Origin of the sequence: Segatella copri, from assembly GCF_015074785.1 — a bacterium.
Lineage (GTDB): Bacteria > Bacteroidota > Bacteroidia > Bacteroidales > Bacteroidaceae > Prevotella.
Map to the genome: position 1 here is coordinate 2,393,358 of NZ_CP042464.1, position 57,671 is coordinate 2,451,028.

Here is a 57,671-nt window from a genome sequence, read left to right on the forward strand (position 1 = left end):
CGCCTCGTTCTCGCTCAGGAAATAGAGCGAACCGCCCGTTATTCCCAGCATAGCCAGCTTAAACTCATCCTTCCAGCTGTCAGCAAACATCTTCTTATGATTCACCATCAGCATCAGGATGTATGCAATACTGAAACGGAGCGTAAAGATCTGTGCTGGCGAAAGTCCGTTCAGCATCAGCACCTTGGTAGAAACAAAGGTAGTTCCCCAGATGGCTACGGTGATAAAAGCCACAAGATGATATAATAAATTACTATTATTCTGTTTCATTCTATCTGCTATTTTAAATTTTGCTGCAAAATTATAACTTTTATTCGAAATGAGCAAATTGTTAGTAAGAAAAAGACAGATATTCGGAGCAAAAGAAAGTAAAAGAAAAAGTCTTAGGAGTAAGCGCAGGTACGACTTATCCTAAGACTTTTTTATTTATCTAGTAAAAAAAAAATCAAGCCTTATTTTTTCTGGAATACTCTCACATAATCCACTTCCATCTGAACTGGGAGGGCGCTTTCGTCAACACCATTCATACCGCCCCAGTCACCGCCCCAAGCCAGGTTGAGGATAACATAGAATGGTTTATTGAAAGGCCACGAACCAACATCATTTTTACCGTCGTTGTTGAAATTGAGCAGTTCCTTACCATCTACGTAGGTCTTGATATAATCAGGAGTCCACTCCAGGCGATAAACGTGGAAACCGTCTTCAGCACCCGCAGTCTGGCGTTCCTTAGTAATCTGGGTTCCCATCACGTGATTAAACTTCTCAGTATGGAGCGACGAAGAAGTATAGTTAGGATTAACGCCTACCTCTTCCATAATATCAATCTCGCCACATTTAGGCCAAGGATTGGCTCCGAAATCATTGTTGCAAGGCATCATCCAGAAAGCAGGCCATGTGCCCTTACCCTTAGGCAATTTGATGCGAGCTTCGAAGATACCGTAAAGCCAGCCCTGACTTTCGTGGGCATATACGCGCCCCGAATAAATCTTGCCGTCGCTGCCCTTGAAACAGTTGATATAAAGCCGGTTATCTGCAATTTCTGTTACGCGTTTGCCATCAGCAGAGCCATTCACATAATTCTGAAGTTCATTATTCACCCAGCCCGACTTCTGCACCTCATGACGCCAATCGGTACTATTCAATTCAGAGCCTTCATTAAACTCATCATTCCAGACCAGTTTGTACCCCTCAGGAATCACCATTTCGCCCCCTTCAATAGGAGTGACCTGTTTTCCAGCCTGATGCACTGGCACCGATACCTTCTTATCCTCTAATGAAATCTCGACACTTCCGTCAAGAGCTACAGACGATTTATTCTCTTCCACATCTACAGTTACCATACCCATAGCTTTGTTATTATCGCTGGCACTCACTTTAAACCAAGGGTATACATTTGCCGTAGGACCTTCTCCTGGGAAGGATGCTCTCGCCTCCCAGCCTCCTTCAGAAGCCACAATCATGATTTTATAAGTACCGCCCTTAGCAGGAACATCTATTCTCGTAGGAGAGCAGGATATCGTCACCTCTCCATCGCCGTCAGAAGAGCTGCTGCTGCAAGAAAGCAGCATAAGCGAGAGAAGGAAGGAAAATATTTTCAAGAATTTCATGTCATTTAAAATTTAGAAAGGGAGCCACTCCTACTTACTTATTTATAGGAGCAGCTCCTGTATAATTCTATATAAACCTATAAAACCTAAAGCCTATTTCACAATCAAAACAATGTCGCTGATGGTTACCTCGGCATCCTTAGGAGCACCAGCAAGGTCGATGACGAGTTTCATCTTGCTCATATCCTGAGGACCGCCATCAGCTTCTTTCGTACTGTTTGGTTGGTTCTCATAACGGAAGACGTATTCGCCTTTAACATCAGTAGACTCCTGGAAGAAGAGGTTTCCATCATTAGCGTCATCACAAAGCTTCAATGTCATCATTGGCAATGGAGCAGAAGTGGTAACCTTGCAAGAGAAATCAATCTTGCTATCAGCTTTGGCAGATACAGGAATACCAAGCATTTTCCACTGTGCGTGCCATAGCTCAGCAGGAGTTTCACAAGGCACGATAATGATGTGCTTGCTTCCCTCATGCTTGATAACAGGAGTTACATCAATCTGTGCCCAAGAAGCATCACCATACCAAGTTTCCTCAGTAAATGACTTGTTGGCATCAATATCCTTCCAAAGGTTACCCGCTGTATTGTAGTCAAATGGCACCTTCAATTCTACAGGAACCACAGTACCATCATCGTTGGCATGATCTTTCAGTACCAGGCTCTCTATCATGATTTCGTCATCAGCAGCATTACCACCAAAGTCGAATACAATCTTCAAATTATTGATGTCCTTGCCTTCGAGGTCTGAACCATAAATACACTTAGGCTCACCTGCTTCCAATTTTGTATTTGCATCCTTGGAATCGAAAAGGATGTTATTGTCACCACCTTCTCCAGAATCACAAAGTTTCACTTTAACGGCATTATGTCCCTTGGCAGATGTAATGATGCAAGAGAAGTCATAATGCTTATCTGCGCTAGTAGAGATACCTAGGTTTTTGAAAGGAACCTGAGCTTGCCAACGTTCGGTAGTTGCCTTAGGGAGCTTCAATGTATAGCATCCCTTGCTGTAGCTACAAACCGGGTCAGCAATTTGGGTCCATCCTGGAGCATAATAGCCAGCAGAAGGTTTTTCAGGGAAGGTAATTCTCTTGAAGAGATTAAACTCGCTGTCCTCTACGAAACCTGCGAAGCCATTCATCTTGGTTTTCTCCACCGTGAAATGCTTCTTGACGCTCTCCTTGCTAATACCATTACGGTTCTTCACAAAGCACTCCACATCGTAAGTACCCTTCTTGCGATAATACTTAGAGAGGTTGAAAGCAGAAGAATAGGCACCATCTATCACCCATACCGGGCTTACTCCCTCTGCACCACCAAAAGAAAAGTTGGCTGTGTTGGTCTCTTGGTCTACATCAATCTTGAAGTTGTCGGCAAAGTCGGCTACATTAGGCAACTCACCGTTGGCACCAGAGAACTCCTCTGCAGAACATGCGCTGAGCATCAATCCACCCAGAAGAGCATAAGCCATATTTCGAAATATCTTTTTCATATTGCTGAAATCTTAAAGTTAATATTTTATTAGGGGGTAGAGGAAACTATTGTTCCTCTACCTTAATAAGTTTTAATAATTATTCTGAACCAAAGCAGGATCAGAGTCAAGCTCTGCCTGAGCGATAGGAACATACTTCTTGGATTCTGTCCAGGAGTTGGTGCGATAGCCGTAGCTGTCTGGCACCAATACGCTGGCAGCCTTGCCTGTACGAACCAAGTCGAAGTAACGCTTACCCTCACCTACAAACTCCAAGCGGCGCTCATTGATAACATCATCCAGAGTTACGGCTCCAAGCTCTGCGATTCCTGCACGGTTGCGAATCTTATTCACATAATCCTTAGCCTGATTAGCATCGCCACCTGTCTCCAACAAAAGCTCTGCAGCATTGAGGTAAGCCTCAGCCAAGCGATATACACGGAGATTGTTATTATAGTTAAGGTTATTATCGAAACCTGCGTCAGCATTGTTCTCTGTGAACGGACGATACTTGGCCAGCCAAAGACCAGTATCCTCATAACGTTTGGTATATTTCACGCCACGACAGTCCCATACAGTAGCATCACGGCGCTTGTCGTTGTCAGCAAACAGAGCATAGGTTTCGGTACGAACAGGTAGGAATCCCCAACCGTCACCGCCTTGGTTCCAACCATCGCCACCAGGCCAAGAGTTTGGAGAAATCAAGGTAGGCAATATTGTACCACCAATAGCCAATGGTGAATCCCAACCACGCTCGTTGTTACCATCCTCATAGTTTACTTCCCAGATGCTCTCCTTGCACCATTCGCCGCTTTCTTTCCAAATAGAGGCGTAATCGTCTACTATATCATAGTCACTCTTGTCGGCGATGAGCTCCTGCATATACTGGAGAGCCTTAGGATAGCGAGTCTTGTCATTCTGATACATCACCATCTCGGCATACATCATATAGCACATGGCCTGCGACATTCTTCCACAGTTGGCATCGTCCCAACGCATTGGCAGGACCTTGGAGTCAATTACAGCCTCAAGCTCTACTATCAATTTGTCATATACTTCATCAGCCTTGAGCTGTGGGGCTGTGTAAGGAGCAGACAAGTTCTCCAGATAGAAAGGAATATTGCCGAAGTAGTGCCACAAGTTATTGTAGAAATATACACGGAGGGCTCTACCCTGCATCTCATAAGATGCCCTGTTTTTCTCGTTCAAGTTTGCCTCTGCCCAGCCCAAATACTTCAAGAGGTCATTACAACGCTTGATGCCTGAGTAGTCCACTGTCCAAAGTGAGCTAAGGGTATTGCTGGCATTTGCCTCATAGTTGGCAAGCATGTGCCAGTGCTGTTGATCGGTTTTGTTAGAACCGCCTACCCAGAAGTTATCGCCCATTATCTCGGCATCGATATTGAGAGCATTATACTGTCCCAATCCCCAGTCTGGCCAGTGGATAGGATCGTAAGCCGCATTCAGAGCCTCATTGATATGGGCATCTGTGGTATAATATTCTTCGAGGTTTTCACCTGATGGGTTCTCCACCTCTAGGAAGCTGTCGCTGCAAGATGTGTTTGCCAGTGTCATACTGGTTGCCAACACTCCTAAAGCTATATATTTTATTGTCTTCATAATAGTCTTTATTTTAAAGGTTCTTATTTTAGAATGAAAGGTTTACGCCGATGGTGTAGGTGCGAGCCTGTGGATATACACCATAGTCTACACCGAGAGAAGTTCCACCTGATGAGATTTCAGGGTCAAAGCCCCAATACTTGGTCCAGGTAATCAGGTTCTCTGCCATCACGTAGAAACGCAAGTGACTGATAGACAACTTCTGTGTAAGCTGCTTTGGCAAGGTGTAACCCAAAGAGATATTCTTCAATCTCAAGTAAGAGCCATCGCAAAGATAGAGGTCTGAAACCTGCCAGTTGGTAGCATCGCCATTCTTCAGAATAGGATACTTATTGGAGGTACCCTCGCCAGTCCATCGATCGAGCATCCAAGTAGGGAAGTTGCCAGAGAACACATCTGTACGATAGGTTGCATCAAATACCTTATTACCCGTTACGCCCTGCAAGAAGAGGTTGAGGTCGAAGCCCTTCCACTCTGCATTGAAGTTGAAACCGAAGGTCCACTTTGGTGTACCATTACCAATATTGGTGCGGTCGTCTGGAGAAATCTCACCATCGCCATTAACATCTACGAAACGTACATCACCTGGCTTGGCATCTGGCATAATCATATTGCCATCCTTGTTGACGTAAGCCTGAACCTCTGCCATATTCTGGAACACACCAGCTGTCTTATAACCATAGAAGTATGGGAAAGGCTGACCGTTAGATCCACGAGTGCCACCACCAGAGATACCCAGGAAGCCATCGAGGTCGATGTAACCTGTATCATTACCGAGGTTGGTCAACTCATTGTGCAGATAGGTAACATTAGCCTTGGCATTGAAGCGAGCATCAGAGATGTGCCACTTATAGCCGAGCTCAAACTCAAGACCTGAGTTCTTCATGTCACCCACGTTACCGATTGGCTTGGTCTCACCTACGTAGCTTGGGATAGGCATAGAAATCAACATACCGTTGGTCTTCTTTACATAATAGTCAGCTGAGAATGTCAGCGCACTGCCGAAGAAACCGAAGTCGAAACCGATATCAGTCTGCTCACTCTCCTCCCACTTCAAGTCTTCATTGGCTGTGGCATTCGCCTTAGAACCATTAAACTTGACTGCATTCTTTCCGAAGAGCACGTTGTTGCCCATAGCGGTCAATACGGTATAACGGAAGTCACCGATGTTATCATTACCATTCTTACCCCAGCTGGCACGGAACTTCAAGTTGCTCAACCAATCGCGAGTACTTTCCATGAATTTCTCGTTCATAATATTCCATCCGATAGAGGCAGATGGGAAGGTACCATATTTATGAGATGGTCCGAAACGGCTTGAACCATCTCGGCGGATTGTAGCCTGAAGCATGTACTTCTCATCATAGTTATAGCTCAATCGACCGAAGAGAGAAGATATAGCATGCACTACATTATTGCCACCTGATACAGCATGCTCAATGGTTGGAGCACCTACAGAGATGATGTTACCTTCAGCATCCTTCACGATGGTCTGGCTATATTTACCAGTAGCATAGTCGATAGAAGGCTTGTTTACATTCACAAGATTCCAACGGCTGCCGTTCAGATAATCACTCTTATTCTTCATTGCACTCTGACCTAAGACAACAGCAAAACTATGCTTGCCAATAGTCTTATCGTATGTCAAAGTATTCTCCACCTGCCAGTTGATACCCTTGTCAGAACTCTTGTAAGCCTGGGTATGCTCAGCCTTGACGTTACCAGAGAGGTAATACTTGGATGCGGTGTAGCTATCTGAACCCCAGAAGCTGAGGTCTGCACTATAAGTGAAATGATACTTCAAGTTATCCCAGAGCTGGAGGTCGATAGAGAACTTAGGCACAAACTTATGTGACCAGTTCTTAGCTGCTGGGCGCGCCATCATGGCAAGAGGGTTGTTCATCTCCTGATAGGTACCTCCCATACCTGGGATGGTATAATAGTTGCCATTGGCATCACGAAGAAGCTCGTAAGTATCACGAGTACCTGTAATATTACCATCTGCATCGTATGTATTAGGATCCTCGTAGGTATTATAATACTTCTTCGCCACATTGCTATTGGTTACCGTAGGAGCCAATGTTGGAGCAAGATAGAGGGCACTACCCAATACCGAGCCATTACTATTAGCATCGATACCTGTACTCTTTACACGGGTGTAAGCCATGTTGACGGTTACATCGAGCTTGTTGAGGAAGTTGCGATCCTTGCTGGCATCCAATACATTATAAATGTTGTTGCTACGCATAGAGAGACGCTCATAGTTGCTCTGTCCGTAGTTACCACCTACGATACCTTCCTGCTTGTAGTAGCCCATGGAGAGGTAGTAGTTGATCTTATCGGATGCACCACTGATGCTTACCTCATGGTTCTGTACAGGGGCATTGTCGTTGAATACCAAGTCCTGCCAATCAGTACCAAATCCATTGATAGGATTGCCATTAGAGTCAGTCAGTTTGTATGGATCAGCATAGATAGGAGCCTGACCACCATTCACTGCACGCTCGTTCTGAAGGATGGCGTAGTCAGTGGCGCTTGTTACATCACGCTTCTTCCATGCGCTCTGCCAGCCGTAAGAGAAATTGTAGCTGATCTGTGCCTTGCCCATCTTACCCTTCTTGGTGGTTACGAGAATTACACCGTTGGCAGCACGGGCACCATAGATAGCACCCGAAGCAGCATCCTTCAACACCTCGATACTCTCGATATCACTAGGGTTGAGATAGTCGAGACCACCCTCGATAGGCATGCCGTCTACGATGTAGAGAGGATCTGAATTGCTGATAGTACCTGTACCACGAATACGAACCTTAGGAGATGCACCAGGCTGACCTGAAGAAGAGGTTACGTTGACACCGGCAGCCAGACCCTTCAATGCGTTATCAACACGCACTGGGCTCTTGCCTGCCAAATCTTCGGTGCTCACTTTAGCGATAGCAGCAGTTACCACGCTCTTCTTCTGAACACCGTAACCTACAACAACCACTTCGTCCAAAGCTTTGTCGTCTTGTTTCAGAGTAATCTTCATGTTGGCTGAAGGACGGATCTCTGCATCCTTGTAGCCAATGTAGGTGATAACCAAGGTCTGGTTAGCATCTGCATCGATGACAAAGTTACCATCAAGGTCGGTAATTGCACCGGCACCCTTGACGCCTTTAACCTGTACGGTGGCTCCGATAACGGGTTCACCCAGGTCATCCAACACGACACCCTTGAAGGTGTTTTTCTGTGCGAGCGCTGACGTCGACATCAATAATGCAGTCGCCAGCAATAGACTTTTTGTTTTCATATTCGATTATTAGTTTAGAAAAATATCTGTTTGTTAGTTCACTCTATTATAATAATGTATAAGACTGTGCGGCTGTGCATTTCCTAAAATGCGTTAAGCCGTGTTTCCGATTGCAAATATAATATGTTTTTTTGATAATTCCTAGCCCCTTCAACAGATAAGTGGGAAAAATACTTGCTTCAAGTAACTTATATCGTTAGTTTTCAGATACTTATCTATTTTTTAATAACTATACGAAAGTGGATGGGGTAAAATGGAGAAAATGAGGCTAGAACACCCCTGAAACGTTATATCAGTATATTTCAGTGTTCACACTCTGCCACTTTTCAATAACGTACATTATTCATTATACTTCTCATTATCAACAACTTACAAAAGTTTCATTTTTACATCCATCCACTTTTCGCTTATCACACATCATTTTTTCATTATTTATTTAGTAATTTTGCAGATGAATAAGCATATACGCCTAAACGCACAAAAAAACGTGAGAGGCGGTGTGCAAAACAAACAACTGCAAGAAATAAACAAACCATAATAAATATTACTTATGAAACAGTTCATTTTATCATGTGTCCTGTCGGTTGCAGCCATCGCTCCGTCTCAGGCACAGCAGACTACCAGACAATTGCCTGTCTATCTCGACCAGACCAAGCCGGTAGAGCAGCGCATCGATGATGCCATCTCTCGCATGACGCTGGCAGAGAAGATACGCATCATCCATGCTCAGAGCAAGTTTTCATCAGCCGGTGTACCACGCTTGGGATTTCCTGACTTCTGGACGGATGACGGACCTCACGGAGTGCGTCCTGACGTATTGTGGGATGAGTGGGAACAGGCTGGTCAGACCAACGACTCCTGTGTAGCCTTTCCTGCCCTCACCTGTCTTGCCGCATCATGGAATCCGCAGATGAGCCGCATCTATGGCGAAGCATTGGGCGAAGAAGCCCTGTATCGCGGCAAGGACATGATTCTGGGGCCTGGCGTCAATATATACCGCACGCCTCTCAACGGCCGCAATTTCGAGTATATGGGCGAAGATCCGTTCCTGGCAAGCATCATGGTAGTGCCGTATATACAGGGATTGCAGTCTAAGGGCGTATCAGCCTGCGTAAAGCACTATTGCCTGAACAACGATGAGGAATACCGCCATCAGGTGAACGTAATCGTCAGCGACCGTGCTCTCCACGAAATCTATCTCCCTGCCTTCAAGGCGGCTGTTGAGAAGGGTAAGACATGGGGTATCATGGGAGCCTACAACCTATATAAGAATGAGCACAACTGCCATAACCAGTGGACCCTGAACAAGATTCTGAAGGGCGACTGGAAGTATGATGGTGTCGTAGTGAGCGACTGGGGCGGTGCCCACGACCTGGAGCAGTCTGTAAAGAACGGGCTGGATATGGAGTTCGGCACCTGGACAGACGGCCTTACGATGGGCGCTACCAATGCCTACGACAACTATTATCTTTCCATGCCTTACATGAAGGCCATACAGGAAGGCAAGTTCACCCAGAAGGAGCTGGACGATAAGGTGCGCCGCGTATTGCGCCTCTTCTATCGCACCACGATGAATCCGAACCGCCCTCATGGTTTCCTCTGTTCCGAGAGCCATTATACAGCAGCCAGACAGATTGCTGAGGAAGGTATCGTATTGCTCCAGAACAGGAACAATGTGCTCCCTATCAACATCCAGAAGGCTAAGCGCGTACTGGTAGTAGGCGAGAATGCCATCAAGATGATGACCGTAGGCGGAGGCTCTTCTTCGCTCAAGGTACAGCGCGAGATTTCGCCTCTCGATGGTCTGAAGACGCGCTTGGGCAAGGACGGCATCGAGGTAGATTATGCCCGCGGATATGTGGGCGATGTAACGGGCAACTACAATGGCGTTACAACCGGTCAGAACCTGGAAGACAAGCGCAGCGAGGCTGAACTGATAGCCGAAGCCGTAGAGAAAGCCAAGACTGCCGACTATGTCATCATGTTTGGTGGTCTGAACAAGAGCGATTTCCAGGACTGTGAGGGTCACGACCGCAAGCATTATGAACTGCCATACCATCAGGATAAGCTGATCGAGGCTTTGGCTAAGGCAAACAGAAACTTCGTTTATGTCAACATCTCGGGCAATGCGGTAGCTATGCCTTGGAAGGCTAAGGTTGCCGGCATCGTACAGGGCTGGTTCATCGGTTCGGAGAGCGGCGAAGCCCTTGCAAGCATCCTTACAGGCGATGCAAACCCTAGCGGCAAGTTGCCGTTTACATGGGTCAACTCGCTGAAGGAAACAGGTGCTCATGCACTCAATACCTATCCGGGAACCTGGCGTCAGGAAGGGGGAGCCGGCACGAAGGGCAACATCATTGATGAGGAATATAAGGAAGGCATCTATGTAGGTTACCGCTGGACCGATAAGGAGCGCATCAAGCCTACCTTCGCATTCGGTCACGGCTTGAGCTACACCCAGTTTGCCCTCTCTAATCTGCGCAGCGACAAGGTGCAGATGAAGCAGGACGGCACAATCACCTTTACCGTAAACGTAAAGAATACCGGAAAGCGTGCCGGAGCCGAGACGGTTCAGCTCTACATCCACGATGTCAAGTCATCAGTAGACCGCCCTCAGAAGGAGCTGAAGGGATTCCAGAAGGTTTATCTCCAGCCAGGTGAGAGCAAGGATATCAGCATCACCATCAGCAAAGAGGCCCTCAGTTTCTACGATGAGGCATCTTCATCCTGGAAGGCTGAAGCCGGAAAGTTTGAGGCTCTTGTTGGTAATGCAGCCGATAACCTGAAGCTCAAGAAAGCCTTCGAGCTCTTTTAAAAAGAATGATTCGATTCTGAGAAATTGAACGGAGGGAAGAAATAAATATAATGCATAAAAGTTTGTTACGGTGAAACGCCGTAACAAACTTTTATTGTTTTCCCCTGCTTTTCATCCTATCGACAAGCTCGTAGAAACGGGGATTTTCCAAAATATCAATATCCTGATTATCAGAAGATTAACCTACTTGACACCCTAAAACAGGGCGCATGGGTATCTGCAGCATTTACTCCTGAATTTTCGCAAGTTTGCGCCATCACGCCCAGAAAGGCTTATTTCATGCCAATCTGCTTCACGCGCTGCTCGAACTCTTCCCTGTCACAGATGGCACTATTCTTGATTTTGGCGCGATAATTATAGATAGTGTTCACAGAATAGTGAAGGAACTCGGCAATCTTAGAACTGTCCTCGATGCCCAAGCGGATAAGGGCAAAGATACGGAGGGTGGTAGAAAGATGGCTGTCATCTTCGAGCACGATACGCTCTTCAGGCTTCAAGAGGGCATTGAACTCCTCAACAAAGTCAGGGAAGAGCTTCAGGAAGGCGGAATCGAAATACTCATACAGCTCGCCCATGTAGGCCTCGCCAGCCTGCATCTGCTCCAGCAACTTGTTGAGTTCTCTAGCCTTCACCAGTTTCACTACTCGCTTGCGCATGGTCTCTATCTTGTCGACATAGATGGCACAAAGGCGCAGAAAGCGACCAATATATACTTCCTTCATCTTGTTACTCTCGTTGAGAGAATGGTTCATCTCGTTAAGACGCTCATTTGCCAACTGCAAGGCATGGTTGGTTTCCTTCAGCTTATGATGGGCCGCAGCAATGCGCTTGCGCTGCTTGTTGACATAGTAGAGCAAGACCATAACCACGAAGAGAAGCAAGGCTGAACACGCTACCATGAGCCGCAGATGCTGGTTGCTCGCTGAAAGTTCTTTCTGATAGCCCTCCTCAATCTGCGTGAGCACAGGCATGATCTGGCGGCTGCGGCTAGGCGTATTGAAAATGGTAGCCGACTGCCAGGCAAACTTGATATACTCATGAGAGCGCTTCTGCTCGCCCGGGTCGGCGTTGAGAAGATTGGCAACTTCCCAGAGAGACCCCTGGTCCATCACAGCCAACTGGACATCGCAGATAGCAGAACGCAAGAGGCAGCGGAGGAACTGTTCTTTATCACCAAACTGATTGTAGGTCAAGCCGCGATAAAACTGTACAATGGCATACTGATGGGTGCCCGGTTTCGTCATCGCCAGCCGCTTATCGCTCAATCGCAAAGCCTCCTTCATATTGCCCGCATCGCGTGCCCTCACCTCCTGCATCTGCAGATAAAGGTCATCATCATGGCTGAATGTGCTGTCTATTGCAGCCTGATAGGCATTATGCTTGCCGGTATAATATTTCTTCAAAGAGGGAACGTTGGAATAATATGCCATCTCGCCATACAGATGCTGGCAAGCCCAGAGGTAGTTGCGTTTGCCCTCAGCATCAAGATCAGCGATATTGACAGACTTCAGTAGGTCGTATGATTCGGCATAATCGCCCGTGGTCGATTCCTGGAAAGCAAGAAGCGCCTTGGCATTTTCCACCTTCTTTTTATCGTCCATTCTGATAGCAAGTTCCATACACTGATTGATGTATTTCAGCGCCATGTCGTTCTTGTAGGAGCGGTATTCCTCAAAGAGCGCAAAACAGGCATCATACTTACTGCTTAGCCGCCTGGCGGTCTTCAGTTTCTGCTCCCAATCGCAAATTCGGGCTTCACGTACCTTCACATAATCAGCCGAATGGGCAATAGCGTTGTCCAGACTCTGAAAAAGCTGCTCTATATTATCTGTTGTTTTTGCTGCAAGAGAAAGAGGCATCAAGACCAAGAGCAGGAAGAAGAATGCCTTTCCCCATAATTCATTTATGCGATACATCAACTTGATTCCGTTTAAGATTGATTCATTTTCATGAGGTTTCATGTGCAAAAGTAATAAAAAAATCGGAAACGACAAAATCTGATATAGAAGAAATGTAGATTTCTTCGCATTTTCGTCTATACTGCATCCACTTTTTATATATCCTCCATTTTTCTTATCCATCTCATTATCAGATACATCTCTTCCAAAAAAAGAAAATTTCATCCACATTTTAACATTTCTATCGCGCATCGTATCATCTTTTTTATTATCTTTGCATGGTCTTAAATAGAAGATAAACTTTATAAAATAACAATTAACATAACAAACAATGAGAACAGCACTTTTATCACTCACGTTTCTTTTGGCTGGTTCTATGGCAGCACCTGCTTTCGCCCATACCGCAGCCCCTAAGAAAAAAGTAACTGCCACAACCAAGAAAGGCAAGATTCTACCCATGAAGGAGTATATCGACCAACTGATGGCGAAGATGACGCTACAGGAAAAGATTGGTCAGTTGAACCTGATGGTAGCTGGCGACATCACCACCGGCGGCGCACTTGATACTCAGGTAGGCAGCGATATCGCCCAGGGCAACATGGGCGGAGTTTTCAATATCAAAGGGCTCGACAAGATCAAGGCTCTGCAGGAAATCGCCATCAAGAACAGCCGTCTGGGCATCCCACTGCTCGTAGGTATGGACGTAATTCATGGTTACGAAACGATGTTCCCTATCCCTCTCGCCCTCTCCTGCTCATGGGATACCGAGGCGTTGAAGAAAGTAGGCGAAGTATCGGCCAAGGAAGCCAGTGCCGACGGTATCAACTGGACATTCTCTCCTATGGTAGACATCGCACTCGATGCCCGCTGGGGACGAATAAGCGAAGGAAATGGCGAGGATCCTTATCTGAGCGGCGTGATGGGAGCAGCGATGACTCAGGGCTACCAGGGCGTGGATATGCGCACAGAAGAGATTCTGAGAGCCAACCGCATCATGGCCTGTCTGAAGCATTTTGCCCTGTACGGAGGCGTTGAGAGCGGAAAGGAATATAACACGGTAGATATGAGCCGCATGCGCATGATGAACCAGTATCTGCCACCTTACGAGGCAGTGGTGAAGGCTGGCGTAGGCAGCGTGATGTCTTCATTCAATCTCATCGACTACATACCTGCTACAGCCAACAAATGGATGATGACCGATGTCTTGAGAAAGCAATGGGGATTCAACGGTTTCGTGGTTACCGATTACGCTTCTATCGCCGAGATTCTGCAGCACGGAACGGCAAAAGACATCAAGGAGGCATCAGAACAGGCGCTGAAGGCGGGTACCGATATGGACATGTGCTCCAACGCCTTCGTAAAGCATCTGGCTAAGAGCATAGCAGAAGGAAAGGTGAGCGAGGAGGATGTGAATATCGCCTGCCGCCGCATCCTGGAAGCGAAATATAAACTGGGGCTGTTCAGCGACCCTTACCGCTACTGCAACACCAAGCGCAGCAAGAGCGAGATTTATACCGCAGAGAACCGTCAGGCAGCCCGCGATGTAGCAGCAGAGACCTTCGTGCTTCTGAAGAACGAAGGCAATATCCTGCCACTGAAGAAGGAAGGAAAGATAGCCCTGATAGGTCCGCTTGCCGACACCCGAAACAACATAGCCGGTACATGGAGCGTGGCTCAGGTACCATCTAAATATACCACCATCAAGGAGGCAATGGAGCATGCCCTTGCCGGAAAAGCCACCTTATTATATGCCCAGGGAAGCAATATCTGGCGCAATAAGGAGCTGCAGCAAAACGGCGAATCCGGCAACCCAATCAACTGGGGCAACGAGGCTGAGATGAAGGCTGAAGCGCTGAAGATAGCTAAAGAGGCGGATGTGATAGTATGTGCCATGGGCGAAAGTGCCGAGATGAGCGGCGAATGCGGTAGCCGTACCAACCTGGAGATGCCGGACGTACAGCGCGAACTGCTTGCCGAACTCCTGAAGACGGGCAAGCCAGTAGTACTCCTCAACTTTGCAGGCCGCCCTACGGTCCTTACTTGGGAGAAAGCCCATGTACCAGCCATCATGAATGTATGGTTTGGAGGTTCAGAGATGGGCGATGCACTCTGCGATGTTATCTTTGGCGACAAATCGCCATCGGGTAAGCTCACCACTTCGATGCCTAAGACTACCGGTCAGGAGCCTCTCTACTACAACCATCAGAACACCGGCCGCCCTGTAGCAGACGATAATGAGAAGTTTGCCAAGTTTGCCAGCAACTGTCTGGATGTAAGCAATGGTCCGCTCTATCCTTTCGGTTACGGTTTGAGCTATACCTACTTTTCGTACAGCAACTTCCGCCTGAGCAGCCAGGAGGCCGGCATCAGCAATGAGGAGGCTACCGAATGGCAGGATGGCAAGAAGATTACAGCTAGCGTCACCGTTAAGAACAATGGCTCCCGCGATGCCGACGAGATTGTGCAGCTCTACATACGTGACATGGTAGCCAGCATCTCCCGCCCTGTAAAGGAACTGAAAGGTTTCCAGCGCATCCATCTGGCAGCAGGTGAGAGCAAGGAGGTAAGCTTTGATATTACCCCAGATATGCTCAAGTTCTACAACGCAGATTTGAAGCACGTGATAGAACCTGGCGACTTCCAGATTATGATAGGAGCCAACAGCAAGGATGTAAAGACAATGAAACTGAGCGTGAAATAAACAATAAAAATCGCCCTGCAAGAAGCAAAAGCATAGCTTAAAAGATGCTTTCCTTCTTACAGGGCGATTATCATCTACTGAGCCTACTCCAAACAGACGGCTCGGTTATTACTTCTTCATCTCGAAACCTACACGCATACCATCATAATTATTGGCGATAGTACCGATAGCGCTGAGGGTAGAACTGCCCTTGAGGGCACCCATGGTCTTGATGAGGTTGAGCAACTTTGTCTGGTCGAAAAGCAGGCTGATGCCGTTGGTAGTCTTCGTAGCATAACCCGACATACTCAAGAGCAAGCCCTTCATCTGAATGGCATGAGTCTTCTCATCAAAAGTATAATTGCCTTGCCATGACTTGCCATCTATCTTGGCAGCGAAAGTTCCATCAGTTTTGAAGGTGAAATAGGTGTTTGAGCCGCTGAAACCAAACTTGCTGTAATACTCACCCAACTTCTCCTCTACCTTGTTGGCAGCAATCTCACCGCCAGCCTTTGCCAGGAGATTCTCAGAAGTAAAGGCGCATCCCGGCTTGCTGTACTTCCAGGTATGGGCACAGAGATCCTGCTTGCTGAAGGTACCTGAACCGATTACATTATTCAGAATGCCATTGATAATACTGCTACCTGCAGAACTGCTGCTGTTAGAGTTTCCGCCCAGTACAGCACCCAAGATACCTGCAACGGCTGAACCTGCATTGCTGGTTGCACTGGTAGATGTAGCGGCATTGCTGGTTGTTGCTGAAGTTGTTGTTGCAGTCGCAGCTGTTGTGTTAGATGCAGCAGAAGTTGTTTTCTTTGTAGAAGTCTTCTTGGTCGTAGTCTTCTTTGAAGTCTTCTTTGTTGTCTTCTTAGCCGTTTTCTTAACCGGCATCATCTCAGACATTGAGGCATTGAGCGCTGCCTCGTTCATAGCGCTTGCGTTGCTGCCAGCTGTGCATGCGAGCACGAGGGCAGCCAAAAGAAATACCTTTTTCATTGCTTTCTATATATTTATTTTTATCACTCTTATTTATATATACCCAATACTTCCTATTGTTCTTTCGGGTGCAAAGTTCGCAAAAAAATCGGAAATACGATAAGAAAAATCCCTATTTCGCGTATGAATCTCCCTAAAAACTCAGCATTTCTGCTCTTTTTACGTTATTATAGACGATTGCGATGACAATTCGTTTAAAAGATAATGAAAAAAATCGTTCAGAAAATACCAATTATCATTCTAAGGGGGAGGGGAAAAACTGTTCAAACGATTGCACATTTTTTTGACATAAATCAAAAAATAACGAATAAAACACGCATTTTCATGCATTTTGTACCTAGAAATAGGTAGAAACTTCTATCTTTGCAAGCAGTTAACAAATATCAATAGGTTATGAATGATTTAATTAAGGTAAATTCAGAAAATCAGAATCAGGCTATCGATAGATGCCAACAGATTCTTCAGGATCGCCGTGAGGCTCTTGCTTCTAAGGCAAAGAGAAGAGGTTAATACTCTTCAGAAACATGAAGTAAAGGAGGAAAAGATGGTGCTCTTATACATATATAATAAGGACGCATCCTTTCTTTTAAAAGAGAGATTTTTCGGAACGACTCTTAAATGATGAGTTTCAAAAATTTTGGGAAAAGAAAAAACGTAAAAATCCCGTTGTCAGCCATCTGGCTTGTACAACGGGATTTTTTCGTTTTATTATATCAAGTCCGAAATTTACTTCTCGTTCTTCACTGCCTTCATGATAATCTCGAAGTGATTACCACTCTTCAAGATGACATTCTTCAGGAAGTCTGAAATCTCAGATGCCTTCAGATTCTTCACCATCTCCTTGTAATCGCTATGAGTATCAACACCCATACGCTCGTATGTGCTCAACGCACCAAGCCAATAGCCGTTAGACTTCTCGCTTACAGCAGCCTGCTTCAGGAGAATCTCCTTCACCTTCTGAAGGTCTTCTGCATTTGGCTGGGCGATAGTCTCATCCATACCCTTGAAGAAGTAAGGAATAGCGATATCCGACTTCTCTGGGTTCAGCTGAGCCACAGCTGTAATAGAGATGGCAGCCTTGTTATCATAATCGCGAAGCAAACCATAGTTTGCTCCTGCATGATAAGCAGCGCTGAGTTCCTCACGGATAGTACGCAAATACTTCATCTCCAGCAAACGGGCTGAAACATCAGCAAGAACTGAATTCTTCAAGGTGAATGGAGCCTTGGTATACCAGATTTCTGTAGCCTGGTTCTGTGGATTCTCCATTGCCTTGGTAAAGATATTGCTTACCTTACCCTTAGCATAAGGAATCTGCTTGTTCTTCAGCTTGAAGCCATTGTTTGGCAGACTGGCAATATACTGCTCGATGAGTGGGAGGAGAGTCTTCTCATCATAGTTACCTACGAAATAGAAGGTGAAGTCCTTGGCATTGCCGTAGAACTGCTTACCAATCTCCAGGATACGGTCGTAGTTGATATCCTTTATATCGCTTGCCTCTGGCACACGGGCAAGTTTGCTACCCAAATAGAGGGTGCTCTGAACAGAATCCTGATATACGAGGCCTGGGTTGTTGCTCTTGTTGGCAAGAACAGTAGCCATCATACTCTTCATATTGTCGAAGCTCTTCTGGTCCTTGCTTACTGCGGTCATCTTGAGATAGATGAGCTGCATCAGGGTTTCGATGTCCTTAGGAGTAGAATTACCCTTCAAACCATGATTAAAAGGACTCAAGCTGAACGAAACGCCAGCCTGCTTACCAGCCAAAGCCTTATCAAGCTCATTGCTTGAGAAATCGCCAAGACCACTAGCATCGAGCACATCTGCTGCAAATGCAGCATTCAGGAAGTCTTCCTTGCCGAAAGTAGAATAGCCCACATTGGCTGAAGCTGCGAAAGCAATCTCATTGTCCTTGAAATCGGTCTTCTTCAATACCACCTTAGCGCCATTAGAAAGAGTCAACTCCTTGAAGCCCAACTTCTTGTTCTCAACAGTCTTCTTAATCTTACCAGCCTTAGGAGCCTGAGCGATGAGAGGTTCCTGCTTAACATTATCCACATAAGCCTCGAGCTTTTCAGCACGTACCTGCTTTACGATGGCAGCAAGTTCCTGCTCGGTAGGATAAACAGCACCAGCCTGCTCGCGCATCATTACCAATGATACAAGGTTGGTATCGCTCTGGCAAACCAACTGCTTGGCATAGCTGTTGATAACCTCAAGAGGCAAGTTTGGAACTACCATCTTCCAGATCTGGCTCTCCTCTTCTACTGATGGGATAGGCTCGTTAGAAGTGAAGTTATCCACATACTGGGTGGTAAACTGCTCGTTCTTCATCTTATCCTTGTTGGCAAGAGCCTTGTCAACCTGGCTCATGAATTCATCCTTGGCACGCTGATACTCAGTAGCTGTGAAACCGAACTCACGCATACGCTGTGCCTCGCGGAGAACAGCAGCATAAGCCTCCTTAATCTTTCCTGGCTTAGCTACACCGGTAAGGGTGAAAGCATCCTTAGTGCTTGAAATCAGGTATGAACCATCACCGGCACTTGCCTGGAGATATGGACAGTCTGGCTCCAATGCCTTCTCAGCATAACGGGCAGCAATCATAGAAGAAATCACGTTATCCATGTATCCCTTCAGGAGATAGCTCATATTGCCCTTCAGAGAATCGGGCACAGCATTGTGCTTCATATAAACCTGGAAGAGATCAACCTGCTGCTCCTTATCCTTGTCGATAACGTAGATGGCAGAATCATTATCAGATACTTCTACCTTCTCAACCTTAGCGGCATTCTTAGGTACCTTGATACCAGAGAAGAGTTCCTTGATCTTAGCTTCGATATGATTTACATCTACATCACCCACGATGATAATAGCCTGATTGTCTGGGCGATACCATTTGCGATAGTAAGCACGGAGAGTTTCTGGCTTACAACCATCGATAACGCTCATCAAACCGATAGGGAAACGGTAGCCATACTTTTCGCCCTGATAGAGCTTAGGAAGTGAACGCTCTATCATGCGCTGCTGACCTACGATACGCATACGGTACTCATTGTGTACCACATCGCGCTCGTCATTGATGGCTTCCTTGGTAAGAGAGATACCGTTGCTCCAATCCTTGAGGATGAGCATGCATGAATCTACGGCTGTTGTACGGGTAGTAGGAACATCTGTGAAGTAATAAACAGTCTTCTCTACTGATGTATAGGCGTTAAGATTACGGCCATACTGTACACCGATGCTCTGCAGATAGTCCTGCAAAGAGTTGCCCTTGAAATGGTCGGTACCATTGAAGGCAAGGTGCTCCAAGAGGTGAGCCAAACCGCGCTGGTCATCATTCTCATTGATAGAACCCACTTTCTGTGCGATGTAGAAACTGGCTACATGCTCAGGATAACTGTTGTGACGAATGTAGTAAGTCAATCCATTATCAAGACGACCTATCTTCACATTCTTGTCTACCGGAATAGCTGGCATCTGCTGTGCCATCGCTGTACCTGCAGAAAGGAACAGCACTACTGCTGCAAAAATCTTTCTTAGTTTCATCTGATTTTAATTATTTATGTATTTATTGTTTTCTATATCATTCTTTCTATATACCTTATTATATATATATCATGCTATTTAATAAGTTCACATAATATATAGCGACATATCCAGTAACATGATTACCTTCTGCGATGCAAAATTAAGAAAAATAAAAAAGATTTGCAAACATTTTAGAGAATATCTTCCCGATGTATGCAAATCTTAACCTAAAACTAACATTGGAGGCAGAAAACCAATCCTAACCTACATGAAAGCTCTTCATCCATGAACCTCTGAAGAGGCGGATAAGGAAGAGGATTCCCCTGAATGTGAGTTCGGTAGCCATCGCTATCCATACACCCTCCAAGCCATAGCTCTTGGAAAGCGCATAAGCCAGAGTGAGGCGCACCAGCCACATGGTACCGAGATTGATCATCGCCGGTTTCCGGGTATCGCCCGCTCCTACACAAACACAGTAGGTCACGATGCTGGCTGCAAAGAATGGTTCAGCAAAAGCCTCGATGCGCAAACAGACGGTTCCCAGCTCACGGATACTTTCTACCGGAGAAAGAACGCCAATCATCTCAGGAGCAAAGACATACATCACCACTCCCATCACAGCCATCACAGCCATTCCCAGTCCTACTGTCATATAAGCAAAATTCTTGCATAAACCTACTCGCCCTGCTCCATGCGTCTGTCCCACCAGAGTGGTAGCCGCATCACCAATACCATAACCCGGCATATAGCAAAGACTCTCTGCCGTAATAGCAAAAGAATGGGAGGCAATGGCTATATTGCCAAGAGGTGCCACAATCATGGTACTCACTATCTGCGCACCGCTCATCAATATGTTCTGTATGGCTATCGGAATGCTGATTTTACAGGCATTATGAACATACGACCTGACCCAACGGAAACGGACATGGTCCTGACGGAGATTCAGTATCTTATTCTTGAAACCTGCAAGATAAAGATTAGGCAGAGAGATGCAGACATAAGCCATCGCCGTTCCTAAGGCAGCCCCCACAACACCCAACTTCAGGATATAGATAAACAGGTAATTGAATATCACATCGCAGATGCAAATCAATACTGCCATCACACTAGGTGTATGCATATTGCCCGCAGATTTTAGCATCATTTCGGATATATGATAAAGGAAAACGAATGGAAGTACCAGACCATATATCAGAAAATAGCGAGAGGAATTGGTGGCTATATCAGCACCTCCACCCAGCCAATAAGGCAGATAAGAATGAATGCCGACACAGAGAAGAGAAACAAAAACGCTGAACGCCACACCGCAAATCAGCGCATGGCGAAACACCTGACGGGCATTTGCAAAATCGTTGGCTCCGATAAAATGAGCTACCTGTACTGAAAAACCAGTAGCCGCTGCACTGAGTAAACTACCAATAAGCCAGGTAGTTGACTCAATCAATCCGATACTGGCAGAAGCCTCTGCTCCCAGATGGCCCACCATAGAAGCATCGATGAAGAACATCATCACCGTAGATATCTGAGCCAGCATAGAAGGTATACTCAACCCTACAATAAGATTGAGTTTCTCGCGTCGATCCATCTCCCTACCCAGCCGAATCGACTCCATCAAATAATCTGTCTTCTTGCTATAAAGCATAAATTAATTTCTCGTATATCGCTCATACAAAAAAATATGTGCATATATCATTTCAAACATATGCACATACTTTTTTCTTTAATCTTAATCTTTTTGTTCAGCAATCCACTTCTTGCTAGAAGCTCTCTTATAACTCTTGAGCACCATCTCAAAACGGAGCATTGAATAGGCAGGAACACTACCATTCCCCGAGGAGCCATAAGCCAAGTCGGCTGGCATGAACACCTGCCAATGGTCGCCAGGGTGCATCGCCATCAACGCTGTGGTAAAACCATCTATCCACCCGCCAGAGCTTTGACTTGAGACCTTATCGGTCTTTGCCTTTATAGGCAATGCCGTCGTCACGTCATACGTTCCGGTGAACGATTGGTCAAAGACATAACCTGTGGCATAAGAGTCGGTAGGTATCAACCTGCCACGATAGCTCACCTGGATGGAGTCGGTATAGAGGGGCGACCCGTTGCCATTGCCCTTGTTGAGCACATGCACTACGATATAGTCGGTGTCCTTGTACTTGAGCACCACCTGGCTGCCATTGACGCCCACATTAGGCTTCTGGTTGACAAGGCTATAGTTGGGTATCACCTTCCACTCGGTACTGCCAGCAGCAATCTGTGCCTTGGCATACGCCAGCGTGTCGGCAAACGCCTTGTCGTTACGCTCCTGCCAGTTGGCATACTCGTCGGTGGTGGCATCATCTTCGCTGCATGATGACAGCGTGATTACTGCCATCATGAGGAAGAACAAATATTTCAAACTCTTAAGATTCATCTAAATGTATTTGATTAATTAGAAGTTCTTGATTTCCTTGCCAAGCTTCTTCAATACGCTAGTGATGCTTACGCGCTCCTCGATGATGCTGCGAAGATCTGAGATAGCTACGCGCTCCTGCTCCATGGTATCACGATAACGCAGAGTTACCTTATGATCGTTTGGAGTCTCGTGGTCTACGGTGATACAGAATGGAGTACCGATAGCATCCTGACGGCGATAACGCTTACCGATAGAATCCTTAGGATCGCCATAGTGAGTATTGAAGTGGAACTTCAGTTCGTCAACGATTTCGTGAGCCAACTCTGGCAAACCATACTTCTTATCCAATGGGAACACAGCACACTTAACAGGTGCCAAAGCCTCTGGCAAACGCAAGACAACACGTGTCTCGCCATTCTCCAGCTTCTCCTCGCAGTAAGAGTGGCACATTACGCTGAGGAACATACGGTCTACACCGATAGATGTCTCTACATCGTAAGGTACATAGCTCTCGTTCTTCTCTGGATCGAAGTACTTGATAGAACGGCCACTGTACTTCTCGTGCTGAGAAAGGTCGAAATTGGTACGGCTGTGGATACCCTCTACCTCCTTGAAGCCGAATGGCATCTTGAACTCGATGTCGGTAGCTGCGTTGGCATAGTGAGCCAGCTTCTCGTGGTCGTGGTAACGGTAGTTCTCATTACCCATACCGAGAGCCTCGTGCCAAGCCAGACGAACCTTCTTCCAATATTCAAACCACTTCATCTCAGTACCAGGCTGGCAGAAGAACTGCATCTCCATCTGCTCGAACTCACGCATACGGAATACGAACTGACGGGCTACAACCTCGTTACGGAAAGCCTTACCAATCTGGCAGATACCGAATGGCAACTTCATACGGCCGGTCTTCTGAACACTCAGGTAATCTACGAAGATACCCTGAGCAGTCTCAGGACGGAGATATACCTTGCTTGTAGCATCGCTTGCCGCACCCATCTGGGTAGAGAACATCAGGTTGAACTGACGAACGTCTGTCCAGTTCTTGGTACCGCTGATAGGGCAAACAATACCCTCATCCTCGATAATCTGCTTCAGCATCTCCAGGTTAGGCCCCTGCATAGCCTCAGTATAGCGGGCATGGAGGTCATCAAACTTCTTCTGGTTCTCCAGAACGCGAGGGTTGGTAGCACGGAACTGAGCCTCATCAAAGCTATCGCCGAAACGCTTCTTAGCCTTGGCAATCTCCTTGGCAATCTTCTCCTCATACTTAGCCATGTGATCCTCGATGAGCACATCGGCACGATAACGCTTCTTTGAATCGCGGTTATCAATCAATGGGTCATTGAAAGCATCAACGTGTCCAGATGCCTTCCATACTGTAGGGTGCATGAAGATAGCTGCATCGAGACCAACAATGTTCTCGTGCAACAATACCATACTCTGCCACCAGTACTGCTTGATATTGTTTTTGAGCTCAACACCATTCTGACCATAGTCATAAACGGCAGCCAAGCCATCATAAATTTCACTACTTGGGAACACGAAGCCATATTCCTTGCAATGGCTTACAATTTTCTTAAAAACATCTTCCTGTGCCATGATTAAATCTTATTTTTTTCAAATTTTCGGCAAAGATACTCTTTTTTCTCGAAAAATTGTTGTATTTTTGCCATAAATTAATAAAATAAGTATTAAAAGCTATATATGAGCGACGAAATTAAAGATAAAAATGGTCTTGAAGAGGAAAAATCGCCAAATTTGGAAAATTCTTCTACAGAATCTGAACAGGATGCTGCAGAAGATGCCAACGAGGAGATTTCGACCGAAGAACATTCCGATTATAAGCCGGTGAACCGATTCGATGCTTCTGCTGTACATCACCTCAGCGGAATGTATCAAAACTGGTTCCTCGACTATGCATCGTATGTAATCCTCGAACGTGCCGTTCCTCATATTGAGGATGGTTTGAAACCGGTACAGCGACGTATCCTCCACTCTATGAAGCGCATGGATGACGGAAGATACAACAAGGTTGCCAATATCGTGGGACATACCATGCAGTTTCACCCTCATGGCGATACGTCCATCGGAGATGCTTTGGTACAGATGGGACAGAAAGACCTGCTCATCGATACGCAGGGTAACTGGGGAAACATTCTTACGGGCGACCGTGCTGCTGCTCCCCGATATATCGAGGCACGCCTCTCTAAGTTTGCTCTCGACGTGGTTTTCAATCCTAAAACTACCGACTGGCAACTCTCTTATGATGGCAGAAACAAGGAGCCAATCACGCTCCCTGCCAAATTTCCGCTGCTCCTGGCACAAGGTGCCGAGGGTATTGCCGTGGGATTGAGCAGTAAGGTTTTGCCACATAATTTCAATGAGATTTGCGATGCTGCCGTCCACTATCTCAAGGGCGAGCCATTCCAACTCTATCCCGACTTCCCTACAGGCGGTGCCATCGATGTAAGCAAATACAATGATGGACAGCGAGGGGGTGCATTGAAGGTTAGAGCCAAGATAGACAAGCTCGACAACAAGACACTTGTTATCAGCGAGATACCGTTCAGCAAGACTACAGGCAGCCTCATCGATTCTATCACCAAAGCGGTAGAAAAGGGTAAGATTAAGGCACGCAAGGTAGACGACGTTACTTCGGCAAATGTTGAGATTCTTGTGCATCTGGCACCAGGTACCTCATCAGATAAAACGATGGACGCACTCTACGCATTCAGTGATTGCGAAATCAACATCTCGCCCAACTGTTGTGTCATCGAAGACAACAAGCCTGTTTTCCTCACCATCAGCGATGTGTTGCGCCACAGCGTAGACCGCACAATGGGATTGCTGCGCAAGGAACTGATGATCAGAAAGGGTGAATTGGAGGAGCAGCTCTTCTTCTCTTCACTCGAACGGATTTTCATCGAAGAACGTATCTACAAGGAGCGAAAGTTTGAGCAGAGTAAGAGTCAGGATGAGGTTGTTGCCTTCATCGATTCAAAACTCGAGCCATTCAAGGACAAACTCTTTACTGCCGAAGTAGACGGTAAGGGTATGGTAGAATATGCCTTCCATCGGGAAATTACCCGCGAGGACATTCTCAAACTCCTGGAAATCAAGATGCAGCGAATCCTTAAATATAATAAGGATAAGGCAGACGAACTGCTGATGAAGATTAAGGCTGAACTTGCTGAGATTGAGAACGACCTGGCTCACATGACTGATGTAACCATCAACTGGTTTGAATATCTCAAGGGCAAATATGGAAAGAACCATCCTCGCAAAACAGAAATAAGAAACTTTGATACCATTGAGGTTACCAAGGTGGTAGAAGCTAACCAGAAACTCTACATCAACCGTCAGGAAGGTTTCGTTGGTACAGGGTTGAAGAAGGATGAATTCGTATGCAACTGCTCCGACCTCGATGACATCATCATCTTCTATAAGGATGGCAAGTTTAAAGTCACCAAGGTAGCAGACAAGATATTCGTCGGTAAGAATATCCTCCATGTACAGGTATTCAAGAAGAACGATAAGCGCACCATCTACAACTGTGTTTACCGCGACGGCAAGCAAGGCGATTACTTCATCAAGCGATTCAATGTAACCGCCATGACCCGCGACAAGTTGTATGACATCACCCAGGGCACACCTGGCAGCCGCGTCATCTATTTCACCGCCAACCCGAATGGAGAGGCAGAAATCATCAAGTGTACGATGGAGCCAGACCTGACGAAGAAGCGCCAGAGCATCTTCCTGGAGAAGGATTTCTCAGACATTCTGATCAAGGGACGTGCTGCCAAAGGTAATCTCCTGACCAAGCGCACCATTCGACGCATCGGTCTGAAGAGTCACGGCCACAGCACGTTAGGAGGCAGAAAGGTTTGGTTCGACCCAGACGTAAACCGCATCAACTACGATGAGAACGGCCGCTTCCTGGGCGAATTCAATGATGATGATTCAATCTTGGTTGTACTCGACAACGGTGAATTCTACATCACCAATTTCGATGTCAACAACCACTACGAGGACAACATCATCCGCTTAGAGAAATGGGATGAGCATAAGATATGGACGGCTATCCTCTACGATGCCGACAATCAGGGATATCCATACATCAAGCGATTCACGATGGATGCCACCAAGCGCCATCAGAATTTCATGGGCGAGAACCCTAACTGCAAGCTCATCTTGCTTACCGATACGGTTTATCCACGCATCAAGGTTACTTATGGCGGTGTGGATGCCATCCGTCCTGCCGAAGAAATCGATGCCGAGCAGTTCATTGCGCAGAAGAGTTTCAAGGCAAAGGGTAAGCGCCTCACGACATGGAAGATTGAAAGCATCGAGGAACTGGAACCAACCCGATTCCCAGAACCTCCTTCTGAGGATAATGATGAGGAACAGGATGGTTCTGACTCAGAGAATGAAGGTGAAAACCTTGATCCAGATGCTGGAAAAAGCGAGCAACAGGTGATTGACGAGCTGACTGGTCAGACCAACCTCTTCTCAGAAAAAGATTTCGAAGAAGACCAGAAGGATAAAGACTGGTTATCGAAGCAATAAAAAGCAAAGAAAAGCAGCAAGAAAAGCGCAAGAAAAGCTGCAAAAAAGCGCCCATCATAAAAAAAGGAGCTTAAGCCCAAAAAGCTTAAGCCCTTTTTTTTATTATCTAGCCATTTGCATTTCGCGCTTTAGCGTTTCAGCATTTCGCGTTCAGCAAAAAAGAAGCCAGTCCCCCTCCTGCCCCCGTTCCAGGCGATTCCATCGCCTGTCCCCCCAGCAGTCAGTAGCCTTCATTTTTACCTTTTATACCCCGCCAGCTTTTTCAGGCAGTATTCCTTAAAGTCATTCCAGTGGTAATAAGGTGCCACATCGCTCTTGATAGGCAAAGTAGCCTCGTCTTCATTCAAAAGCACCTTCACCAGCACATCATTCGCCTTGTTTCTATAAAAAACAAACTGCAAATTCGTAGCCATCGGGGTAATCTTATAATCCCACCATTGAGAAGCAATCTTCTCCGGATCCTTAATCTCTTCGCCATATCCATTCAAATCCAGCAAACAGGTAAGCGGAGTAACCATCGTATCGTGTCCATATCTCAATGTAGCGCCCGGATGCGGAAGAGCGATGCAGCTATCCGCCTTCTGGATGATATTCCTCAAGAGATTGCGCTGGGAGAATGGCTGCACATTGCCCGTATAAGGCGAGTTGCCGTAAGCCATCTGCCACCAGATGTTGGCATTCAGCCAGTTCTGATACAGTTCCTCCTCCGTAAAGAGGTCATAGAGCGAAACCTTGCCTCTCAGTTCCGTACCTTGGATTGAGCTTGCCATCTCATAGAGTTTTCTGTTCAGGTCACTCTGGTTGATATTCTGCTTCACCCAGGCAGGGTCGTTGAACAGTTCCTGCATCACACGGCTATAGCTAACGTGCTTCTGTGCAAATTCCTGCTGTGCCACCTTGATACCCGCGCTGTTCTTCAAGCTGTCCAGATATCGGTCGCCCTGGTTCATATAATACATATCATGCTCGCTGGCATCATGGAAGATATGAAGTTTCGGATTGATACGCAGCATCTGCTGCAAACCGTTCTCCATAGAGAGGATACATCGGATTACCAAAGTACTTCGGGCCTCAATATTCGTATTACCGGCAAAAATCTCAGGGAATCGCTCCATCATTCTTCTGGTAATACCCTGATGCTGGAGAGCTCCGAGCGGAGTCAGTTCGCCATCGCGCCCCTTCGCCTCCTCACGAATCATCTTCACCTTAGCCAGCGTTTCCTCGCCCTTAGCTGTCAGTTTGCCTTCCTGCTTCGCTTTGAGCAGAGAGAAATAAGGCACATCATAAGCCTTCTTGCCTATCATATAGCGGGAACCATGCCGCCCATAATGGCTCAGATAGAAAGGCTTATAACCCTTTGGAGCCGCAGTCAACTGCTTCTGAGGACCACGATAAGCTACATAGTTACTACCCGAAAGCGTTATATCCCGCTTGAAATCCTCTTGCGGAGTCTGTGCTGTCAGAGGCATCGCCAATGTAAGAGATGCCAACAATAATAGATTCTTTGTGTTCATTGTTATCATATAATTTTGTTTGGGAAACATACAGTCTCATTTAATTCCAATTCATCAGTTTTCTCAAGAACGGAAGCAATTCTGCCGCCATCTTCCGATGCTGCAACATACTAGGATGCCAGCTGGCGCCATAACCTAAATCTCCTTTCTGGAAACTGAAATCGAAACGGTAAATGTTCTTATCGGTTTTATTGGCATCAGCACAGATTCTATCAAGCACAGTTCGCTGCTTGCTACTCTCCTTCTCGCCGAGCATCGGACCTGTCAACATCACAATCTTTGCATGAGGATACTTGCTACGTACCGTTTTAAGAAACATGCGATAATTCTTCTCGTAGAGTTGAATATCATAATTCTTGGTAGAAAGATCGTTCGTACCCAGATTGATACAGACTAACTGAGGCTGATACTTGGCAAAATCCCATTTTTCATCATGCTGGTCAAATAAAGTATATTCATATTGCCAAGACATGTTATCGGCATCACCCGTCTTAGGCCCATTATAATTACGATATACACCGATACCACTACGGGAGATAGAAGTATGCTGAGCCTTCAGACTGTCACTTACGATATTGGCATAAGTAAGCCAATGGTTCTCCGTTTCATCTTCAAAAGGATCAGACCTGTTGATACTTTCTACGCCATAACCGCAGGTGATTGAATTTCCGATAAATTCAATCTTCCGTTCCGGGAGAGCTGGAGCCTCAACAAGATGACATCCCTTATCAAGAACAAATCCTCTGAATTCCGGTTTACGGAATAAGCCTTCTATCACATACATCACCTTAGCATGATGCACCCCCTTTGGCAAAGCCGCAGCCAGGGTTACAACCGAATCGCGTTCGGCATTAAAGCCCACTTTGAAAGGTTCGCAACCGTCAATCTGTGCCATGAAATATCCAGTCTTCGGGCGGCACAGCATTTTCAGAGAAGAACCTTGGAAACTAGCCTCAATCGTAGTTCCCGGATAATTGAAACTGGCTACATCAGGATTCTTAGCAAAGCTCACACGCCCAACATACTGAATCATCGGATGAGAAGCCTTTACGATCTCTCCCTCAATAGGAAGAGTAGTTGATTTCTTCACATTTCCAGCCATCATCGTGGAAGAAACCATCAATGTAGCCAGCATCATAACCCATACTTTTTTCATATTCCTGTTATTATTGTTTTTATCTGTCCTTACTGTCCTGCCTTCGTTTTTTTGCAAAATAAAAATAGAACAGTATCTGTTTGCAAAATTACCATTATTTCTCGTAAAAAGCAAGTAAAACCATCATTTTTTTCATTTTTATTCTTTTTATTCAAATTATTATTGTATCTTTGCACCCAAGAATGCGCTTGTGGCGAAATTGGTAGACGCGCTAGACTTAGGATCTAGTGGTTTAGGCCGTGTAGGTTCGAGTCCTATCAGGCGCACAAAAAAAAATGCTAAGTAGTTAATATATAACTATTTAGCATTTTCTTTTTATCTAACTACCTGTCTTTTTACACCTTTTTGTCAGATTCTTCTCCTAAGCAGAGAGATACCTACATCATCCCTTCCAGTTTTTCCTGTGCCTCGCGCATATCTTTTTCAAAATTCACATGGTCTAGAAGGAATTCCGTTCTGCCTTGAGAAAGAAGAAGATAGAGCTGCGGATTCATACCCTCTACATACTGGGCGATGGCATACTCTATATCATCACGCTGCGTAGGATTGGTGGAAAATTCAAAAACCCTGAGCTTCTGATGAATAAAGCAATATGCCGACTCTATACAATCTCTGGTGATGCCCCCTGCCAAGAGAGCATCACCATTATTATTCTGATTCATTCTGAATATCCTTTCTATTTCACGCCCTTCATCGACAAGGCGATGCGCTTGCGCTTCAAATCTACTTCTGCCACTCTCACCATCACATGCTCATGAAGCTTTACCACCTCAGAAGGATCCTGAATGTAACGGTTTGACATCTGGGATACATGAACCAGACCATCGTTGTGGACACCTATATCTACAAAGGCACCAAACTTGGTAATGTTGGTAACAATGCCCGGCACAACCATGCCTACCTGCAAATCCTCTATCTCCTTGATGCTGGCATCAAACTCAAACTTCTCCACCTCGCCACGAGGATCCAAGCCCGGCTTGTCAAGCTCAGCCATGATATCGGTCAAAGTAGGCATACCCACCTCGGCACTCACATATTTTCTGATATCAATCTTCTTCTGCAGCGCCTTGTCTTCTACCAGTTGCTTCACCGTTACGCCCTGATCTTTCGCCATCTGCTCTACCAGCGCATAGCGCTCTGGATGAACGGCACTGTTATCCAAAGGATTCTTAGCACCAGGAATGCGGAGGAAGCCGGCACACTGCTCAAAGGCCGAAGGACCCAGACGTGGCACCTTCTTCAGCTGGGCACGGGAAGCGAAGGCTCCATTCTCGCGGCGATATTCCACGATATTCTTAGCAAGCGTAGGTCCCAAACCGCTCACATAGGTCAGCAGATGCTGCGATGCGGTATTCAGGTTGACACCCACCGAGTTCACGCAACTCATCACCACAGTATCCAGACTCTTCTTCAACTGAGTCTGATCCACATCATGCTGATACTGTCCCACACCGATGCTCTTCGGATCAATCTTCACCAACTCAGCAAGCGGATCCATCAGTCTTCGTCCGATGCTCACAGCACCACGCACGGTAACATCCTCATCCGGGAACTCATCTCTTGCAATCTTCGAAGCCGAATAGATAGAAGCGCCATCCTCGCTCACCACATAGATATCTACCGGATGAACGAAATCGATACTATGCAGCCAGTCGCTGGTTTCGCGGCTTGCCGTACCGTTACCTACAGCCATTGCCTCCACCTGATACATCTTTACCATGCGCTGGATGGCAGCCGTAGCCTCGCTCTTCCTGTTGCGGGGAGGATGAGGATAAACGATTTCATGATGAATCAGATTACCCTGCGCATCGAGACAGCAAGTCTTGCAACCATTGGCAAAACCCGGGTCAACCGCCATCACGCGTTTCTGTCCGAGAGGAGCCGCCAACAGAAGCTGGCGCAGGTTTTCGGCGAAGACCACAATAGCCTCCTCATCCGCCTTCTGCTTACTGAGCGCAGCAAATTCGGTTTCAATGCTAGGCTTCAGCAGTCGCTTAAAGGCATCATCTACCGCTTCACCCACCAGCGTCTGGCACTCACCGAAACCATGTACATAGTGGCGCTTCAGTTTATCCTGACACTGCTCATCATCAGCCGAGATGCTGACACGCAAGAATCCTGCCGCCTCGCCTCTACGCATAGCCAGCAGTCGGTGCGAAGAACATTTCTTCAATGGTTCAGAGAAATCGAAATAGTCGGAGAAGCGCTGCGCCTCTTCCTCATCCTTCTTTTTGGCTACCACCTTAGAAGTGATGATGGCACCGCGTCTGAACTCACCGCGAATCTGATTGCGGCTCTGCTCATTCTCGCTTACGGTTTCGGCGATGATGTCCTTGGCTCCCTGAAGTGCAGCCTCCACATCCTTCACCTTATCGCCCACAAACTTCCTGGCAGCCTGTTCCGGATTGCGCTCACGCTGGAAGAGGAGCAGCTGTGCCAGAGGCTCCAAGCCTGCCTCACGTGCTATCTGTGCACGTGTGCGGCGCTTTGGCTTATAAGGAAGATAGATATCTTCCAGTTCGGTGGCATCCCAGCACTGTTCGATGCGTTTTTTCAGTTCATCCGAGAGTTTTCCCTGTTCCTCGATGGTTTTGAGGATAGTCTCTTTTCTCTTCGCCATCTCAGAGAGTTTCTCGTTAGCCTGTGCGATGGCTTCAATGTTTACCTCGTCCATATTACCGGTTTTCTCCTTGCGGTATCGCGAGATAAACGGAATGGTGCAGCCCTCTTCGAGCAGCGCCAGAGTATTTTCTACAGCCTGCTCCTTCAGATTGAGCTGGGCTGCTATCAGCTTTGTAAATTGATTCATTTATGATATTTATAAAATAAGATTCAAACTGTTTGTTCATGCAAAGATAGAGAAAAAAGTTGGTTTGCCCAAATATTCCCTCATATTATTTGGCGGTTTCACTAAAAAATCGTAGCTATTCTTCAAAAACAGCTTTAGATACATTCAGCACACCTGCTTTTTCTTGATTTACATCAACAATACGGCTTGTTTTGCAAGAAAAACAGAGAAATCGTTTTGAGTTTCAAGTTATTTCCTATACCCGTTGGCGGAATTAATTTAGCGCATACTTAACCCTGCCAACCGGTCTGTTGTTTACATAATTAATATATTGCAAGACTGTAAATGCGCTGATTTTCCCGATGATTCGGGTAAACAGTCCTAGTGTTTGCTTAGCATAGTTTCGGAAGAGCATGAAGTGATCACAAAGTTGAGAGAAATTTGTCTCGATTCTCTTCCTCGCCTTAGCATAAGGCTTAAATGTTGGTCGCCAATTCTTCATGTTCAAGCGATATGGAACTTCCAACTTGATGCCTACAGAAGAAAACAAGTCTTGCTGTAGTTCCGCACTGAGGTAAGCTCGATCGCCAAGGATGCAACAGTCATGGAATTGAAACTTTACATCTTTAAGAAAATGAATGTCATGAACATTAGCTGGACTCAGGTCATACGAGTGGATAACTCCACTTAACCCACAGACAGCGTGGAGTTTATACCCAAAGTAGTATATCTTCTGAGTAGCGCAATAGCCAAATGCAGGAGAGTTTGTTACGTCTGTTCCTTTCATCTTGCAACGCAAGCCTCTGGACAAGCGACACACCTCTATTGGTTTGGAATCTATGCAGAAATATTCTTCTGCACCATCCATCTTTGACGCTATGCGCTTACGAATCTTCTCACATAGTTCCGCAGTGAACTTTCGCCTGTCATTGAACTGGCGTCGAGAAATCAGATTTGGCATATCTGCCTTATACTCCTTCAGCCTATCGAACAAGTTGTTTTCACTGTCGATGCTAAGATGCTCGGCTGTCAAGCTCAAAGCAACAACTTCGAGGTCTGAAAAACGTGGTACGACTCCTGGGCGAGGAATATTTCCTAGCTCATTAACTAAATTTTTGGAGAAATCCTTGCATATCTCAAGAATTTTTACGAAATTTGCATACAAGTTGTGCATAGCGTGAAATATATAACTTTATAATTGGACACTACAAAGTTACTAAAAATCAACGAGATGCACAACTTTTTTCTCCATAAAAATATACTAATTTTCAGGCGGTTTTTTAATTCCGCCAACAGGTTTCCTATATCTTTGCCACCGAATTAGAGAGTGCAGAGCATATTCAGGTGTGCTTTGCTATCATAAATAAAGGGGCTGAAAAGCTACCTGATTAGAGTGATAAAATAAAGTAATAATTAAAAGAAAAGATTGATTATGAAGAAGATTATGTTGAGCCTTGCTATGGCTCTCGTTTCAGTTTGCGCTAGCGCACAGGTTTACATCGGTGGTACTGCTGGTATTTCCAGCAACAAGATCGGTGATGGTGACAGCAAGACAGCTTACACCTTGATGCCTGAGATTGGTTACGAATTCAACAACAAGTGGGAGGCTGGTCTCGAGATTGGTATCAAGAAGGGCGAAGTTTGCAAGCTTTCTCCTGTAGGTGAATCTACAACATTTAGAGTAGCTCCTTACGTACGTTACACAGCCGTAGAAACCAAGTTGGTTAACCTCTTCGTAGAAGGTACAATCGGTTACAGCAGTTACAGCAAGGGCGGTGGCGATTCTTACGAGGTAGGCATCAAGCCAGGTTTGGCTGTTAAGCTTTCAGACCACGTAAACTTCATCACAAAGGTAGGTTTCCTCGGTTACAAAGGTTTTTCTCCTGACCAAGGTAAAAACTCATCAACATTCGGACTTAACGTAGATGCAAGCAACATTTCATTTGGTGCTATCTACAAGTTCTAATCTTAGGATGCTCATTTACTCATAAGCAAAAATATCAGGGGCGCAAGCGATTCCTTTTCTGGAAACAGCTTGCGCTCCATTTTTTATCTGCAAGCGAGCACGCTTTTACTCTTCACTCTTCACCTTTCCTTCGGAAACCCCTGTGTTTATCGGCATTCCGAGGGGTGAAGAGTTTGCAGCAACTCTTCACCCACTCTTCACCACTCTTCACCGATTCCAAAGACCAACAGGCGTAAATTGCAGCGCAAGACCGCTAGGTGTTAAGGAGAGATGCAAAACCGCCAGGCGTCCCTGAGGAGGGTGCGCCATAAGTCTGGATAATAGTTTGGCGCATAACAGTTGACCATCGCATGCACATCACCTGTTGTGCATGCGCATATCAGCTGTTATGCAAGCGCACAACAGCTGTTGTGCGACCGAAGATACAGACTGCCTCAACAACATATCCAATCTCTTCCAACAACATATTCTTACTCTTCCAACAACATATCCTTACTCATCCAACAACATATCCTAGCTCTTCAAACAACAAGAAAAGGGTGAATCATAAATTTATGACACATCCTCCGCCGAACCAGCTAAGGTGAAGAGTGGTGAAGAGTGGGTGAAGAGTGCCCAAGAACTCTTCACCCCTCGAAACGCCCATAAACACTGGGGTTTCCGAAGGAAAGGTGAAGAGTGAAGAGTATTTCTTTATCCCTTACTTACAACATTTTTACAGGCATTTACGCTGACTGTTGCAGTAGAACAGCCAACTAGCGAGCGTACGGCTAGTCAGCTGTTCTTCATTCGCCAGTACACTATTTCCGATTAACAGCCAACTTATTCCTCGGCAGAATATTCTTCCATAACTAGGCTATAATCGCTACATACTGATAAAAATCTCTGGCAATTATTAGAAATAAGGGTAAAGGAACAAGAACAGATTATAAAAACGCTTTTTACAGCAGAAAAATGCGTATTTACGCAAAAATCTTTTGTAAATTCATCAAAAAAGCGTATCTTTGCAGCAGAAAAATGCGTATTTACGCAAAAATCTAACGTAAAATTAAATCAATATATATAGATAGATTATGATCATCGAACGCAAAAGATACATACAGCAACTGCTCAATAGCAGACACAATGGACTGGTAAAAATCATCACCGGTATTAGAAGATGCGGAAAGTCTTTCCTGCTATTCAACTTATTCAAGAGACAACTCAAACTAGATGGTGTAGACAAAGAGCACATCATAGAAATGGCTTTTGATGACTTTGGCAATAAGGTATATCGCGACCCTGATAAGTTCTACCAGTATGTAAAGAGCCTCATCAAGGACGGTAGGATGTATTATATCCTTTTGGACGAGGTGCAGATGCTGAAAGATTTTGAGGATGTTCTGAATGGATTGCTCCATATCCCCAATGCTGACGTATATGTTACAGGCAGCAACGCCAAGTTCTTGTCAAAGGACATCATTACCGAGTTCAGAGGTCGAGGCTACCAGATTCATATTTCACCACTCAGTTTCTCCGAATTCATGTCTGTCTACCAAGGCAGCCAAGAGAGCGGTTGGGTAGAATATCTACAATATGGCGGACTGCCACCTGTCATCCTACAACCTACAGATGAAGATAAGATTAGGGTACTTAAAGACCTTTGGCAAGAAACTTACTTGATTGACATTCTTAACAGAAATCGCATCAAGAACAATGCTGAGCTAGAAGAACTTCTCTGTATGTTATCATCTGGCATAGGAGGACTGGTAAATCCTCAAAAACTATCGAATACATTCAAGACCAACAAAAATATATCCATTGGCTCTACCACTCTGAAAACATACATCGATTATTGCTCAGATGCCTTTCTTATAGAGGAAGCCAAGAGATACGACGTGAAGGGAAGAAAATATATCAGTACTCCTATGAAGTATTACTTCACCGACTTAGGACTGCGCAATGCACTCATCAATTTTCGCCAAATAGAGAAGACCCATCTCATGGAGAATGCGATATATTGCGAGCTGAGAAGACAGGGATTCAATGTGGATGTAGGCGTGGTAACAGTGAATGGGAAAGACGAAAACGGCACTAGTTATCGCAAACAACTAGAGGTAGACTTCGTGTGCAACAAGGGCAGTCGCCGATGCTATATCCAGTCGGCCCTCAGCCTGCCATCGCAAGACAAGATAGAGCAAGAAATCAACTCATTGCGCCGCATAGATGATGGTTTCGAGCGAATCGTCATTGTGGGCGAAAGCCTCATCAGTAACCGTGATGCAAATGGTATACTCTTCATGAGCATCTATGATTTCATGCTGAATGACTTATAATCATCGACTATAAAAAAAGGCTCCCTCACCATATCCCATGGCAAGGAAGTCTAAAATTATGACACACCCTCCGCCGAACCAGCTAAGGTGAAGAGTGGTGAAGAGTGGGTGAAGAGTGCCCAAAAACTCTTCACCCCTCGAAACGCCCATAAACACTGGGGATTCCGAAGGAAAGGTGAAGAGTGAAGAGTATTTCCTTATCCCTTACTTACAACATTTTTACAGGCATTTACGCTGACTGTTGCAGTAGAACAGCCAACTAGCGAGCGTACGGCTAGTCAGCTGTTCTTCATTCGCCAGTACACTATTTCCGGTTAACAGCCAACTTATTCCTCGGCAGAATACTCTTCCATTACTAGGCTATAATCGCTACATACTGATAAAAAACTTCGGCAATTACTAGAAATAAGGGTACAAGAAGGCTTTTGAACAGATTCAAAGACCTAGAATAAGAAGTGCAAGGAGACTGTTTCGGGAAGATTTCCACTAGGCTCAGCAGACCTGCTGAGCCTAGTCAGCAACTCTGCCGACTGCAGTCTGCAGGTCTGCCGAGCCTAGTGGCAACACCCTATAGTTGTACAACCGTACACCCTATAGTTGTACAACCATACACCCTATAGTCGTACAACCATACACCCTATAGTTGTACAACTATAGCATTCACTCTTGTACAACCATTGGGCATACACCCAGACAATAAAAACAGCATCTAAAAATGTGGAGATACTCAGGCAAGAATATTGAAATTAAAATATTCCGGAATACAGTTTATACTGCAACAACAAATAAGGGGCGTGCTTAAATGAGCACGCCCCCAGACGAGAGATTTTAAATATTCTTTTCACAAAGAATCCTTGATATTATATAAGTATACTCCGTATGCTTTCCTCACTATTTGATAATAGAGAGGTTGGCTGGCACGAAATTCGACTTACGAGAAGCAGAATTATTATCCTTCATTTTTTGCATGAATGGATAAATGAAAGAGATTAAGGCTCCAATACGATTAGCTTTAACAGCCTCTTTCTTGCTAAACATCTCAAAACGAATAGCACTAACATTATATCCTGACCAAGAACCGTTGTCGGCAAATTCTACAATCGTACCATTTTCCGGATCTCCATAGATGATACCATCCATACTATAGCTATCGCCCCATGTAAAGCCTCCTTTTTTGGTATCCCAAATAGCAGAGTATATATAAGAAGTTGTCTCGTCACCAGTCTCTTCATCCTTTTCTACATAGTCACATAAATACTGACCGCAAAGGAACTTGAAAGACATATTAGCCTCATCATAAGGGACTTCCATACTAGCATTGAGCGCAGGAAAAGATAGTTTCAAAGTATTAGCTGTCTTACCTTTAGCTAAATTACCCAAAATATAAATCAACTTTCCCTTTTTATCCTGACCAGCAAAATAGTAATCGCCCAAGATATCCTTAGATTCACCCTGAACTACAAGGACAGAGTCTTTTCGTGGACCAGAAGTACAATATACATAAGCAGAACGCACTTCACCTGTTTCATTGCTTTTTGTATTGACAACAATACTATCACCTTGCACAACTGCTTCTAGCCAATCTACATCCTCATTCACACTTAAAGCGACCTCATTACTATGAACCATCTTGACGAAATCTTTAGCAGCCGCATCAGCAAAAACAGCCTTATGAGTATCTAGGAAGAAGAGCAAACCAGATTGAGTCACGGAAATATGAGTTTCATTGCCTCCCTGATCTTTGATGGTAACAATTGAATTACGGCTAGCTACAGCTTCATTAACATCAACGGTCACCTTCACCTTATAATCACCATCAGCAGAAACCACGCACCAATCATCACTACTCTCTACAGAAGCAATAGGCGTAGAACTAGCAACTGTAATCTCACCATCACCACCTTTAGCATTGAAAGCAACACTAGATTCTGTGACCTTCAATGGAGAGACTGTTGGAGTATAATCATCGTCCGAACATGCCACAAATGTCAAAAGACATCCCAACAGCATATAAATTATATTCAGTTTCTTCATAATCTCAATTCTTTAAAATATTATTACGGTTCAGAGTACTACAACTTCAATGTAAACCATACTGAAGGATCTTTTGTACTCTCCAACTTTACCTGAGTCTTAATCTTGCCATCATTGAATGTCGCTTTGTATGGAGCGTTGTCAAGGATATAGTCAACGAATGGAGCCGCAACTTTATTCTTACTAGACGAAGTGAAACCTGAACCTTCACCGAGTCCCTTGATACCGATAACACCAGCGGCTTCATCATAACTCAAATCAACGCCATAGTTAGCTGAAGAACTAAATTGAGTGCCGAAAAGTTCCAAATTCCAATTGATGCCAATAATCATATCATATCCCATGCCAAAATCGAAGCTAGCTGTAGATTTTCCTATATAGGCGCCTTCGAAAGTATAGGAAGAACTCATTTCTGGCAGTTTATCATAAAGTTCCTTCAAACCATCGCACATGTCTTCACCATCAAAGTTCCAATTGAGTTTAGGATTAAGGAACTGATCGGTTGCAGAAGGAAGGTCAATAGAACTCTGATTATCATCTGCAACGATATTGCCTGTAGCTTCATCATACTTGAAGTACTGGAAGGACTTGCCACCAACGCTGATAGGTTCGTAAAAATGGAAGCCCTCTGGGGTATAAAACATTGGTACATTTAACTCCAAGTCTGTACTATCAATATCATTGATATAGATTGTTTTTCCTTCAATATCCACAGGATATTCTTTGTTTCCTATCTTCAAGAACTGATAGTTTACCTTTGAAAGATTTTCGCTCATCTCAATGGTCTTCTTGATAAAAGTCTCAGCATCAGTATCCTTCAGCTTATACATTTTGAGAATGTTCTCATACTTTTTACCACGAAGATAAATGGTATCCTGATCCTCACTAGTTTTGAGGAAAGTAAACTCATAGTCACTCTCATAACCATCTACATCAGAAGAACCTTGAGGCTCAGAGAAGAAATGGAACAACAGATTATAGGTATCAAACGTAAGAATAACGCCCTGCTCTGCCTTTACAGAATACTTAGAAGATAACACTGTACCAGCAGGCCACTCCTCTGTATCACTATACAAAGTGAGGTCGCTAGCCATTGATACGTCTTCATCGCCAAACTTTGCCGTATAAATAAATCCACCATAGGAACCATCACTTGGCAAAAACTCCATCACCCATCCGTTCTCACTACTGGTGAGCAACTTCTGGTACTTGTCCACACTCTTGTTCAAGCGCTGTGCAGCAGACTCACCAAACAGGTCGTCCTCCTCATGAGAACAAGAGGCAAATCCAACGCACAACATGAGTGCCATGATGATAAAACTATATATTTTTTTCATAATTCAATAATCTTTATTTGAGTGATTCCAAATCTACATTTCCATCTACTACGTCATTGAGTCGGCGCTGTACGCAATCGCGAAGTTCATCCATATCAATGCCCCAAGATGTGGCCATGTATTTCTTTACTATCTCAAGTTTCTGATTGATAATATCAGCACCCTCTGAGCCAGCATCAGCAATAATGGCCTGCCATTCGGCAGGAGTCTTTGTAATATAGATAGAGGTAACCTCAGCTATATCCTCACGAGGCTCGCACATGGCATAAGGTGAAACAAAGCCTAACTGATGAGCCTCAGAATCGCTCATCAAATACCAGTCACCGCTCACATAATCTTTCTCAGAAATCAAATCATACTCAGTAGGGTAACTTTTTGTCTGATGGAGAATATGAGAGAACTCATGGTGCATTGTCTTGAAGTAGTAGTGATTGAGAAATTCTCTGTCTATCATCAAGTTGTTCACCAAGTACAATGTCACTTTCAATCCACCCTCTGCAGTACCCAGAATCATGGTTCCATTGTTCTCGTATGCAGCTGAGCCTACAAAATGCAGCATTTTTGGCACAAACTTGCGAGTGAAATCTACACCGGCAACTTCATCATAAGCCTCCAACCAAGCATACTTTACAATATGCGCTAACTCAACCGACTTTTCATACTGAGCTGGTGCCAAGGAATAATTATGATCTGACTCTATATCCTGCAATCGATACATCAAGTTGATATTGTAAGGCAAGGTATAGTTCTTGTATATCCACTTATCAAAATCATTCTCCTTTACCTGGCTATCTTGAAAGATACTTTCCTTATCCAAATCGCTCTCGCTACAAGAAGTAAAACTACCTAAAGCAGCCACCGACAGCGCAAACATAAATATATATTTCTTCATAATCTTTCTTCTTTTATTAATCATTACTTACGTGGATTTGCCTCAAGTCCAGCCTTGATGACACTAGCCGGTAACTGAATGGCACGACGTGGGTCATCCACATTCATCGTATCGGTCACAGTAATGTCACCACTACCATCAATGGTACGGCGATAGATAGTCATACCATAGCGCTTGATATCAAACCAGCGAAGTCCCTCATGCAGGGTCATGATACGACGACAATGAAGCAAGCATTGCAAGAAGTTTTCCTGGTCACCCTTCTCTACGGTAAAGTCAGGATGCAATTCCTTCTTTGGAGTTGGCTCTGTAGGAGTATAGTACTTCATGCCGGTAGACTCACCAGTCAATTCATTCTCCTGATATTCGCCATACACTCTATTGATATCATCCATTGTGACATTTTTAGTATATGATGTAAAATTATGCATCCAGATATTGAAATTAGTCAATGCCTTATCATAATCCTTCTTCATAATGTAAGCCTCTATCATATTGAGCATCACCTCGTCAGATGTCAAAGCTGGGAACATTTCATGAGGAACACCTACATCATTGACAGCATCTGTAATTTCAAAGAACTCACCAAATTTATCCATGATAACTTTTGGCATACTCGTATACTGGTATATCTTATAGTTAAGTCGAGAATAACTTCCCCAAAGAGTAGTTGCCTTATTTGTCTCGGTAGCAGCAATCGTGGTATTGTGGCAATACTTATAACCGATACCATAAGGACCATAATAACGTACCCAAAGCGAATTGGTAGAGCACAACAAAAGGTTGGACTTTCTGTCGGCATTAACAAAAGCATTGGCACGCACACTGTTGTTAGGCGACAGAGATCCTATCTCCTTCCATTCTCTTAACATGGAGAGAGGATTGCTTGTCAAAACATCCTGTGCATACTTGATTACCTTATCGTAATTACTCTTATCATCCTGCACATAGAAGAGATAGAAACGAGCGGCCAAAGCTTCAGCAGCCTTCTTGGTAAAATGATAAGCTGGCACAGAATAGCTGGCCTCGTCCAACAATGGAATACCTGCCAGCAAGTCTTCCTCTATATGCTTGTATACATCAGCTACAGTGCCACGCTCATAGTGAGGAGCCACAGTAGTTTCCACCTTAGTGACATAAGGTATACCAAGATCAGTGCTTGAAGTTTTTGGACTATAAGCCTTACTAAAGATATTCACCAAAATGAAATGATTGAAAGCTCTGGCTACCAAAGCCTCACCCTTAGCTGCCTGAAGTTCGGCAGGGTTACCTTGCTTTTCAATTGCGTCCAGTACCATATTGGCAGAGGCAATGGAATGGTAACAGGCATTCCACAATTTAAATGGGCTATCATCATCTTCATAAGTGATATTCTTCCATTCCGAAGCCTCATCCTGAATTTTTTTATAAGAGGTGTAGCCCAACACATCCATATGGTCAGTATTATCAGACTCAAACTCTGCTATAGCTGCATAATGTGTGGTTGGATAGCATGACACCAACATATCCTGAATTTTTGATGTCTCATCCAATTCGGTGCGGTTGTCTGGCATCTTGTCCAGATAGTCATCGCAAGATGTCATGCCCAGCACGATGGATGCTGCTAATATATAATATTTGAAACTTACTTTCATAATTTATCTTTTATTAGAGAGTTAAACATTAAATGCCTAATCTGAGTGTCAGTGTGTACTGCTTTGGCATTGGGGCTGCGACACCACCTGAACGGAAGAATTCAGGATCCTGACCATTCAACTTGTCATCTGCATAGATGAGGAACAAGTTGGTAGCTTGCAACTTCAGTGAGAGGTCGCTCAACTTCAATGGTTCCAACCATGACTTAGGGAAATCATACGACAGAGAAATCTCCTTCATACGAATGAAGTCACCCTTAGCTACACGAGCGGTAGAATAATTGTAGGCATTGTACAATGTCTTAAGATAATTATCTCTCGTTACCTGAGCATTTGTCAAGATAACAGGAATGTCGGTAATATTCTCATCTCCTGCCTGAACAAAGCGGTTTTTAAATTCCTTTGGCATGGCAGTAAGGTCTGTATATTTTTCCTTGAACACAGGATCCAATCGTACAACATTGCCGAATGAATAGGTAATGAATACATTCAAACGCAAATTCTTGTACTTAAATATATTACCAAAACTACCGGTTGTAGTAGGATCACTAGGACCCTCATATACCAAGTTGTCAAGAGTCTGACTCTGGAAATCGATATTTTCACCACTAGATGTCACATTGCCATTCTGATCAGTAATTACCGGATAACCCTTATCACTCAAACCATTAAACTTATAAGAGAACAAACCTCTTACAGGATATCCCTCGAGAGCGAAACCTGTACCAGAAACCAGGTCGATAACCTTTGAGTTCGTCTGTAAGTCTGTAACCTTAGTCTTTGAATAAGAGAATATGAAGTCTGTGGTCCAAGCGAAATCCTTGGTTTGAATATTCTTGGTAGAAAGAGTAAACTCCACACCATGTGATTTCATAGAAGCCACATTAGCAAGTTTCTCTATCTGACCACCAGCACCTGTTGTACGAATCAGACCAATCAAATCGTAGTTATTACGAGTATACCAGTCAAGGGCAAAGTTGATGCGGTTATTAAAGAAACCTGCATCAAAACCGAGGTTCAACTCATGCTTCTTCTCATATGTCAATTCATCATTACCCAAATCGCTCCAGTCCATACCACTCTCCTGGATGCTAGCGAAAGGACGGTAAGGCTTGTAACTCTTTAAGACTGCAGCCGCATTGGAAACATTTGTTGGACCAGGGTCACCAGTCAAAGAATAAGAAGCCTTCAATGTCAAATGAGAAAGCGTTGGACGCAAATTTTCGAAGAAACTCTCCTCATGCATATTCCATGCACCAGAAACATTCCAAGTAGGCAACCATCTGGCAGAACGACTCTTACCCAATCGGTTAGTACCTTCGTAACGATATGTACCATTGATAACGTAACGTCCCTTATAAGAATAGGTTGCATTAGCAAAGAATGCTGCCGTACGAGAGAACGTGTTAGAGAGTGTGTAATAATCGGTACCACTCTCAATGCTCTTTTTGAAGAACTGATAAGTATAGAAAGGTATTTCACCCTTTGTATACTGCATTCCCCAACCATTGAAGAAATTCTTGTTACGGCTGATATCACTCACTTCCATACCACCAAAGAGGTTGACGATGTGCGAATTATCAAAAGTATGATTCCAGTTCACAGTACCACGAAAATCGTAACTGTTCATTTTATAATCTGTCTTCTGATAAATACCACCCTGTGGTAAGATAGAGATTGGCAACGCATAAGGGTTGTCTGGGTCTGTATACAAGAATGGGTTCTTGTCACGAACTGTAGCATCAGGCATAGCACGATAAGCACGAGCTTGGTTGGAATTATCATGTACAATATGTTCCTGCATAGTGCCAGAATGCTTTACCGCACCTAACAATGAAAACTCCAATCCCTTAATTGGCTTATACTTTAATTCACCCTGGAACTTTACATCAGTAACGTCAAGGTTCATATAGTTTTTGTCCAACTCGTCTAAGATATTAAAGTCTGCATAGTTGCGAGTATAGTACGTATTGGCATCCAATGTTCTTGAGGTATTCAACGCATAAGAATATGGGTTGATATCAAAATCACGCTTTACCTCACCATACACTGGGTCCACTGTCTGAGACAAAGTACCAGGAGCTCTCTGCTTACGATAAGAGCCAGAAGTGATAATATTGAAAGACAACTTATCCGAAATATTATATGTAGCATTTAAATTGGCTGTATAGCGATTTACTTTGCTCTGCTTGTACCAACCTGGATCTACCATTGCACTCAAAGATGCATAGAAATTGAGTTTATCTGTACCTCCGCTCATGCTCACAGAGTGATTGTGCTGGATGGCACTAGAGAAAAGTTCATCAAACCAGTCTGTATTTCTATATTCTGCCTGACGCAAATACTCATTCATTGCATGCTCAGTATTCTCAAGCGCAAAGGTTCCACTAGTTGGATCGTAGGTATTCATGAGCTGGTACATCTTACCATAGACACCACTCTCTGAAGCACGGTATGTATCAGAGAAATTGAGCCATCCTTTCTGCTTCAACTCTTTATAGACACCCATCTGTTCCTGAGAGTCCATGATATTAAACTCGCTATAATGAGGTTTCAAGCGCATGGTATATTCACCAGTATAAGAAATCTTGCTAAATCCAGCACGACCCTTCTTGGTTGTAACAACGATGACACCAGCCATGGCACGTGCACCATAAATAGAGGTAGCAGAACCATCCTTCAAAATCTGGAAACTTTCAATATCATCAGCATTCAAACCTGCAATAGCAGAAGAAATCAAGGTCTCGGCATCACCAGATGAAAGGTCGTCTGTACTAACATCTGTGACATCCTCCATGATGACACCATCTACAACCCAAAGAGGTTTAGAAGAACCATAGATAGATGTAGCACCACGGACACGAATTTTTGGCGCCGTACCAAATGTACCTGTCACATTCTGCACAGATACACCAGCTGCACGACCTTCGAGGGAGCGACTGATATCAGCCACACCATCCAACTTTGCTTCCTCAGCATTTATACTTGTAGCTGCACCTGTAAACAGGCGACGGTCTACATGCTGCATACCCGTTACAACCACCTCGCCCAAGCTTTTGCTATCAGGCTTCAACTTGATAAGCATCTTGGCAGACGGAGATAAAGTCTGTGGCTGCATACCGATGTAGCTAACTACAAGTTTCTTACCAGCAGGTACCTCCAAAGAGAAGTGACCGTCAATATCGGTGACGGTACCTGTACGTGCCGCTCCGGCGACTACGACAGATGCACCGATGACAGGTTCACCATCTTCCTGAGAAACTACGGTACCTGTTACTTTCGTTTGAGCCAATGCCCCCCCCACATAAAAGGAAGAGATTGACTAACAAGAAAAGCAATCTTTTTTCCATAAAATCCTCTCTTAAAAATTAAACAACTCTTATAACTTTATATAATTATTTTTTCTCTTCTTACACTTTTTTAAATATCTCTCATTACTTTACGGGTGCAAAGATAAGAAAAAAGTATTGAATTAATGCAAACTTTATCGATATTTTTATAGAAAAAAGTTAGTTTTTCTTGATTTTCGTCAACATTTAGAAATATCGTCTACACTTTTAATAGAAAAAAGTCAGAAATAATAGATTTAAGCAAAGTTTACGAAAAGAAAACAAAAATGTTCTAAAACACAAAAAAAGGCAAGGTTTCTGTAAAACCCCATTCAGAAGTTTCCCAGAAGTCTTGCCTTTCTTTACCTATATTTACTACTTAAGTACCTTTATCAGCCACTTGATTATTTATATTTGCTGCTTGAGTACATTTTCTATTATCCAAATAAATCAATTTTATTTCTTAAGCGTAAATTCAAACTTCAAGCCGCCTTCCAGTTGATTACTTACACGGATGGTTCCGCCATGCAGAAGAACGGCATTCTTGACGATGGCAAGACCCAAACCGGTGCCACCCATCTTGCGGCTGCGTCCCTTATCTACCCGATAGAAACGCTCGAAAAGACGGGAGAGATGCTCGGCAGGAACTCCTTGACCGTTATCACAGAAGATGAAATGCCACTTGTAGCCCTGCTCCTTGGCACTCAACGTTATCTTACGCCCTTCGCCGGCATAAGCTATGGCATTGTCGGTAAGATTGCGGAACACACTATAGAGCAGACTGCGGTTACCCTTCACGATAATATGCTGGTCGGGAAGAATATTCTCGAAAGTCATCTTGTGCGACTCTCTTTCCAGCGCCGTCTCATGGGCTATTTCACTCACCATCTGCGTAATGTCTACCGCCTCGAAATCTATCATATCCGAACCGTCATCCAACCGGTTCAGGGTTGAGATGTCGCGGAGCAGAGAGGTGAGGCGTTCGCTTTGGGCATAACAGCGCTGCAGAAACTGCGACTTCATCTCTTCGTTGATATGCGGATTGTCGAGTATCGTTTCCAGATAACCCTGAATACTTGCCACAGGAGTCTTCAGCTCGTGAGCGATATTCTGGGTAAGCTGCCGCTTCAGTACATCCTGTTCACGTCGGGTGGTCTGTATGCGCTTATACATCTTGATGATGCGCTCAGCAATCTCGCCCAACTCATCGTTAGGGAACTTGGCGAGATCTTCCACCTCCAGACTCTCGTTATGGTCTGCCTTATAAGCAAAGATGCTCAGTTTGGAAACATTCTTAGCCAGACGGTCCGTAAAACGGTAGAGCACGATGGTAAGCAGGATGACGGCTACGATGGCAAACCAGATGAAATGCTGGTCGGCCTGCAGCGATTTTGCCAAATCATTATTGTAGGGTAGTGCCGTACGGATGATGAGCTTGCTTTCCGGAAAATAAGAAGCCACATAGAAATAATCGTGCTTCAGGGTTTTAGACTGTCGCTCCACGCTTGAGCCTACCCTGTTTTTCAAGGCCTCTGCTATTTCCTCACGCTTGGCATGGTTGGCAAAATGTTCATAGTCGGAACTCATGTTGTCATAAATCACCTTACCGTTAGGGCGCACTAGCGTAACACGAAGATCCTTGCTTTCATGTTCTCGGACAAAAGCCTGCAACTTCTCATGAGCCACAGTCACTTTCTTATTGTGAAGGCTATCCTGCAGAATAATTCCTTCACCAGGAGAGAGCGCCAGATCTTCTGCCAACAGTTCATTATAATTTTCCAGCTTGATAGTAAGCGTACCTATTTTATACTGTTTCTCACGTGCCTGCTGGAACACGATAAAACTGACGGCGAACACAAGGAACACCGCCAGTACACAGAAGTACAACTTCCTACCTACACTATTTAACTTAAACATTTTAATTACGCATCAAAATAATAACCGAACCCCAGACGGGTAACGATGCACTTGGCAAACTTACCAATCTTCTTTCTCATACGGGTGATGTTGACATCCACCGTGCGGTCGAGTACCATCACATCCTTAGGCCATACCCGGTCGATAAGTTCCTGACGGGAGAACACCTTGCCGCGCTCTTCGAGGAAAAGACGCAGAAGTTCGAACTCAGTCTTGGTGAAAGGGATAGCCTCACCATCGATGCTCACCGTCTTCTTGTCCAGATTCAGCTGCAGTCCCTGATAGTTGATGATCTTCGATTCATCAGCATCGCCAGCCTGTTCAGCCGTACGGCGCAAGACGGCACGCACTCTGACCATCACCTCTCGTATAGAGAAAGGTTTCGAGATATAATCATCGGCACCGATATTGAATCCAGTAACCGTATCGTTTTCCGTATCTCGGGCTGTAAGGAAGATAATCGGAACATTGGCTGTCATCGGATTGTCCTTCAACTGCTTAGCCAGCTGGAAACCGCTCATTCCTCCCATCATGACGTCCAACAGCAGCAGGTCGAACGAAGCGATGTCCATCTCCAAAGCCTCTTCTGCAGAATTGGCAGTCTCTACCTCATATCCTTCTGTTTCGAGATTGAATTTCAGAATCTCACACAAGTCTTGCTCATCATCAACAACAAGTATTCTTTTCATATTCTCTTCCATATTTCATGTTATTTAAAATATCGCTGCAAAATTACGACTTTTCTTTCGTAATAAGCGTTACATTCGGTTACAATTTCGTGACATTTAGTTCTTTAGAGAAAAAAAATATAAAAAAGCGGGTATTTTGTTACACATTTTAACTTAGTGTTTCCAAATTCGCTACATGTTTCTTTGCTAGTTAGAAACAGAAATACTACTTTTGCACCCGATATAACTATAAGTGAGCATATAACACAACTGAAAGAGTATGAAAGATAAAGTAAATGCAATTCCCTTAATCGGTGAAATCATCAAAGAGGAATTAAACAAGCAAGGCAAGACCACAGTATGGCTTGCTGAGCAATTAGGCTGCCATCGTACTAATATATATAAGGTATACGGCAGAGCCACTATAGATACGGGTATGCTTTACCATATCTGTCAGTTGCTGAACATAGATTTGTTTAAGGTTTATTCAGACGCTTTGCGCAAACGCAAGAAAAAGAATCAAGATTTAAACTAAAAATAACTAAAACAATAAGACCTGAGGTTAATCACCCCAGGTCTTATTGTTTTTATGCCAATCGCTTTTCCAGACGCTCGCGGATGGCAGCGATAAAGCCAGCTGAGTTTACAGCCTTAGCCTCAACACCTTCCATCAGGTTTACGAGATCCTTGGTAGCGATACCATCATTCAAAGTATCGAAACATGCAGCCTCCAACTGGTCGCCAAAGTTCTGAAGTTCCTTGATGCCATCCAGTTCGCCACGCTTTCTCAACGCACCGCTCCATGCAAAGATGGTAGCCATAGGGTTGGTAGATGTATCTTCACCCTTCAGGTAGCGATAGTAGTGACGGGTTACGGTACCATGGGCTGCCTCATACTCATACTTGCCGTCAGGAGAAACCAATACGGAAGTCATCATCGCCAGAGAACCGAAAGCTGTACTGAGCATATCGCTCATCACATCACCGTCATAGTTCTTGCAAGCCCAGATAAATCCGCCCTTGCTGCGGATAACACGGGCTACGGCATCATCAATCAATGTATAGAAATACTCGATACCGAGTTCTGCAAACTTCTCTTTATAGTCGCTCTCATATACTTCCTCAAAGATTTTACGGAACTGGGCATCATAAGTCTTAGAGATGGTATCCTTGGTAGCAAACCAGAGATCCTGCTTGGTATCAATGGCAAACTTGAAGCAGCTGTGAGCAAAGCTGCGGATACTCTTATCAGTATTGTGCATGCCCTGGATAACGCCAGCACCATCGAAAGAATGAATCTCAATCTCCTGCTTCTTGCCGCTCTTACCCTCGAATACGAGTTTGGCTGTACCTGGCTCATCAGCACGAAGTTCCACGCTCTTGTATACATCGCCGTAAGCATGACGGGCGATGGTAATAGGCTTCTCCCAGTTCTTTACACAAGGGTGGATGCTTGGGATGGTGATAGGAGCACGGAATACGGTACCGTCCATGATGCTACGGATAGTTCCATTAGGGCTCTTCCACATTTTGTGGAGCTTATACTCGTCCATACGCTGTGCATTAGGAGTGATAGTAGCACACTTCACAGCCACGCCATATTTCTTAGCCGCCTCAGCAGAGTCGATGGTTACCTGGTCATTGGTCTGGTCGCGATAAGGCAGACCGAGATCATAATACTCAGACTTCAAATCAACGAAAGGAAGAATCAGTTCGTCCTTAATCATCTTCCAGAGAATTCTTGTCATCTCATCACCGTCCATCTCTACCAATGGAGTTGTCATCTTAATCTTTTCCATAACACAATATAATGTATAATTAATAATTTACAATGTACAATGATCAGGGCAGCCAAGTGGCCCCTTGATATTTTGCCTGCAAAATTAATAAAAATAATCAAGAAAAGAAAGGAAATTAAGAATAATTCTAGCAAAATGATAACAAAAAGCACTTTTTTACGTACTTAAAACATAAAACCTGTATATTTATACCTAAAAAGGCATCAATGAGCCCGAAAACTCATTGATGCCTCTACTTATTTACTTTTTTACCCTTTTACCTTTTTACCTTTAAATAGCCTTTTTACTTCTCCTCTGGAGCCTTATCGATCAAGTCCATGAACTGGTCGAGCTTAGGAGTGATGATAATCTGAGTGCGGCGGTTGCGCTGCTTGCCTACCTCTGTATCGTTAGTTGTTACAGGGTTGTACTCACCACGGCCACCAGCAGTAAGGCGCTTAGGATTTACACCGAAGTGATCCTGCAAGTACTGAACAACAGAAGCTGCACGGAGAGCAGAGAGGTCCCAGTTGTTGCGGATATTCTTCATCTTGGCACTTGTAGTGCTTACTGGTACGTTATCGGTATTACCCTCTACGAGCACATCGTAATCCTTGTAGTCTGTGATGATCTTAGCAATCTTGCTCAATGTTTCCTGAGCACGGCTGTTCACCTCATAGCTACCACTCTGATAGAGCATATTGTCAGCCAGAGAAATGTAAACTACACCCTTCAGAACCTGAACATCAACCTCCTTCATCTCTTCCTTGCTCAAAGAGCGGGTCAGGTTGTTGGTAAGAACCATGTTGAGCGAATCGCTCTTGCTCTTTACCTCAACCAGGTGGCGGATATACTGGTTACTCTCGTTGATCTGGTCAACGAGTTTCTCAATGCTCACGTTGTTCTGGCTTGCATTGTTCAAACTCTTGTCAAGCGAGTTCTGCAACTTAGCGTAATCGCTCTTTGCAGTAGCGAGCTGCTCCTGGGCAGCAGCCAGACTAGCCTCTGTAGCTGCCAGCTTTTCCTTGGTAGCCTGATAGTTGCTTGACAATTCCTTATTCTCATTCTGGCAATTCTGAAGATCCTTCTTACTTGCACAGCTTGTAGCCATCAGAGCTACAGCCATCATTGCCATTACCATTAACTTTGTCTGTTTCATATTCTTTCTAATTTAAATTTTCTTGTTATTATTAATTGATTATAGTATATCTTAACGTCGCTTTCTACTTCCTTTTATATTAGAGTTCTCCCGGCTTTTATCCGTTATCCGGAAGCTTCTACATTTTAGGGCATTATAGAAGCTGATTCACTTCTTTCACTTGCAAAGTTACAGATAAGACTCGAATAAACAACATTTGTCAAATGCATTTAGACATTTTTAACCTCTAAATCTTTATTTATCACCTTTTTAACCAAAAAAGGCAACAGAAAGCACTTTTCTTATAGCTAAACCGTCAAATGTAGCCTCTCAAGGTAAGAATAGCCCAAATCTCAACAAAAAAAACATAAAAAACAGTGTTTTATTTTGTAGTGTCTTGAAATTGCACTATCTTTGCACTCGAAAAGAAATAAATACATTAATAATATAAAAGAAAGCAAGTATGATTCTTTTTTTTAGAACTCCATCTAAGAGTGTGATTGCGACCGAGATTGACCACAAACCATCTCAGGACGAAATCAATGAACTTTGTTGGCTTTATGGTGATGCGACTTTAGAGGACGCCCAGCAGTTGCAGGGCTTCTATGTCGGCCCACGCCGTGAAATGATTACTCCTTGGAGTACGAATGCCGTTGAGATTACTCAGAACATGAGTCTTGACGGCATTTCGCGTATCGAGGAGTACTTCCCTGTGGATAGCGAGGACGCTGAGCACGACCCTATGCTCCAGCGTATGTACAACGGTATCGGACAGGATGTGTTCACCGTGAACCACGAGCCAGAACCTATCAAGTACGTCGATGACCTCGAGAAGTATAACGAGGAAGAGGGTCTTGCCCTCAGCGAGGACGAAATGGCTTATCTCCACAAGCTGGAGAAAGAGAACGGACGCCCTCTCACCGACAGCGAAATCTTCGGTTTCGCACAGATCAACTCAGAGCACTGCCGCCACAAGATCTTCGGCGGCCAGTTTATCATCGACGGTAAGGAGATGGAGTCTTCTCTCTTCAGCATGATCAAGAAGACCACCAACGAGAATCCTAATAAGATCCTCTCTGCTTACAAGGACAACGTGGCTTTCTCTCAGGGTCCTGTTATCGAGCAGTTTGCTCCAGCCGATCAGACTACAAGCGATTTCTTCCAGGTGAAGGATATCGAGAGTGTTATCTCTCTGAAGGCTGAGACCCACAACTTCCCTACTACTGTAGAGCCTTTCAATGGTGCTGCTACCGGTACGGGTGGTGAAATCCGCGACCGTATGGGTGGTGGTGTAGGTTCATGGCCTATCGCAGGTACAGCCTGCTACATGACTGCTTATCCTCGCCTGAAGGATGACAACGGCAAGAGCGACGCAGAGCGCGACTGGGAAGATATCATGCCAGTACGTAAGTGGCTCTATCAGACTCCTGAGCAGATTCTGATTAAGGCTTCCAACGGTGCATCAGACTTCGGTAACAAGTTCGGTCAGCCTCTCATCACCGGTTCTGTGCTTACATTCGAGCATGAGGAGAATGGTGAGAAGTATGCATACGATAAGGTAATCATGCTTGCTGGTGGTGTAGGCTACGGCAAGAAGCGTGACTATAAGAAGGGTGAGCCACAGAAGGGCAACAAGGTTGTCGTAGTAGGTGGTGATAACTATCGCATCGGTCTTGGTGGTGGTTCTGTTTCTTCTGTAGATACAGGCCGTTACAGCAATGGTATCGAGTTGAACGCTGTTCAGCGTGCCAACCCTGAGATGCAGAAGCGCGCTTACAACCTGGTTCGTGCACTCGTTGAGAACGATGAGAACCCAGTAGTCAGCATCCACGACCATGGTTCAGCCGGTCACTTGAACTGTCTCTCTGAGTTGGTAGAAGAGTGCGGTGGCGAAATCGATATGTCTAAGTTGCCTATCGGCGACAAGACTTTGAGCGCCAAGGAAATCATCGCCAACGAGAGCCAGGAGCGCATGGGCTTGCTCATCGACGAGAAGTATATCAGCGAGGTTCAGAAGATTGCCGACCGTGAGCGTGCTCCAATGTACGTGGTTGGTGAGACCACAGGCGATGCTCACTTCAGCTTCAAGCAGGCTGACGGCGTGAAGCCATTCGACCTCGATGTAGCTCAGATGTTCGGTCATACTCCTAAGACTGTGATGGTAGATGAGACCGTAGAGCGCAAATATGAAGATGTAACTTATTCTGCAGATAACCTCGACAAGTACTTGCAGCGTGTTCTCCAGATGGAGGCTGTGGCTTGTAAGGACTGGTTGACCAACAAGGTAGACCGTTCCGTAACAGGTAAGATTGCCCGTCAGCAGGGTCAGGGTCAGATTCAGTTGCCACTCTCAGACTGTGGTGTCGTAGCACTCGACTACCGTGGCGAGAAGGGTATCGTAACAGCAATGGGTCATGCTCCTCAGGCTGGTCTTGCCGATCCTAAGGCAGGTTCAGTACTCTCTGTAGCAGAGTCATTGACTAATATCGTATGGGCTCCATTGGCAGATGGCATGGACAGTATCAGCCTCTCAGCCAACTGGATGTGGCCTTGCCGCAGTCAGAAGGGTGAGGATGCCCGTTTGTACGAGGGTGTGAAGGCTTTGTCAGACTTCTGCTGCGCCATCCACGTAAACGTACCAACAGGTAAGGACTCTCTCTCTTTGACCCAGCAGTATCCTAACGGCGAGAAGATCATCGCTCCGGGTACCGTTATCGTCAGTGCTGGTGGTGAGGTTTCAGATGTCAAGAAGGTGGTTAGCCCAGTTCTCGTTAACGACAAGAACTCTAGCCTCTACCATATCGACTTCAGTTTCGACGAGCAGCGTCTCGGTGGTTCTGCTTTCGCTCAGAGTCTGGGCAAGGTGGGCAGCGATGTTCCTACCGTCAAGAACCCAGAGTACTTCGTTGACTGCTTCAACGCTGTACAGGAACTCATCAACCGCGGCTGGGTAATGGCTGGTCACGATATCAGTGCCGGTGGTTTGATTACAACTCTCCTCGAAATGACATTCGCCAACGTAGAGGGCGGTATGAAGATCAACCTCCACGACATCGCAGATGCCGACATCATCAAGACTCTCTTCGCAGAGAACCCAGGTGTTGTCATCCAGGTAAGCGATGCTCACAAGGATGAGTTGAAGGCATTCTTCGATGAGAACGGTATCGGTTATGCCAAGATTGGTTATCCTGCTCCTGAACTCCGCAAGATTATCATCAAGAAGGAAGGCTTCGAGCACGAGTTCGATATCGATGCATTGCGTGACGACTGGTATAAGACATCTTACCTCCTCGACCGCAAGCAGAGTATGAACGGTATGGCTAAGAAGCGTTACACCAACTATAAGAAGCAGCCTATCGAGATGAACTTCGGCTACGGCTTCAAGGGAACCCTTGCCAGCTACAGCCTCGACGCTAACCGTCGCAAGCCATCTGGCATCAAGGCAGCTATCATCCGTGAGAAGGGTACCAATGGTGAGCGTGAGATGGCATACTCTATGTATCTCGCCGGCTTCGATGTAAAGGATGTGATGATGACCGACTTGATTTCTGGTCGTGAGACTCTGGAAGATGTGAACTTCATCGTATTCTGCGGTGGTTTCTCTAACTCCGATGTTCTCGGTTCTGCCAAGGGTTGGGCTGGTGCATTCCTCTACAATCCTAAGGCTAAAGAGGCACTCGATAAGTTCTATGCCCGTGAGGATACCCTTTCACTCGGTATCTGCAACGGTTGCCAGCTGATGGTTGAGTTGAACCTCATCAATCCTGAGCACAAGCATCGTTCACACCTCTGCCACAACACATCCAAGAAGTTCGAGAGCACATTCCTCGGTTTGACCATTCCTCAGAACGACAGTGTGATGTTCGGTAGCCTGAGCGGTGATAAGCTCGGTATCTGGGTAGCTCACGGCGAGGGTCGTTTCTACTTGCCAGAGCCAGAGGATCACTACAACATCATTGCGAAGTACAACTACGCTGAGTATCCAGGTAATCCTAACGGCAGTGACTACAATGTAGCAGGTATCTGCTCTGCAGATGGTCGCCACTTGGCTATGATGCCACACTTGGAGCGTGCCATCTTCCCATGGCAGAACGCCTGGTATCCAGCAGACCGCCGCAACGACGAGGTAACTCCTTGGATTGAGGCATTTGTCAATGCACGTCAGTGGATTGAAGAAAGAGCTTTGAAAAAGTAAAAAGGTAAAAAAGTAAGAAGGTAAAAAATGAATAATAGCGTAAGTTATCTTACATTATTCAAAACATTTTTGAAGATTGGCATAGTCACCTTTGGTGGTGGCTATGCCATGATTCCTATTATAGAATCCGAAGTCGTCGACAAGCATCATTGGATGACGAAGGAGGAATTCTTGGATGCCATTGCTACTACCCAGGTTTGTCCGGGAGCCTTGGCCATCAACATGAGTTCCCTGCTCGGATATAAGTTGGCAAAGACACCGGGAGCCATCGTCTGCACCCTCGGCGCTTCGTTGCCATCATTTCTTATTATCTTGGCGATAGCCATGTTTTTCCATCAGTTTGAAGACAACAAGGTTGTTGCTGCCATGTTTGCAGGCATCCGTCCTGCCGTCGTGGCATTGATAGCCGTACCTACATTCTCGCTTGCCAAGAGTGCCGGTATTTCGCTTGTCAACTGCTGGATTCCTATTCTATCCGCCCTTCTGATCTGGCTTTTGGGCGTCAACCCAATCTGGGTGATTATCGCAGCTGCCGTAGGTGGCTACATCTATGGACAGTTTATCCAGCCAACGGAATAAAGGTAAAAGGGTAAAAAAGTAAAAAGGTAAAAAAGTAAATCGCTTAAAACATAATGATGATATTTTTTCAGCTTTTCATCGTATTCATTCAGATAGGCATCTTCGGATTCGGAGGTGGCTATTCCATGATATCCCTGATTCAGGGACAGGTTGTTACGCAGTATCATTGGATGACGATGCAAGAGTTTACCGATGTGGTTGCCATCTCTCAGATGACACCGGGACCTATCGGTATCAACACCGCTACCTATTGTGGCTATACAGCTGTCCATAATGCCGGCATGAGTGGCATGATGGCAGTACTCGGAAGTGCCATGGCGACCTTTGCCTTGGTTCTCCCATCCTTGGTTTTGATGATTCTTATCAGCAAGATGCTGTACAAGTATATGAACACCACAGCCATCCAGAGCATCTTCATCGGTCTTCGCCCAGCCATTGTTGGCTTGGTGGGAGCCGCAGCCTTGCTTCTGATGAACGGAGAGAACTTCTCTACGCCAGCCAATCCCTGGCATTTCTACATCTCCATCGCCCTCTTCTTTGCCACCTTTATCGGCGTGAAGGTGATGAAGATCAATCCTATCCGCATGATTCTCTATTCGGCTTTTGCGGGACTGGTATTACTATATTAAAACCGATTTTATTTACCAACAATAAACAAAAGGTGGATTTTCATCAGAAAATCCACCTTTTACACTATAATTCGCTTTTTGTCCACCTCTTCTTTGTGTTTTTTGTGTACTTTTGCAACTGTGTATTAATAGCGGCATGAATTCAGGCTTAGCTTGGTTTCATGCCAACCAACAAGTAAACAAACAAACCTAAGAATAAGAAATGAATAAGAAAAGACAGATTTTACTTTCAGCAGTGTTGGCCTCTGCTTTGGCATCCAACGCACAGGTTACCATCAATGTAGATGCCTCTAACCCAGGTATCAAGGTATCTCCTAACCTCTATGGTATCTTCTTCGAGGATATCAACCATGCTGCAGATGGCGGTCTCTATGCCGAACTCATCAGCAACCGTTCTTTCGAAGACGATGACAAGAATATTCCTACCTGGAAAACTGCCGCTCAGGAAGGTGCAAAGATCAATGCACAACTCATCAATAAGGGTTTGCTCAACAATGCACAGGGCAAGGCTCTCCAGCTTACCATCGCTGCCAAGCCAGCTGCTACAGCCTCTCTCATCAACGAAGGTTTCTGGGGAATCAACGCCGTGCAGGGCAGAACCTACAAACTCTCCTTCTGGGCGAAAGGTAGCTACAAGGGCGGATTGAAGGCTCGCCTCACCAACGCCAAGGGCGATAAGGTTTACGCAGAAACCGCACTCAATGCCAAGGTTGGCAAGAAGTGGACCAAATATACGGCTGAGTTGACTGCCAACGGAAACGACGCCAAGGCTCAGTTTGAACTCGTAGCCGACGGAAAGGGTACCATTGTTCTCGATGTAGTAAGCCTCTTCCCTCCTACTTTCAAGAATCGCGAGAATGGCTTGCGCCCTGATTTGGCTCAGCTTCTCTATAACATCCATCCTAAGTTCGTCCGTTTCCCTGGCGGTTGCT

At 45.0% G+C, this 57,671-nt stretch carries 34 protein-coding genes, 1 tRNA gene and 1 pseudogene (2 of these 36 cut by a window edge); 11 read left to right on the forward strand and 25 right to left on the reverse strand.

Annotated features, from left to right (window positions below; genetic code table 11):
* The 5 genes from FO447_RS10265 to FO447_RS10285 all read right to left on the reverse strand — a co-directional run.
* A protein-coding gene (locus FO447_RS10265) for a DMT family transporter (RefSeq protein ID WP_200756220.1) crosses the window boundary here: on the reverse strand, positions 1-270 show its 5' portion. 627 nt of this gene lie to the left of the window's left edge; only the first 270 of its 897 coding nucleotides appear in the window; it begins with the start codon at positions 268-270; its stop codon lies off the left edge, out of view.
* 182 nt (positions 271-452) lie between these two features.
* Positions 453-1,607: a family 16 glycosylhydrolase gene (locus FO447_RS10270; RefSeq protein WP_200756221.1), complete on the reverse strand. Its 1,155-nt coding sequence runs from the start codon at positions 1,605-1,607 to the stop codon at positions 453-455.
* A gap of 93 nt (positions 1,608-1,700) precedes the next feature.
* Positions 1,701-3,101 carry a hypothetical protein gene (locus FO447_RS10275; RefSeq protein ID WP_200756222.1) on the reverse strand — a complete coding sequence of 467 codons (1,401 nt, stop codon included), beginning with the start codon at positions 3,099-3,101 and terminating at the stop codon, positions 1,701-1,703.
* Positions 3,102-3,173: 72 nt separating this feature from the next.
* Entirely contained in the window at positions 3,174-4,700 is a 1,527-nt protein-coding gene (locus FO447_RS10280; RefSeq protein WP_118190271.1) for a RagB/SusD family nutrient uptake outer membrane protein, read from the reverse strand.
* 28 nt (positions 4,701-4,728) lie between these two features.
* Positions 4,729-7,989, reverse strand: coding sequence for a SusC/RagA family TonB-linked outer membrane protein (locus FO447_RS10285; protein WP_200756223.1), 3,261 nt, complete (start codon positions 7,987-7,989; stop codon positions 4,729-4,731).
* A gap of 550 nt (positions 7,990-8,539) precedes the next feature.
* On the opposite strand from FO447_RS10285, the gene FO447_RS10290 reads away from it, so the two are divergent.
* A complete protein-coding gene (locus FO447_RS10290; RefSeq protein WP_200756224.1) occupies positions 8,540-10,804 on the forward strand; it encodes a glycoside hydrolase family 3 C-terminal domain-containing protein in 2,265 nt (754 codons plus the stop codon).
* 272 nt (positions 10,805-11,076) lie between these two features.
* Here the strand turns inward: FO447_RS10290 and FO447_RS10295 are convergent, their stop codons facing one another.
* Positions 11,077-12,720: a DUF6377 domain-containing protein gene (locus FO447_RS10295; RefSeq protein ID WP_234699118.1), complete on the reverse strand. Its 1,644-nt coding sequence runs from the start codon at positions 12,718-12,720 to the stop codon at positions 11,077-11,079.
* 313 nt (positions 12,721-13,033) lie between these two features.
* On the opposite strand from FO447_RS10295, the gene bglX reads away from it, so the two are divergent.
* Complete coding sequence (gene bglX, locus FO447_RS10300; RefSeq protein WP_200756226.1) at positions 13,034-15,403, forward strand: beta-glucosidase BglX; 2,370 nt, start codon at positions 13,034-13,036, stop codon at positions 15,401-15,403.
* Between the two features lie 108 nt (positions 15,404-15,511).
* Here bglX and FO447_RS10305 read toward each other — a convergent pair whose 3' ends face one another.
* The 5 genes from FO447_RS10305 to FO447_RS10325 all read right to left on the reverse strand — a co-directional run bounded on the left by FO447_RS10305 (position 15,512) and on the right by FO447_RS10325 (position 23,903).
* Positions 15,512-16,378 (reverse strand): DUF4923 family protein, encoded by an 867-nt coding sequence (locus tag FO447_RS10305; protein ID WP_200756227.1) that lies wholly within the window; start codon positions 16,376-16,378, stop codon positions 15,512-15,514.
* Between the two features lie 726 nt (positions 16,379-17,104).
* Positions 17,105-19,927, reverse strand: coding sequence for a M16 family metallopeptidase (locus FO447_RS10310; RefSeq protein ID WP_200756228.1), 2,823 nt, complete (start codon positions 19,925-19,927; stop codon positions 17,105-17,107).
* Between the two features lie 241 nt (positions 19,928-20,168).
* Positions 20,169-21,551 carry an MATE family efflux transporter gene (locus tag FO447_RS10315; RefSeq protein ID WP_200756229.1) on the reverse strand — a complete coding sequence of 461 codons (1,383 nt, stop codon included), beginning with the start codon at positions 21,549-21,551 and terminating at the stop codon, positions 20,169-20,171.
* An 84-nt stretch (positions 21,552-21,635) separates the two neighbouring features.
* The gene (locus tag FO447_RS10320) at positions 21,636-22,307 is read right to left on the reverse strand and encodes an FKBP-type peptidyl-prolyl cis-trans isomerase (protein ID WP_234698981.1); all 672 of its coding nucleotides are present in this window, start codon (positions 22,305-22,307) and stop codon (positions 21,636-21,638) included.
* Positions 22,308-22,340: 33 nt separating this feature from the next.
* Positions 22,341-23,903 (reverse strand): glycine--tRNA ligase, encoded by a 1,563-nt coding sequence (locus FO447_RS10325; RefSeq protein WP_006848488.1) that lies wholly within the window; start codon positions 23,901-23,903, stop codon positions 22,341-22,343.
* Positions 23,904-24,008: 105 nt separating this feature from the next.
* Here FO447_RS10325 and FO447_RS10330 point away from each other — a divergent pair, with 105 nt between their 5' ends.
* Entirely contained in the window at positions 24,009-26,870 is a 2,862-nt protein-coding gene (locus FO447_RS10330; RefSeq protein ID WP_234698982.1) for a DNA gyrase/topoisomerase IV subunit A, read from the forward strand.
* Between the two features lie 236 nt (positions 26,871-27,106).
* On the opposite strand, the gene FO447_RS10335 is transcribed toward FO447_RS10330, so the two are convergent.
* Together FO447_RS10335 and FO447_RS10340 are read right to left on the reverse strand one after the other, a co-directional pair.
* Positions 27,107-28,384: a histidine-type phosphatase gene (locus tag FO447_RS10335; protein ID WP_200756231.1), complete on the reverse strand. Its 1,278-nt coding sequence runs from the start codon at positions 28,382-28,384 to the stop codon at positions 27,107-27,109.
* A 40-nt stretch (positions 28,385-28,424) separates the two neighbouring features.
* Complete coding sequence (locus tag FO447_RS10340) at positions 28,425-29,540, reverse strand: SGNH/GDSL hydrolase family protein (protein ID WP_200756232.1); 1,116 nt, start codon at positions 29,538-29,540, stop codon at positions 28,425-28,427.
* Between the two features lie 184 nt (positions 29,541-29,724).
* On the opposite strand from FO447_RS10340, the gene FO447_RS10345 reads away from it, so the two are divergent.
* A tRNA-Leu gene (locus tag FO447_RS10345) sits at positions 29,725-29,806 on the forward strand.
* A 111-nt stretch (positions 29,807-29,917) separates the two neighbouring features.
* Here the strand turns inward: FO447_RS10345 and FO447_RS10350 are convergent.
* The 3 genes and pseudogenes from FO447_RS10350 to FO447_RS10360 all read right to left on the reverse strand — a co-directional run bounded on the left by FO447_RS10350 (position 29,918) and on the right by FO447_RS10360 (position 33,588).
* Positions 29,918-30,202 carry a hypothetical protein gene (locus tag FO447_RS10350; protein WP_006848511.1) on the reverse strand — a complete coding sequence of 95 codons (285 nt, stop codon included), beginning with the start codon at positions 30,200-30,202 and terminating at the stop codon, positions 29,918-29,920.
* Positions 30,203-30,216: 14 nt separating this feature from the next.
* Complete coding sequence (locus tag FO447_RS10355; protein WP_117693382.1) at positions 30,217-32,349, reverse strand: Tex family protein; 2,133 nt, start codon at positions 32,347-32,349, stop codon at positions 30,217-30,219.
* 253 nt (positions 32,350-32,602) lie between these two features.
* Positions 32,603-33,588, reverse strand: a pseudogene (locus FO447_RS10360) (IS982 family transposase).
* A 172-nt stretch (positions 33,589-33,760) separates the two neighbouring features.
* Between FO447_RS10360 and FO447_RS10365 the strand changes: the two are divergent.
* Positions 33,761-34,294: an outer membrane beta-barrel protein gene (locus FO447_RS10365; protein WP_200756233.1), complete on the forward strand. Its 534-nt coding sequence runs from the start codon at positions 33,761-33,763 to the stop codon at positions 34,292-34,294.
* A gap of 1,073 nt (positions 34,295-35,367) precedes the next feature.
* The gene (locus tag FO447_RS10370) at positions 35,368-36,609 is read left to right on the forward strand and encodes an ATP-binding protein (RefSeq protein WP_118066478.1); all 1,242 of its coding nucleotides are present in this window, start codon (positions 35,368-35,370) and stop codon (positions 36,607-36,609) included.
* An 891-nt stretch (positions 36,610-37,500) separates the two neighbouring features.
* On the opposite strand, the gene FO447_RS10375 is transcribed toward FO447_RS10370, so the two are convergent.
* The 7 genes from FO447_RS10375 to FO447_RS10405 form a co-directional block, all read right to left on the reverse strand.
* On the reverse strand, positions 37,501-38,643 hold the full coding sequence (locus FO447_RS10375) for a BACON domain-containing protein (RefSeq protein ID WP_200756234.1): 1,143 nt from the start codon (positions 38,641-38,643) through the stop codon (positions 37,501-37,503).
* Positions 38,644-38,681: 38 nt separating this feature from the next.
* Positions 38,682-39,980 carry a DUF4302 domain-containing protein gene (locus FO447_RS10380; RefSeq protein ID WP_200756235.1) on the reverse strand — a complete coding sequence of 433 codons (1,299 nt, stop codon included), beginning with the start codon at positions 39,978-39,980 and terminating at the stop codon, positions 38,682-38,684.
* Positions 39,981-39,993: 13 nt separating this feature from the next.
* Positions 39,994-40,872, reverse strand: coding sequence for a zinc-binding metallopeptidase (locus FO447_RS10385; protein WP_200756236.1), 879 nt, complete (start codon positions 40,870-40,872; stop codon positions 39,994-39,996).
* A gap of 23 nt (positions 40,873-40,895) precedes the next feature.
* Complete coding sequence (locus FO447_RS10390; RefSeq protein ID WP_200756237.1) at positions 40,896-42,506, reverse strand: RagB/SusD family nutrient uptake outer membrane protein; 1,611 nt, start codon at positions 42,504-42,506, stop codon at positions 40,896-40,898.
* Positions 42,507-42,534: 28 nt separating this feature from the next.
* On the reverse strand, positions 42,535-45,798 hold the full coding sequence (locus FO447_RS10395; protein ID WP_234698983.1) for a SusC/RagA family TonB-linked outer membrane protein: 3,264 nt from the start codon (positions 45,796-45,798) through the stop codon (positions 42,535-42,537).
* 493 nt (positions 45,799-46,291) lie between these two features.
* On the reverse strand, positions 46,292-47,752 hold the full coding sequence (locus FO447_RS10400) for a sensor histidine kinase (protein WP_200756238.1): 1,461 nt from the start codon (positions 47,750-47,752) through the stop codon (positions 46,292-46,294).
* 5 nt (positions 47,753-47,757) lie between these two features.
* Entirely contained in the window at positions 47,758-48,453 is a 696-nt protein-coding gene (locus FO447_RS10405) for a response regulator (RefSeq protein ID WP_022121453.1), read from the reverse strand.
* 247 nt (positions 48,454-48,700) lie between these two features.
* Here FO447_RS10405 and FO447_RS10410 point away from each other — a divergent pair, with 247 nt between their 5' ends.
* A complete protein-coding gene (locus tag FO447_RS10410; RefSeq protein WP_117727489.1) occupies positions 48,701-48,955 on the forward strand; it encodes a helix-turn-helix domain-containing protein in 255 nt (84 codons plus the stop codon).
* Positions 48,956-49,007: 52 nt separating this feature from the next.
* On the opposite strand, the gene FO447_RS10415 is transcribed toward FO447_RS10410, so the two are convergent.
* On the reverse strand, positions 49,008-50,219 hold the full coding sequence (locus FO447_RS10415; protein ID WP_117693399.1) for an NADP-dependent isocitrate dehydrogenase: 1,212 nt from the start codon (positions 50,217-50,219) through the stop codon (positions 49,008-49,010).
* Between the two features lie 283 nt (positions 50,220-50,502).
* Positions 50,503-51,357, reverse strand: a complete 855-nt coding sequence (locus FO447_RS10420) for an OmpA/MotB family protein (RefSeq protein ID WP_006848523.1) — start codon at positions 51,355-51,357, stop codon at positions 50,503-50,505.
* Positions 51,358-51,799: 442 nt separating this feature from the next.
* Here FO447_RS10420 and purL point away from each other — a divergent pair, with 442 nt between their 5' ends.
* From purL to FO447_RS10440, 4 genes are all read left to right on the forward strand, one after another.
* Positions 51,800-55,531, forward strand: a complete 3,732-nt coding sequence (gene purL / locus FO447_RS10425) for a phosphoribosylformylglycinamidine synthase (protein WP_200756239.1) — start codon at positions 51,800-51,802, stop codon at positions 55,529-55,531.
* A gap of 27 nt (positions 55,532-55,558) precedes the next feature.
* Positions 55,559-56,110 carry a chromate transporter gene (locus FO447_RS10430; protein ID WP_022121457.1) on the forward strand — a complete coding sequence of 184 codons (552 nt, stop codon included), beginning with the start codon at positions 55,559-55,561 and terminating at the stop codon, positions 56,108-56,110.
* Positions 56,111-56,166: 56 nt separating this feature from the next.
* Complete coding sequence (locus FO447_RS10435; RefSeq protein WP_200758554.1) at positions 56,167-56,739, forward strand: chromate transporter; 573 nt, start codon at positions 56,167-56,169, stop codon at positions 56,737-56,739.
* Positions 56,740-56,941: 202 nt separating this feature from the next.
* Positions 56,942-57,671 carry the 5' portion of an alpha-L-arabinofuranosidase C-terminal domain-containing protein gene (locus FO447_RS10440; protein WP_200756240.1) on the forward strand. 1,712 nt of this gene lie beyond the right edge of the window, so the window shows 730 of its 2,442 coding nt (coding positions 1-730); its start codon is at positions 56,942-56,944; the stop codon falls past the right edge of the window.

What these genes read in the sequence shown, in the direction of transcription:
- FO447_RS10305 (WP_200756227.1), bottom strand. Translation starts at nt 16,378, where the DNA reads ATGAAAAAGGTATTTCTTTTGGCTGCCCTCGTGCTCGCATGCACAGCT.
- FO447_RS10335 (WP_200756231.1), bottom strand. Translation starts at nt 28,384, where the DNA reads ATGAACACAAAGAATCTATTATTGTTGGCATCTCTTACATTGGCGATG.
- FO447_RS10270 (WP_200756221.1), bottom strand. Translation starts at nt 1,607, where the DNA reads ATGAAATTCTTGAAAATATTTTCCTTCCTTCTCTCGCTTATGCTGCTT.
- FO447_RS10310 (WP_200756228.1), bottom strand. Translation starts at nt 19,927, where the DNA reads ATGAAACTAAGAAAGATTTTTGCAGCAGTAGTGCTGTTCCTTTCTGCA.
- FO447_RS10410 (WP_117727489.1), top strand. Translation starts at nt 48,701, where the DNA reads ATGAAAGATAAAGTAAATGCAATTCCCTTAATCGGTGAAATCATCAAA.
- FO447_RS10400 (WP_200756238.1), bottom strand. Translation starts at nt 47,752, where the DNA reads ATGTTTAAGTTAAATAGTGTAGGTAGGAAGTTGTACTTCTGTGTACTG.
- FO447_RS10290 (WP_200756224.1), top strand. Translation starts at nt 8,540, where the DNA reads ATGAAACAGTTCATTTTATCATGTGTCCTGTCGGTTGCAGCCATCGCT.
- FO447_RS10350 (WP_006848511.1), bottom strand. Translation starts at nt 30,202, where the DNA reads ATGAATCAGAATAATAATGGTGATGCTCTCTTGGCAGGGGGCATCACC.
- FO447_RS10325 (WP_006848488.1), bottom strand. Translation starts at nt 23,903, where the DNA reads ATGGCACAGGAAGATGTTTTTAAGAAAATTGTAAGCCATTGCAAGGAA.
- bglX (WP_200756226.1), top strand. Translation starts at nt 13,034, where the DNA reads ATGAGAACAGCACTTTTATCACTCACGTTTCTTTTGGCTGGTTCTATG.
- FO447_RS10375 (WP_200756234.1), bottom strand. Translation starts at nt 38,643, where the DNA reads ATGAAGAAACTGAATATAATTTATATGCTGTTGGGATGTCTTTTGACA.
- FO447_RS10420 (WP_006848523.1), bottom strand. Translation starts at nt 51,357, where the DNA reads ATGAAACAGACAAAGTTAATGGTAATGGCAATGATGGCTGTAGCTCTG.
- FO447_RS10370 (WP_118066478.1), top strand. Translation starts at nt 35,368, where the DNA reads ATGATCATCGAACGCAAAAGATACATACAGCAACTGCTCAATAGCAGA.
- FO447_RS10355 (WP_117693382.1), bottom strand. Translation starts at nt 32,349, where the DNA reads ATGAATCAATTTACAAAGCTGATAGCAGCCCAGCTCAATCTGAAGGAG.
- FO447_RS10435 (WP_200758554.1), top strand. Translation starts at nt 56,167, where the DNA reads ATGATATTTTTTCAGCTTTTCATCGTATTCATTCAGATAGGCATCTTC.
- FO447_RS10415 (WP_117693399.1), bottom strand. Translation starts at nt 50,219, where the DNA reads ATGGAAAAGATTAAGATGACAACTCCATTGGTAGAGATGGACGGTGAT.
- FO447_RS10330 (WP_234698982.1), top strand. Translation starts at nt 24,009, where the DNA reads ATGAGCGACGAAATTAAAGATAAAAATGGTCTTGAAGAGGAAAAATCG.
- FO447_RS10390 (WP_200756237.1), bottom strand. Translation starts at nt 42,506, where the DNA reads ATGAAAGTAAGTTTCAAATATTATATATTAGCAGCATCCATCGTGCTG.
- FO447_RS10380 (WP_200756235.1), bottom strand. Translation starts at nt 39,980, where the DNA reads ATGAAAAAAATATATAGTTTTATCATCATGGCACTCATGTTGTGCGTT.
- FO447_RS10275 (WP_200756222.1), bottom strand. Translation starts at nt 3,101, where the DNA reads ATGAAAAAGATATTTCGAAATATGGCTTATGCTCTTCTGGGTGGATTG.
- purL (WP_200756239.1), top strand. Translation starts at nt 51,800, where the DNA reads ATGATTCTTTTTTTTAGAACTCCATCTAAGAGTGTGATTGCGACCGAG.
- FO447_RS10365 (WP_200756233.1), top strand. Translation starts at nt 33,761, where the DNA reads ATGAAGAAGATTATGTTGAGCCTTGCTATGGCTCTCGTTTCAGTTTGC.
- FO447_RS10340 (WP_200756232.1), bottom strand. Translation starts at nt 29,540, where the DNA reads ATGAAAAAAGTATGGGTTATGATGCTGGCTACATTGATGGTTTCTTCC.
- FO447_RS10405 (WP_022121453.1), bottom strand. Translation starts at nt 48,453, where the DNA reads ATGGAAGAGAATATGAAAAGAATACTTGTTGTTGATGATGAGCAAGAC.
- FO447_RS10280 (WP_118190271.1), bottom strand. Translation starts at nt 4,700, where the DNA reads ATGAAGACAATAAAATATATAGCTTTAGGAGTGTTGGCAACCAGTATG.
- FO447_RS10385 (WP_200756236.1), bottom strand. Translation starts at nt 40,872, where the DNA reads ATGAAGAAATATATATTTATGTTTGCGCTGTCGGTGGCTGCTTTAGGT.
- FO447_RS10430 (WP_022121457.1), top strand. Translation starts at nt 55,559, where the DNA reads ATGAATAATAGCGTAAGTTATCTTACATTATTCAAAACATTTTTGAAG.
- FO447_RS10295 (WP_234699118.1), bottom strand. Translation starts at nt 12,720, where the DNA reads ATGTATCGCATAAATGAATTATGGGGAAAGGCATTCTTCTTCCTGCTC.
- FO447_RS10285 (WP_200756223.1), bottom strand. Translation starts at nt 7,989, where the DNA reads ATGAAAACAAAAAGTCTATTGCTGGCGACTGCATTATTGATGTCGACG.
- FO447_RS10315 (WP_200756229.1), bottom strand. Translation starts at nt 21,551, where the DNA reads ATGCTTTATAGCAAGAAGACAGATTATTTGATGGAGTCGATTCGGCTG.